Consider the following 56,102-nt stretch of genomic DNA (forward strand, 5'->3'; position numbering starts at 1 on the left):
CACGGGCAACTCAGCTGCAAAAACTTCTCAAAGCGCTGATTCAGCGCATGCTGGCTCAGGCCAGCGCCTGATAGCCGACTGCACTGAGTGGGTGCAGTCGCGCACTAATCCGGTGCCACGGCGGGCACAGACTGACGTGTCGCCCGCCGTTGCACCCTTTCCCAGCGTAAAACCAGAGCTGGCATAAGCTTTGCTAAGTTGTATGTACAAGTGCAACGGCTGACAATCGCGCGGAATAATTCCTGTCTGGCTCACAAAACGATAAAGACGGCAATGAACTGCGCCACGTTAACTTGTATATACATGACATATCATCCTGTGAAATTTTTGTTAAATCTTGCCAGGGCGATCACCAGGCCGCTACTTTTCAGGAGAACCGTATGACACACCGTCCGATCCTGCGTCATTTAACACTCGCGACCCTTGCTTCCAGCCTGTTGCTCTGTGGCGTTACTGCCCAGGCGAAAGAGTGGAAATCGATCACTATTGCTACCGAAGGCAGTTACGAACCCTGGAACCTCACGCTGCCAGGCGGCAAGCTGGGCGGGTTTGAACCGGAACTGATGGCTGACCTGTGCCAGCGTATGGCGATCCAGTGCAGGCTGGTGGTGCAGAACTGGGATGGGATGATCGCCGGCCTCAACGCCGGAAAATATGATGTGATCATGGACGCGATTGTCATCACCCCCGATCGCAAGAAGGTGGTGAACTTCACCGTGCCTTACGCCTCAACGCCCGCCACCTTTATCAGCGTTAAGGGCAGTTTGCTGCCTGCTGATACGCAGATCGTCAAGCTGCATGATGACCCGCAACAGATTGAAACCGCCATTGCCTCGTTGAAAGCAGCGCTGAAGGGGAAAAGCATCGGTATCGCCTCCGGCACGGTATACACGCCGTTCATCGATAAATATTTCAAAGAGGTCGCGGACGTCCGTGAGTACACCAGCTCCGCCGATGCGATTCTCGATTTACAGGCGGGCCGTATCGACGCGGTGTTCGACGACGTGACGTTTGCGCAGTCGATGCTGGCGCGTCCCGATAACAGCAACCTCAGCTTTAGTGGCCCGCAGCTGGGCGGTCCGATCTGGGGCGAGGGGGAAGCGATGGGGGTGCGGATGGCGGATAACGATTTGAAAGCCAGACTCGACCAGGCGATCAAGGCGGCACTGGCCGACGGCACGGTGAAAAAACTGAGCGAGAAGTGGTTCAAAACTGACGTTACACCCTGAGTGAGGTAAATCATGATGAGCCTGCTGAGTTTTGGTGCCGACGGCTGGGGGCGCTTAATTTTGAGCGCGACGCTGACCACGGTGCTGCTCTCGTTAGCCGCGCTACTGGTCGGCGCGGTGGTCGGTTCCGGCGTGGCGGCGGCGAAGCTGTCGCCGCACCGCGCCGTGCGCTGGCTGGGAGAAGGCTATTCGGTGGTCTTTCGCGGCATCCCGGAACTGCTGGTGATCTATCTGTTCTACTTCGGTGGATCGGGATTGATCACCCTGGTCGGCCAGCTGTTCGGCGCTGACGGGTTTATCGAAGCGCCACCGTTTCTGATCGGCGCGTTGGCTATCGGGCTGATCTCCGGATCTTATCAGGCAGAAGTCTACCGTGCCGCCCGTCTGGCGCTGGCGAAAGGGGAGATTGAAGCTGCGGTTGCCATCGGCATGCCGCGCTGGCGTATTCGTCAGCGCATTCTGCTGCCGCAGGTGGCGCGCTATGCGCTGCCGGGGCTGTCAAACGTCTGGCAGATGAGCCTGAAAGATTCGGCGCTGGTGTCGGTGACCGGCATTGTGGAGCTGATGCGCGCCAGTCAGATCGCCGCCGGTTCGACCCGCGATTACTTCACCTTTTATCTGGTCGGCGGCGCCTGTTATCTGGCGCTGACGCTGCTGTCGAACCGCGCCTTCCTGCGGGCCGAATCCCGCCTTGGCCGCGCCTGGCAAAGCCGCACCGCTGCCCAGCATTAAGGAGCCCGATAATGATCGATTTTGCCTTTCTCAGTGACACCTTTCTCCGGCTGAGCGCCGCCTTGCCGGTGACGCTAGGGCTGTTTATCAGCGCCTTCCTGTGTGGCGGGGTGCTGGCGGTCGGTATTCTGGCGTTACGGATGAGCCGCTGGCGGCTGCTGAGCGCGTTTGCTCGCGGCTACATCCTGGTGTTTCGCGGCTCGCCGCTGATGATTCAGCTGTTTCTGATCTATTACGGACTCGGGCAGTTTGGCGTGATCCGCCACAGTTTCGTCTGGCCATTCCTGCGGGAACCTTTTAGCTGCGCGGTGCTGGCGCTGTCGCTCTGTACCGCCGCCTACACCGCCGAGATTCTGCGTGGCGCACTGCTGGCGGTGCCGCCAGGTCAGGTGGAAGCGGGCATGGCCTGTGGCATGTCGCGCGGCCTGCTGCTGCGGCGGATTATCGCGCCGGTGATGTTGCGCTACGCACTGCCCGCTTATTCGACCGAGGCTATTCTGCTGGTTAAATCGACCGCGCTGGCCAGCCTGGTCACGGTGTGGGACGTCACCGGCGTGGCGCAGCAGATCATTCAGCGCACCTACCGCACCATGGAGGTGTTTCTCTGCGCCGCTGCGATCTACCTGATCCTCAATTTCATTATTGTTCAACTGTATGCCCTGCTGGAACGGCGTCTGACGCCGGTGCATAAACCGGCAAAAAAGCCGTTACCGGTCGCTAAGCCGATCCCCGGAGGAGAATAAAATGTCAACCCTGCCACCCATCACGCTGTCGGCCAGCGATATCCATAAATCCTTTGGCGCAATGGAGGTGCTGAAAGGCATCTCGCTGCAGGCACATCAGGGGGACGTGATCTCGATTCTGGGTGCCAGCGGCTCGGGAAAAAGTACCCTGCTGCGCTGCATTAACCTGTTAGAGACGCCCGATGCCGGTGTGGTCAGCGTCGGCGGCGAAACCATTGAGATGAAACGTCATGCCCGCGGTCATCAGCTGGCGGCGAATCCGCGCCAGATTGAGCGACTGCGCTCACGGCTCGGCATGGTGTTTCAGAGCTTTAATCTCTGGTCGCATCTTACGGTGCTGCAAAATGTGATTGAAGGGCCGCATTACGTGCTGAAGCGTGACAAAAAAGCCTGCATCGCTGAAGCCGAAAAGCTACTGGACCGCGTCGGCTTGCTGAACCGCAAGGATTTCTATCCGGCGCAGCTCTCCGGCGGGCAGCAGCAGCGGGTCGCCATTGCCCGCGCGCTGGCCATGGATCCGGAGGTGATGCTGTTTGATGAGCCGACCTCGGCGCTCGATCCGGAGCTGGTCGGGGAAGTCCTGAAAGTGATGCGCAGCCTGGCGGAGGAGGGACGCACCATGCTGGTAGTAACCCATGAGATGGGATTTGCACGCAACGTTTCTAACCGGGTGGTGTTTATGCATCAGGGCACTATCGATTGTCAGGGCACGCCGCAGGAAATGTTCGGCGAACAAGGCTCGGCGCGGTTTAAACAGTTTATTTCCAGTCATCATCAGGTGGAGCCGGTGCTATGAGTCAGACCCTTGTCTGGGGCGATACGCCGTTACAGTGGCGGGATGTGGTTAAGGTGGCGCGGCAGGGTGCCACGTTAGCGCTGAGCGACAGTGCCTGGCAACGCATTGCGCAGGGCCGGGAAATCGTCGGCAATATCGTGGCGGCAGGTCAGGTGGCCTACGGCATCAATACCGGCCTCGGGGCGCTGTGCAACATCACGTTGTCGGACGATGAACTGAGCCAGCTGTCGCGCAACACCTTACTCAGTCACGCCTGTGGTGTCGGGCCAGCGCTCGGTAAACCGGAAGTCCGCGCCATTCTGTGCGCCGCGATCGCCAACTACAGTCACGGCAAATCGGGCGTGTCGGTGGCGCTGGTGGAGCGGCTGCTGGCGCTGCTCAATTTACAGATTACGCCTCAGGTGCCGTCGCAGGGCTCGGTGGGCTATCTGACCCATATGGCGCACATCAGCCTGGCGCTGATTGGCATCGGGGAGGTGGAGTGGGAAGGGCACCTGATGCCGGCGCAGCAGGCGCTGGAACGCAATGGACTGACTCCTTTCCGGCCGGGCGCAAAAGAGGGGCTGAGCCTGGTCAACGGCACGCCGTGCATGACCGGTCTGGCCTGTCTGGCGCTCGACGACGCAGAACGTCTGCTGGACTGGGCGGATATCACCGGGGCGATGAGTTTCGAGGCGTTACGCGGTCAGCTGGCGGCGTTTGATCCTGAGGTGCTGGCGCTGAAAGCCAGTCCCGGTATTCAGCGCAGCGGCGAACGTTTACGCCGGTTGTTAATGGACAGTGCGGTGTTAAACGAGAGTCAGGGCATTCGTACCCAGGACGCGCTCAGTCTGCGCGCGATGCCGCAGGTCCACGGTGCCTGTCGCGATCAGTTCGATCACGCGCAGCGTCAGGTGGAGACTGAACTGAATGCCTGCACCGACAATCCGCTGGTGCTCGGCACACCGCAGGCGTGGCGGGTCATTTCGCAGGCCAATCCGCACGGTGAATCGGTGGCAATGGCCTGTGACGTACTGGCGATTGCGCTGGCGGAGCTGGGCAGTATTGCCGAACGGCGGCTCGATCGGCTGGTGAATCCGCTGGTGAGTGGCCTGCCGCCGTTTCTGGTGGCACAGCCGGGCGTGAATTCGGGCATGATGATTGCGCAGTATGTCGCCGCATCACTCTGTGCTGAAAACCGGCAGCTGGCACAACCGGCGGTGCTGGACAACTACGTCACCTCCGGATTGCAGGAAGATCATTTGAGCCTTGGCACCGGCTCGGCACTGAAACTGCTGAAGCTGGTGAGCAATGTTGATCACATCATCGCTATCGAATATCTGCTGGCCGCGCAGGCGCTGGAATTTCACGGCGAGGCGCGATTAGCCAGCGGCACCTTACGCGCCTGGCGGCGACTGCGGCAAAGTGTGGCAAGCTGGCAGCAGGACCGCTGGCTGGCTCCTGACATCGCCCGGGCAGTGAGTGAAATCAAAGCGCATCCGGTCGATGCGCTGTGATCATCAGCCGCGCCGCGCGTCCGGACGGACTAAATCAAAGCGCTGTGCTTCACTGATGCCGTAGTAGGCGCTGGGTCCGCCGGCGCGCAGAATCGGCTCGGCTTTGGCGGTCTGATAAATGCCCGCTTCCAGCAGGTTTTCACTGATGTGGATCGCCACCGCCTCACCCAGCACCAGCCAGCTGTCTATCGGCTTTCCCTGCGCATCCTGTAACTGGATCAGCTGGGTCAGCCGGCATTCGAAGTTAACCGGGCTTTCGCCGACCAGGCTGGCTTTAACCTGCGATGCCGGTAACGGCGTCAGTCCGGCATAGGCAAACTCATCCTGATCGGCTGACAGCGACGCCGAGCTCTCATTCATCGCTTCAGCCAGTGGCCGGGTCGCCAGGTTCCAGACAAACTCTTTGGTATCCGCAATGTTCTGCACGCTGTCCTTCCAGCCGCTGCTGGCGAAACCGATGATCGGCGGATGGTAGTTGAAACAGTTAAAAAAACTGTAGGGCGCCAGATTGCGCTGGCCGCTGGCGCTGATCGAACTGATCCAGCCGATCGGTCGCGGGCCGATGATGGCGTTCAGGGGATCGTGCGGCAGACCGTGGCCGGCACGCGGTTGATAGGAATAGCGTTTATGCGTCATAACCTCTCCGGTAGGGAATTTTTCCATCTTAGCCCGACAGCATCGTCTGTGACGGCCGAATCGGGTAAGCGGATTGTGCGGGTTTATTTTCCGTCGCTCACAGCGTATTGTACGCGCGCCTGAATAATTGAGAGAACGTATGAAAAAGTCAGCCAGCTCGTCGCCTTTCCACGCCCGCAATCGCCATCAGGGCGAATACGATTTTGCCGCGTTAACCGCTGCGCATCCGCCGCTGGCGGCCAAAGTGCGGCCTAACGGTTATGGCGTCGATTCAATCGACTTTGCGGACCCGGACGCGGTGATGTTGCTCAATCAGGCGCTGATTAAGCTGTTTTACGGCATCGACTGGCAGCTGGCGCCGGGATCGCTCTGTCCACCGGTGCCGGGACGGGCGGATTACCTGCACTACCTGGCCGATCTGCTGGCGCTGGATAACCACGGGGCGATTCCGACCGTCGACGTGCTGGATATTGGCTGTGGCGCAAACTGCATCTATCCCCTGATCGGCGCAGCAGAATATGGCTGGCGCTTCACCGGCACCGAAATTGATGAGGCGGCGATCAAAGCGGCTAACCGGATTGTCGCGGCTAATCCTGGCCTGGCACGCCAGATCCGCCTGCGTCGTCAGAAAAACAGCGATGCGGTGCTGGCTGGCGTGGTCAGCAAAACCGAGTTTTTCCACGCGGTGATGTGTAATCCGCCGTTCCACGCTTCGGCAGAGGAGGCGGCAGCCGGATCGCAGCGTAAAGTGCGCAATCTCGGCCTTGATAAAGGTGCGCCGCTTAACTTCGGTGGTCAGCATAACGAACTCTGGTGCGTCGGCGGCGAAAAGGCGTTTGTCGGTAAGATGATCGCCGAGAGCGTGGCGCTGAGCCGTCAGGTGGTCTGGTTCACCTCGCTGGTGTCGCGTAAAGAGAATCTGACCACGCTGGAAAAGCAGTTGCGGGCGCTTGATGTTGCGGAGGTCCGGGTAGTGAATATGGCGCAGGGACAGAAACAGAGCCGTTTTCTGGCGTGGAGTTTCATGCCTGCCGCACAGCGCAGCAAAGTGTTAAGCCGCTAACCCGCAGGGCGGGGAATCTGACCCGCCCTGAACTCAGGGCGGTGACGGCAGCGCCGGTAACGCGGCAGCACCGGCGACATCACTGGCGGTTTGCATCACCTGCACCCGTTGGTGCGGCGCTTTAATCCCGGCGGCGTCAAAGTGTTTCTTCACTTTATCATCCAGCGCAAAACGCACCGTCCACTGCTTGAGCGGCTGAGTGGTAAACGAGACGCGCACCGTAAACGCCTGGTTGGTCAGTCCCACCAGACCGGCAAAGCCCGGTTCGCCAATCACCATGCCGCGGATATCCGGATTCTCCAGTAACTCTTTCACCGCTGCCTGCAACGCCTGATTAGCGCGTTCGCTATCCTCATTGCGATCCACGTCATAGTTAGCGACAAACGAACCGATACCGCGTACAAAGTTGGCAAAGGTGGTAATCGAGGACCACGGAATGATGTGGTAAGCACCGGTATCCTGACGCACCCCGACCGAGCGAATCGACATCCGCTCTACCGTGCCGGTAATTGCGCCGATAGTCACCAGATCGCCGGTGTTCATGCCGTTTTCGAACTGGATAAAGATGCCGGTAATAATATCTTTCACCAGCGTCTGTGAACCGAATGAGACCGCCAGCCCCAGCGCACCGGCTCCGGCCAGCAACGGCGCAATGTTTACCCCAATCTCAGACAGCAGGATCATAATGGTGATGGTGCTGATCACCACCGCCAGCGCGTTGCGGAACAGGGTCAGCAGGGTTCGGGTACGGGCACTGGGCAGCGGCCGGCCATGCGAATCCGATGCCAGCCGGCTTTCAATCAGGCTGGCCAGCACGGTCCAGCCAACGGCCGACAGCAGCACAATCATCACGATGCGGATCAGCACATCCACCATTTTTTCTCCGGCCCCGACCGTCAGCCAGTGCCACAAATCAAACAGGTTCCAGGCGTTAAGCAGCAGCAGCAGGGTGGCGAACACCGTCAGCACGCGCGCCAGCTTGAGCAGCGCTTTAACCCAGTCGTTGACGCGCTTTTGCAGTTCCGGGTAGTTACGTCGCAAATCGGGCGACAGGATGATGGTTTTACCAATCCAGCGGCTCAGTATTCCGGAGACAAAGGCGGCGATACCGATGATCGCCAGGCTGCGCACCGTGGCGGACATCATAAATTTCAGGCTGTCGCCGGGATTAAAAATCGAGAACAGGAACAGCGCAATAAAATAGGCGCTGGCCAGCCAGTGCCAGATCACAGCAAAGGCGCGGATAAACAGCGCGAAGAACGCCATGCTACGGTCGGCCAGCCCGATCAGCGCGTTATGGATACTGCGCTTGTTGGTGAAAATCAGATACAGCGCCCAGCTGGTCATGATCGCCATGATGATAATGTTGACCAGGGCGGCAATCTGTACGTTGACCTGATTACTGACAATCGGCACCACCACCAGCAGGCCGTAGCCCATCACACCGCTCAGCCAGCTCAGCCGGGTATTCCAGTACGCAGCGCGGCTGTCGGGGAGATGGAAAAAGCGCAGCGCCGGGAAGTGCGGACAGAAAATCAGCCGCAATAGCGCTTTAAAAAATTCAATCAGGGCGAAGGCGTTGAGGAACAGTCCCTGTTGATAGGCGATGGTGCGGTTGCCGCTGTGGAAGTTATCGCTGATGATCTGACCCACAAATAGCGCCAGCGTCAGCAGCAGCAGATCGATAATAAATGCGCCACCGATGGCGGCGGGCAGCTGCAGCCAGTTACGGTGATCGCGATTCTTATGCCGTCCCCAGACGCCGAGCCGGCGATAGATCGGATAGACCAGGCGGCGCAGCAGCCAGTAAAGGGCGAACATTGCCAGCGCCAGTCCGGCGAAATGATTCAGCGCGTTGATAAAGGTGGTGGGATTAAAGGTCTTATGCGGCGCTTTGACAATATTGTCATGCAGCCGCACGAACTGCGAGGCCACCACGCCGCCGTACTCGCGGGTAACCTCGGTCAGCCCCTGCAACACCGTTTTATCTTCCTGCTCCGCAGCGGGCGGCAGCAACCCCGGCGCAGCGCTGGCAGACGGCGAGGTGGAGACGTGACGCAACTGCTCAATCAGCGCCTGGCGTGACTGTTCATTCTCAAGAATATTGGCCAGTGCGGCGTATGCCGCTTTTTGCTGGTCGGGATCGGGCTGGCTGGATTGATCGCCTGTCCCTTTGCTGGTTTGCTGCGCGGCAACCGCCGCCTGCGGTAAATTGACCGCCTGAACCTGTGGCGCCAGGCTAATTAACATCATTAACAACAGCAACCAGTGCCATACAACAGGGCGGGGCGGGCAGGCTGACGACATGGCTTTCTCCTTAGCTACGCGCGTGCTTCACAAGAGGGAAAGTATAGTCAGGCGATTGATAGTAACGTGATTAATGAGGATTTATCTGCCGCAGCGGCAGGGCGGAGCAGGCAGGAAAAGCGGGCCGGCAGGGCGGCCCGCTGGCGATCAGGAAACGTGCTGCAGGAATTCGCGCAGACGATCGCTGGGTGGATTGCTGATCAGGCTGTCCGGATCGCCATCCTCCGCGATACGGCCTTTGTCGATGAAGATCAGACGCGACGCGACCTTCTGCGCGAAGCCTACTTCATGGGTCACGATCACCATCGTCATGCCTTCTTCGGCCAGGTCCTGCATCACTTTTAACACTTCGTGACGCAGTTCCGGGTCCAGCGCCGAGGTAGGCTCATCGAACAGCATCATTTTGGGTTTCACCGCCAGCGCCCGGGCAATCGCCACCCGCTGCTGCTGACCACCGGAAAGCTCGGACGGGAAGTGATGTGCGCGCTCGGCCAGCCCCACTTTGCCCAGCAGCTCTTTCGCCAGCTGACGCGCCGCCTCTTTGCTGGCACCGCGCACCCGGATCGGACCAAACGCCACGTTATCCAGCGCGCTCATCTGTGGGAACAGGTGAAACTGCTGGAAAACCATGCCCGCTTCCTGACGGATCAGGCGGTCATCCACTTTCGGATCGTTGACCCGCAGACCGTCGACAATCAGCTCGCCGCTGGTGATCTCTTCCAGCTTGTTAATGCAGCGCAGCAGGGTCGATTTGCCCGAGCCGGACGGCCCGATAATCACCACCACTTCGCCCTGATTGATCTTCAGGTCAATATTATGCAGCACCTGGGTCTGGCCAAAATGCTTCGAGACATCTTTAAATTCAATCACAGGATTTTCACCCTTTTCTCAACACGGCGCAGCACAAAGCTCAGCACCAGCGTAATCACCAGATAGATGATCGCGACGGCGCTCCAGATCTCCAGAGCGCGGAAGTTACCGGCGATAATCTCCTGACCCTGACGCGTCAGTTCAGCGACGCCGATAACGATAAACAGCGAAGTATCTTTGATGCTGACAATCCACTGGTTACCCAGCGGTGGCAACATGCGGCGCAGTGCCAGCGGCATAATCACATAGCGCAGCGTTTCGCGGCTCGACAGGCCAAGCGCCAGGCCCGCTTCGCGGAAGCCTTTGTTGATCGACAGCACCGCACCGCGGGTAATTTCCGCAATGTAGGCGCCGGAGTTAATCATAATGGTCACTACCGCCGCGCTGAACGGATCGATACGCAGGTCGGGGAAGGCCATCGGCAGGGCGAAATAGATAAACATCACCTGCACCACAATCGGGGTGCCGCGGATGATCTCAATAAACACCAGCGCAATGTTGTTGGTGATCCAGCCACCGTAAGCACGGGCGAAACCGGCCACCAGGCCGATAATTAACCCGCCAACCAGGCCAATGATTGAGATGATTAAGGTCATCTTTGCGCCTTCAAGCAGCGCTGGCATGGCGGGCCAGATGACGCTCCAGTCAAACTCCATGGTGTGACTCCAGATATGTTGCGATGGAAAAAAGCAGGGAAAAGCTTCCCTGCTGAAAGTTAACGCGGCTGCAAATTGTTATTTAGGTTCGGTACCGAACCATTTTTTATACAGCTGATTGTAGGTGCCGTTCTCTTTGATAGTTTTCAGCGCGCCGTTCACTTTTTCACGTAAATCGTCGCTGCCTTTCGGGAAGGCGATGCCGTACTGCTGCGCTTCAATTGACTCGCCTACCGCTTTGAAGCGGCCTTTACCGGCGGTATTGATGAAGTAGAGGATGTTTGGCGTATCGTGCAGGACCGCGTCAGCGCGGTTGGTACCAAGTTCCATGTAGGCGTTGTCGATGTTCGGGAACTGACGCAGGTCTTTGGTTTTAATGTTGGCTTTGGCGTAATCAACCGAGCCGGTGCCGCTTTTCACGGCGACCACTTTACCGCTGAGATCGCTGATGCCTTTGATGTCGTTCTCATTGTTACGCACCATCACCAGCAGGCCGCTTTTGTAATAGCCATCAGAAAACTCGATAGCCTTTTTACGCTCTTCGGTAATGGTAATCCCTGCCAGCGCCAGATCGACGTTGCGGGTCTGCAGTGCCGGGATAATGCCGCTGAAATCCATCGGCTTGAGGGTGTAATCGAGTTTCAGTTGTTTAGCAATTGCGTCCCACAGATCAACGTCGAAGCCGACATATTTGTCGCCCTGTTTGAACTCAAAAGGAACGAAGGCGGTGTCAGTGGCAACCACCAGTTTCTTTTCTGCTGCAGTGGAAGAGAGGGAGAAGGCCAGCGCCAGCGCGGCCACAGAAACTTTTAACAGTGACTTCATCATTTTTCCTTATTACTACCAGGCGGCAGGGCCTGTGTTTGCGGCTTGTCATATGAAAGAATTATGCCAACTTTGCAAAATACACCAAATCAGTGGGTTAAATAACCCAGCTGACACGATTTTGCAGGAATATCTGCCTATGCACCATTTTGGTGACCCTAATTGGTGCAAGTTGCTGTTTTGGTGCAATCGGTAGTGTGCCTCAGTTGTTAAGGCTGTGAAGCGAAGGAGGGAAGAACTGTTAACAGGGTCATAAAATTGCGCTATTACAGACGTAAAAAAGGCGGGTCTCCCCGCCGTTTTTGTCTCATTGATGAATCAATGGCTGTTATTCAATGTTGGCTTCGATAAACCACAGGAATTTATCCAGGTCACGTGAAGCAGCAGTAAAGATGTCAGCAGTATCTTCATCTTTAACTTCTGAAATCGCTTTACGGGTGTCGTTAGCGACAACGCTGTAACGATCGGCCAGCGCTTTCAGGTGGTCCTGCACGCTATGGATGTTAAGCGGATAGCTTTTCAGTGGGGTTTTATCATTAACTACCTGCGCGGTACCCAGCGCAACGCCACCCAGCTGGACAACGCGCTCAGCGATGGTGTCCTGATGATCGGTAATGGCAGTACGGAAGCCGTCCAGCATTTCGTGAACACCAATGAAATTAGCCCCACGCATGTTCCAGTGGGCCTGTTTGGTGATCAAAGACAGATCGATAAATTCGACAACCAGACGGTTCAACACCTCAATGGTGGCTTTTTTCTCATCATCTGCCACATCGTTACGGGTGTAAATCAGGTCGGAAGATTTAGTTTTAACCAATTTAGCGGTACTCATCGTTTCAGTCCTCTCTTTGATGGTTGTCCTAATCAAGTACCGGATAAGTATAGCAGCGGTTTTCAGCTTTGCATTAACGGCTGTGTCGATGGCTGAAATAGCGCATATCTTCAACGCTGGCAGCGCTTTCAAGCAAAAGTTAATGCCATGTTAAAATAAAATTTCTGGTTAAAACCATTCTAAATCAATAGGTTAAATTCTTATGTAAATAACAGATAAGCGACTGTTTCAAAATACGAAAGTCAGTAGGTTGATTTAGTTAAGAATAATTATCAGGTTGATTGTGATTGTTATTTAAGCGGATGAGAAAAATCCTGTTAATCGCTTATTTAGTTCCGCTGCTGTTAATTTCCACTTCGCTTAGCTGAGTCTTTTTAGGCTTCATGGTGAGGGTGGAGCCCGCTGAAGCAATGATGATTGCCAGCAGCGCCAGCCACTGCAGCGGCGTCAGCGTTTCGCCGAGAAACAGCATGCCGGAAAAAGCCGCCATCGCCGGCTCCAGGCTCATCAGCGTGCCAAAGATGCGCGCCGGTAAGCGCGTCAGGGCGATCATCTCAAGGGAATAGGGGATCGCGCTGGAGAGTAATGCCACCAACAGCGCCACTGGCAGCACACCCCAGTGCCAGATGCCGCTTTCGGCAAACGTCAGGCCGAGCGGAACAAAAATAATCGATGCGATCAGCGAGCCAATCGCCACCGTGGCAGGGCCGTGTTCTGCTCCCGCACGCTGGCCAGCCAGAATATAGATCGCCCAGCAGGCACCTGCGCCCACCGCCAGCGCGGCACCCAGCGGGTCGATAGATACCATGCCCGCCCCGAACGGCAGCAGAAAAGCTAATCCCACCACTGCCAGCAGTACCCAGACAAAATCGAGCAGGCGGCGCGATCCGAATAGCGCCAGCGCCAGCGGACCGGTAAACTCCAGTGCTACCGCCACGCCGAGCGGCACGGTACGAATAGCCAGATAGAACATAAAATTCATCGCGCCGAGCGCCAGCCCGTACATCAACAGCGGCATACGCTGTTCGCGGCTGAAGCGTAAGCGCCATGGCTTGAAGATCAGGCAGAGAATCAGAGTGCCGAAGCCGAGACGCAGGGCAGTAATGCCGGTTGCGCCGACGCTCGGGAACAGGGTTTTAGCCAGAGAGGCGCCGCCCTGCAGCGATAACATCGCTATCAGCAGCACGGCGATCGGTAATAAGACGGGCGCAAGGCTTTTTTGAACTGAAGAGGCAGACATCCTGTATACATTTCCTGGTCATAAGCGCGGTGAGTCAGTCAGTGTAAAGGAAATGGTGAACAAAAAAATGACAGAGTGGCGTTTAAATTTGCGTTAACTGCACAAATTCTGGCCAGATTCAGGGCCATTTTGGTAAAGAAACGTCAGGATTTTTTAGGATTTAACTTAAAGACCGAAAAGATGAAAAAAAAATTATTGCAGCAGGATGACGGTTTTTATAAGAAAAATGAATGACATAGGATGTTGCATTAACTTTCTGTTACACCAAACATTCTGTTAGACAACAAAATGCGGGCAGAGTTTCTCGCTATTTTTTGTTATATTTTCAGCGTTGTCAGGAGAGAAGTATTTTCACATTTGAGGTGGTTATGAAAAAAATTGCATGTCTTTCAGCATTAGCCTGTGTACTGGCAGTATCTGCAGGTTCAGCAATGGCACAGAGCACCGTGACTGGTGGTTACGCTCAGAGCGATTACCAGGGCGTGGCTAACAAAGCTAACGGCTTCAACCTGAAATACCGCTATGAAGACGGTTCAAACCCACTGGGTTGGATTGGCTCATTCACCTACACCGAAAAAGATCGTACCGAAGATGGCTTTTACAACAAAGGTCAATACTACGGCATCACTGGTGGTCCTGCTTACCGTCTGAACGACTGGGCAAGCATCTACGGTGTTGTGGGTATCGGCTATGGTAAATTCCAGCAGAACGACACCGCTTCACGTGACAAATCTGATAGCAGCGACGTAGGTTTCTCATACGGCGCTGGTATGCAGTTCAACCCAATCGAAAACGTTGCACTGGACGTGGGCTACGAGCAGAGCCGCATCCGTAACGTTGACGTTGGCACCTGGATTGCTGGCGTAGGTTACAGCTTCTAAGTTTAGCTTAGACGACCTGCCAAAAAACGGCCCTTTATGGGCCGTTTTTTATTGCGCGCTTTCCAGCATTCTTCGCCGAAGAGGGGCGTTCTGCCCGTTTAACGCGGTGAGCGATGAGCGGCACTGGCGCAACGCCACAGGGCAAATCTGGCCCGATGTGACGTGATGTGCCAGCAGATCAGCCAGCAAAAGGGTCTGGATGCAGGTTATCTCACCTCAATAGCACTCAACGACGCGACGATGACGGGCAGAGAAGGTGCTTCTAAGCGAACGCACGCTGAAGCGCATCACAACGGAGGTTAAGATAAGCTGCGGTGAGTATTATCTGAGAGGTACATTACCTGAGTGGAGCAATCCATGAGGGGGAAGGGAAGTGGCCCTCCAGTGATTCACTGAAAGGCGCTGTAAACCGGCCGGTGAAGAATTATCCGCGCCAGATCAGATTCTGACAGCGACGATCTTCAGGCTTTTTGCCGAGTAATTTTTCAATCAACATCAGACGCAGTGTGAATGGGGAACGCGTCAGCAGGCACAGCCAGGATTTCATCTCCGTGGTTGTTCTCTTTTCAGCCTGGAAGCATTTGCTGCAGTCTAAACAGCATTTCAGGGTGCTCATAGAATCACCTCCCAATCAGTATCGATGTAAAAGTAAGCAGAGTCCGGCGACGTAACCCATAAACAACAACAGTAACAGATAGGGATCGATCATGATCTTCACCATCGGCTGCTTACATTATCAACAAATATAGCATTGGCTATATCATTTAGCCAAGGCTAATGACGAAAAATTTGAGCTTCTTTGCACCTGGTTTACAATGAGCCCAGCTACATCCGTACGGCAGTGACAGTACGGACATAATAAAGAGGAAGCTGAATGAGTCGTCGTGCCAAAAGCGTGGTTTCTGCCCCGCAAGGACCACTGAAAGATATTGAAGAGCATGTCGAGGGTTTTCGGCAGGTGCGCGAAGCGCATCGTCGTGAATTAATTGATGACTACGTTGAGTTAATCTCTGATTTGATTGGTGAATTTGGCGAAGCGCGTCAGGTTGATATGGCGGCGCGATTGGGCGTTTCCCAGCCAACGGTGGCAAAAATGCTGAAACGTCTCGGCAGCGCCGGGCTGGTTGAGCAGGTGCCTTATCGCGGCGTCTTTCTCACCGGCGAAGGAGAGAAGCTGGCTGAGGAGAGCCGTGCCCGTCATCACATCGTTGAAACTTTCCTGCTGGCATTGGGAATCAGTCCGGAAACCGCCCGCCGTGATTCTGAAGGTATTGAGCATCACGTCAGTGATGAAACCCTGGCCGTCTTCCAGAAATTCTGTGAAACCCGTTAACTTTTAAGGCTCAACGCCATCATGCCGCAGCTGTTTCGATCTTTTTTGCATGACTCGATTTTGCATTTACTCGTCGTTATTGGTGTGGTTCTGGCATTTCTGGCTGACTTTCGCTGGCCGGATCTGCCGGGTGCGGTGGACTGGCACACCATTATTACTCTCACCGGGTTGCTGATCCTGACCAAAGGTCTGGAAACCAGCGGTTATTTTGATGTGCTGGGTGGGCGGCTCATCGCTCGCTTTCGGCATGAACGCGCGCTGGCGCTGTTTATGGTGCTGGCGGCAGCGCTGCTTTCAACTTTTCTGACCAATGATGTGGCGCTGTTCATTCTGGTGCCGCTGACCCTGACGTTGCGTAAGTTTTCGCGCTTACCGATCTCCCGGCTAATTATCTTTGAAGCGCTGGCGGTTAACGCCGGATCGCTGCTGACACCGGTCGGCAATCCGCAAAACATTCTGTTATGGAGTCACGGCTCGCTCAGCGTGGCGGGCTTTATCGTGCAGATGCTGCCTCTCGCGGTCTGGCTGCTGCTCAGCCTGGTGGTGTTAACCTGGTTTAGCTTTTCGAAGCGCACCATTGAGAAGCACGACAATCCGCAACAGCCGCAGTGGCAGAAGCCGCTGTTTGTGGTCAGCGTGCTGCTCTATCTGCTGTTTATCGCCGGGCTGGAGTGGCAGCTGACCGGCTGGGTGCTGCTGTTGATCATCGCCAGCTTCCTGCTGATAGCGCGCCCGGTGTTACTGCGCATCGACTGGAGTTTGCTGACGGTGTTTATCGCCATGTTTATCGACGTCTGGCTGCTGACGCGCCTGCCGGTAATGCAGGCGCACTTTGATGCGATCACTCATTTCGGTCAGGGACAGCTTTACCTGCTGGCGATTGGACTGTCACAGGTGATCAGCAACGTGCCGGCGACGATTCTGCTGCTGCAAAAAGTTCCGCCGTCTGAGGTGCTCGCCTGGGCGGTGAATATCGGTGGCTTCGGCCTGTTGCCCGGCTCGCTCGCCAACCTGATCGCTTTACGAATGGCGCAGGATCGTGCGGTCTGGTGGCGTTTCCATCTCTTCTCTCTGCCCCTGCTCGGCTGGTCAATGGCCAGCGGCTGGCTGTTGCTGCAGCTGCTCAAATAACTCCCCCTCCATCCTGCTGCCGATCCCAGGTAGCAGGATGTGCGCCTTTCCTCAGCTTAAGTAAAGTTATGCTGGATTTTGTCAATTTTCGATCTAAGGTTAACGGGACCTTTTATGCCCGGGAATTAGGGCCTTAGCCAGTGATGGGAACTATGAGCGAGAACAACCAACGCGATCCACACCAGCAGGACGCAGAGAATGCGCCGGATAAGAACAGTCAGCCTGATGATAATCAGGATAATGACCAGCAGCCCGAACGCAAACGCCCCGGTAAAAAGCCGTTGATCATTCTGGCCGTTGTGGTGGTGGTGATGCTGATTGTCGGATTCTGGTTCTGGTTCTCAACCCGTAACCAGGAGACCACCGATGACGCCTTTACCGAAGGCGATGCGGTGACGATTGCCCCGAAGGCTTCCGGTTATGTGGTTAAGCTGCTGGTTAAAGATAACCAGCGAGTGAAGAAGGGCGATCTGCTGGTTGAAATCGATCCCAGCGACAATCAGGCGCAGCGCGATCAGGCCAAAGCTCAACTCGGCCTGGCGGTCGCGCAGCTGCACCAGGCGCAGGCGCAACTGGCGCTGTCGCGGGTACAGTATCCGGCCCAGCGCGATCAGGCGTTAGCCGATCAGGCCAAAGCGGAAGCAAATCTGCTTAACGCGCAGGCCGATTACCGTCGCCAGCGCGGCGTCGATCCACGCGCCACCAGCCAGCGCAATATTGACACCGCAGCGGCGCAGTTACGTTCTGCTCAGGCCCAGTTGCAGAGCGCGAAAGCGCAGGTGGAAGTAGCGTCGCAGGTGCAGTTACAGATTCGCCAGCAGGAAACCAACGTTGAAGCGCGTCAGCAACAGGTTGAACAGGCCAGAGCGCAGCTCAACACCGCCGATCTTAATCTCTCCTACACCCAGGTGCGCGCTCCGTACGACGGCTTTGTCACCAAGCGTAATGTGCAGCCCGGCACGCTGGTCCAGGCCGGATCTGCGCTGTTCTCGCTGGTGTCACCGGATATCTGGATTACCGCCAACTTCAAAGAGTCGCAGCTTGAGCGCATGAACCCGGGCGACAAAGTGGCGATTACCGTTGATGCCTGGCCAGATATGAAGCTGGAAGGGCACGTCGACAGTATTCAGATGGGCTCCGGTTCACGCTTCTCCACCTTTCCATCAGAAAATGCCACCGGAAACTACGTCAAAATTGTGCAGCGCGTACCGGTCAAAATCGTGATTGATAAAGGTCTCGACCCAAATCATCCGCTGCCGCTCGGCCTGTCGGTTGAACCGAAGGTGACGGTGGAATGAGTGCTCCGCAGAGCTGGAAACCGGCCAGCAATCCGTGGCTGGTCGCGGTCACGGTCACCCTGGCGGTGTTCATGGAGATCCTCGACACCACGATTGTCAACGTGGCGCTGCCGCACATCGCCGGTTCGCTCTCCTCCAGTTATGACGAGTCAACCTGGGTGCTGACTTCCTATCTGGTGGCAAACGGCATTGTGCTGCCGATCTCCGCCTTTTTCAGCCGACTGTTTGGCCGTAAGCAGTTTTTCCTGATCTGTATTGTGATGTTCACCATCTGCTCTTTCCTGTGCGGCATCGCCACCGAGCTATGGCAAATTATTCTGTTCCGCGTGCTGCAGGGATTTTTTGGTGGCGGCTTACAGCCGGTGCAGCAGTCGGTGCTGCTGGACTATTTTAAGGCGGAAGATCGCGGTAAGGCGTTTGGTCTCTCCTCCATCGCCATCATCGTGGCGCCGGTGATCGGACCCACGCTGGGTGGCTGGATCACTGATAATTACAGCTGGCGCTGGGTGTTCTTTATTAACATTCCGGTTGGCGTGCTCACCGTGCTGGCGATCTATCAGCTGCTGGAAGATCCGCCGTGGGAGCGCAAATGGGCCAAGGGCAAACTGAAGATCGATTACATCGGTATCAGCCTAATCACCCTTGGGCTCGGCTGTCTGCAGGTGATGCTGGATCGCGGTGAAGACGAAGACTGGTTCGCCTCGCACTTCATTGTGCTGTTCGCCATTCTGGCGGTGATCGGGATTGTCGGGGCGGTTTACTGGCTGATGTATGCCCGCAAGCCGGTGGTCGATATTCTGGTGATGAAAGACCGCAACTTCTGGGTTGCCGGGCTGCTGATGGCCGGAATGGCAATGATCCTGTACGGCAGCTCGGTGGTTCTGCCGCAGCTGGCGCAGCAGGATCTGGGCTATACCGCCACCTGGTCCGGTCTGGTGCTGTCACCCGGGGCGGTGCTGATCGTGCTGACCATCCCGCTGGTGCTGAAACTGATGCCGATAGTGCAGACGCGCTACATCATCGCGTTTGGTTTCAGCTGTCTGGCGGTGGCATTCCTCTACTCATCGACCCTGACACCCGATGTGGATTTCACCACCCTGGTGCTGATGCGCAGCGCGCAGTCTATCGGGCTCGGTTTCCTGTTCGTGCCGCTCACCACTATCGCGTTCGTCACCATTCCGCAGCGGCTCAATGCTGACGCCTCGGCGCTGTTTACCATGTTCCGCAACGTCGCGGGTTCGATTGGCATTTCATTGTCGACCGCTGCCATCACCGAACGTGAGCAGGTGCGTTCGGCGCATATGGTGCATAACATGTCGCCGCTTAACGAGCAGTTCAACATCACGGTGCAGCACTGGGCGCAGGCGATTCGCGACTTTACCTCAGCGGTAGGCGATCCGATTACCCTGGCAAGCGGTCAGCTCTATCAGGAGATGATCGCCCAGTCGCGCATTCTCGCTTATATCGATGTCTTCTCAGGCCTGAGTATTGTCGCCCTGATTTTGATTCCATTTTGTTGGCTGCTGTCGCCGATTAAGAGCGAAGGCAGTGCAGGAGCACACTGACATGAAGGTTATTTATTCTCGCGGCCTGAAACCGTTGAGCCTGTTAACGCTGGCCCTTTCGCTGGCCGGTTGTGCCGTCGGGCCAGATTATCAGGCGCCGAAACCGGCGGTGCCCGGCAGCTACAACAGCCTGGACTCGCAGGAAGCGTCTAAGCCGCAGAGTGCAGCGATCAACTCCCGCTGGTGGCGCAGCTTCAACGATCCGCAACTCGACAGCCTGATCGCCCGCGCAATTGAAGGCAACCTGACGCTGCAACAGGCGGTGCTGCGCATTGCCGGCGCACGTGAGCAGCTGAGCCAGGCGCAAGGCGGTCTGTTTCCGAGCCTCAATGGTTCGGCCAAAGTCAACCGCCAGCAGCTCGGGCTGGAAGGCTTGCTGAAGGCCAATGGTGCCACCGATCAGCTCGACAGCAACGTCGCCAGCCAGCTTAATGGGCTGACCCAGCCGGTGACCCTCTATCAGGGCAGTTTCGATGCCAGCTGGGAACTCGACCTGTGGGGCAAAGTGCGCCGTCAGGTTGAATCTGCTAATGCCCAGCAGCAGGCGGCGATTGAGCAGCGCAACGATGCGCTGGTGTCGCTGGAAGCGGAAGTGGCGCGTGCCTGGCTGCAACTGCGTGGCGCGCAAAGTACTCTACAGACGCTGCAGCAGCAGATTGATGTGGCGCAGCAGACCACCGAACTGACCCAGAGCCAGCAACGTAACGGACTGGCACCGTTAACCGATGTGGAAAATGCCCGCGCCCAGCTCAGTAGCCTGCAGGCGCAGCTGCCGCAGTATCAGGCGCAGGCGCGTCAGGCGATGAATGGCTTAGCGGTGCTGCTGGGCAAAACGCCGGGCTCGCTGGATGCGGAACTGAGTGCGCCGAAAGCGCTGCCGCCACTGCCGCAGTTTGTCCCGGTGGGAATCCCTTCTACGCTGGCGCGACGTCGTCCTGACATCCGCCAGGCGGAAGCGACGCTGCATGCGCAGACGGCGGAGATTGGTGTTTCTGTCGCGCAGCTGTTCCCGAGCCTGTCACTGACCGGCCAGCTGGGCGTGCGCAACACTGACGTCAGTTATCTCGATAACTGGAGCAGTCACTTCTACAGCTACGGCCCGTCATTATCGATTCCGATTTTCCAGGGCGGACGGCTGGTGTCGAGCGTCAAACTGGCGCGGGCGCAGCAAGCCAGTGCCGCACTCGACTATCGTCAGACGGTGCTGACTGCCTTACAGGACGTGGAGAATGCGCTGGTTAGCTATCGCGCCGATCAGCAGCGGGTCACCGCGCTGGACCAGACCACCGGTTCGCTGCAGCGCGCCTTTGATCTGGCCAGTGACAGCTACCGTCAGGGACTCTCAACTTTCCTCGAGGTGCTGGATGCGCAGCGTCAGCTGGCGCAGGCCGAAGAGCAGGCTACCCAGGCGCGGATGCAGAGCGCACTGGATTTAGTCGCGTTGTACAAAGCGCTGGGCGGCGGCTGGGAAACCTACCAGAACGTCGAGCTGCCGCAATATTCAGTCTTTGGTCCGGCGACAGAGGTAAATTAACCGGCAGGCGGTGGCAGAAAATCGGCTGCCACCGCCGCACTATTGTCACTAACGCCGCTGGCTCAGGCGATTATTATCCCCCACACTTTGCCGTTCTCTGCGTGATAACCCGTTGAATAGTCACTGTTCACTTCCATTTTTCTGCCCGTAAACCGGTGCAAATAAAACAGGATAAATGTCAGGGTTTTTATTCAGCTTAGCCGCTGTTGCGCGTCGGCTATTATTTATCTGAACAGAATAAATAGCGTTAGCGACGGCCGGCTGGCCGCGCAGACTTTCTCTGTTTTTATTCACAGTCACCTTTATCAACGTCGGGTGCCAGTCTGCTGATGCGCTGGTTTAATAGGCCCGATGCGCCGGTTAAGTCGGTTAACCTGCTGCAGGCCGCATGAGGGTTATCTGACAACCTGCGTCTGGCTGAGTAAATTTTTAAACCCTCCGCAGGTATTAATAAAAAATGCACCATTGCCGTGATCCTTTTGCGCTATTTGAGTGCGCGGCAGTGGCTTTTTTTTAGCCTTAATCTGTAAACTATTGTGACTGAGATCTAAATTTAGTGAGCGGTTAATCTTGCCGTTGTACTGTACTGGCCACAAATAAAAAGCAGGGTGTCAGACGGTTTTTAACCGGCTTCTCTGGCAGTCTGCGCGGGTAGCAGATGCCTGTAATCGATTCCAGCGCCAGAAGTAACATCACGTTCAGTGTTAATTCAGCGTTAATAAAACGTCAGGAATTAGCCGTTCAAATTCAGCTGGCGTTTATGAAATAACTTCTAAGAATTATCTGTAGCGTAAAAATAATTTATTTTTTTATTTGAATTAGGTAATCTTGTCGCTACAGTTTTATTAACCCCCTTAAACAAGGACATTGTGATGAGTGACGCATTTAAAGTTCTGAACAATATTCGCACATTACGTGCCCAGGCCCGTGAACTGCCACTGAGCGATCTTGAAGAGATCCTCGAAAAATTAAACGTTGTGGTCACCGAGCGCCGCGAAGAAGCGGAAGCGGAAGAGACGCAGAATCGTGAAAAAGAAGAAAAACTGTCGAAATATCGCGAAATGCTGCTGGCTGACGGCATCGATCCTAATGAATTATTAGGTGCGCTGGAAACCGGTAAAAAACGCGCTAAGCGTGCGCCGCGTCCGGCTAAATATTCTTATACCGACGAAAACGGTGAGAAAAAATCCTGGACTGGCCAGGGCCGTACCCCGGCAGCGATTAAAAAAGCGCTGGATGCCGGTAAAAGCCTGGACAGCTTCCTGATCGACTGATCGACACAATCCTTGTCAGTGGGAGCCGGAGAGCCTTGATGGCCCTCCGGCTTTTTTATTTCTGCCGCGATATCAATCATCCCAACTGCAATCCGCGGCTTAGACTGGCGTGCGCTGCGTCACATCTGGCATAATAGCTGCCGTTTTTCTATCCACTCTCTTCACAAAGGTCAATGCCGTGTTAGTTAGCAGCAATATCACCATGCAGTTTGGCAGTAAGCCACTGTTCGAGAACATCTCCGTTAAATTTGGCGGCGGTAATCGTTACGGTTTAATCGGTGCGAACGGCAGCGGAAAATCCACCTTCATGAAGATTCTGGGTGGCGATCTGGTGCCTTCAGGCGGCAACGTCTCTTACGATCCCAATGAGCGTATCGGTAAGTTACGTCAGGATCAGTTCGCCTTTGAACAATATAGCGTGCTGGACACCGTGATTATGGGTCACCATGAATTATGGGAAGTTAAGCAGGAACGCGACCGTATTTATTCTTTGCCGGAAATGAGCGAAGAGGAAGGCTATAAAGTTGCCGACCTTGAAGCAGTTTACGGTGAAATGGACGGCTACAGCGCCGAATCCCGCGCCGGTGAGTTATTACTCGGTGTCGGTATTCCGGTTGAGCAGCATTATGGCCCGATGAGTGAAATTGCACCGGGCTTTAAATTGCGTGTCCTGCTGGCGCAGGCGCTGTTCTCCAATCCTGATATTTTGTTGCTGGACGAACCGACCAACAACCTGGATATCGATACTATCCGTTGGCTGGAGCAGGTGCTGAACGAACGCGACAGCACCATGATTATCATTTCGCACGACCGTCACTTCCTTAATATGGTCTGCACTCACATGGCTGATTTGGATTATGGCGAGCTGCGGGTCTATTCCGGCAATTATGACGAATATATGACCGCAGCGACTCAGGCGCGTGAACGTCTGTTAGCTGATAATGCCAAGAAAAAAGCGCAGATTGCCGACCTGCAATCTTTTGTCAGCCGCTTTAGCGCCAACGCCTCTAAATCCCGTCAGGCAACCTCGCGCGCAAAACAGATGGATAAAATTAAACTGGATGAAGTAAAAGCCTCCAGTCGTCAGAACCCGTTTATCCGTTTTGAGCAGGACAAGAAATTGTTCCGTAATGCGCTGGAAGTGGAAGGCTTAACCAAAGGTTTTGATAACGGTCCGCTGTTTAAGAATTTAAACCTGCTGCTGGAAGTCGGCGAAAAACTGGCGGTGATCGGCGCCAACGGTATTGGTAAATCGACCCTGCTTAAAACGCTGGTCAGCCAACTCAGCCCCGACAGCGGCAGCGTTAAATGGTCAGAAAATGCGCGTATCGGTTATTACGCGCAGGATCACGCCGAAGATTTCGCCAATGACCTGACGGTATTTGACTGGATGAGCCAGTGGAAACAGGCTGGCGATGATGAGCAGAGCGTGCGCAGTATTCTTGGCCGCCTGTTATTCTCGCAGGATGATATTAAGAAACCGGCCAAAGTGCTGTCCGGTGGTGAAAAAGGTCGCATGCTGTTCGGTAAGCTGATGATGGAAAAACCGAACATCCTGATTATGGATGAACCGACCAACCACCTCGACATGGAGTCAATTGAGTCACTCAATATGGCGCTGGAGATGTATGAAGGGACGCTGATTTTCGTTTCACACGACCGTGAATTCGTCAGCTCGCTGGCGACCCGGGTGATGGAAATCAAATCGGATCGGGTGGTGGACTTCACCGGCAACTACGAAGATTACCTGCGCAGTCAGGGCATCGTCTGACAGCGAACGGGGTAGCGCAGGCTACCCCGTTTTTTTATCCGTGCTGCGAGCCACATACTTCGCACTGCGCGTCCTGCGCCACCTTCATGCTGCGGAACTCCGCGCTCAGCGCATCGTACATCAGCAATCGGCTGGTGGCGGGCGTCCCGTAGTCCGTTAACAGCTTAATCGCCTCCATTGCCTGCATCGCCCCAATCACGCCGACCAGCGGCGCCATTACGCCCGCTTCGACACAGCTCAGGGTTTGTTCGCCAAACAGCCGGCTGATGCAGCGATAGCAGGGCGTACCCGGCAGCCAGTTAAATACGCTGATCTGGCCTTCCATCCGAATCGCTGCGCCAGACACCAGCGGTACCCGTTGCTGACGACACAGTCGGTTGAGCTGCTCACGCGTTGCCACATTATCGGTACAGTCCAGCACCACCTGCTGTTGGGCGATCAGCGCCAGCAGCGCTGCATCGTCCAGCTCGCCGTGGATCGGCTGCAGCTGGCAGTGGGGATTGATCTCGGCCAGACTTTGGGCGGCAGATTCAACCTTGGCACGGCCAATATCCGCATCATGATGCAGGATCTGCCGCTGCAGATTAGAGTGTGACACGCTGTCGAAATCGAGCAGCGTCAGCCTGCCGACCCCGGCCGATGCCAGATAAGGCGCGGCGGCACAGCCCAGCCCGCCCAACCCGACAATCAGCGCCTGACTGGCTTTAAGCCGTTCCTGGCGGTCAAAATCGAAGCCACGCAGCACGATCTGCCGGTTGTAGCGCAGCATCTCTTCATCGGTTAGCTCAGGCAGCATTTACCCCTCCAGCAGCGCATTAAACGCCTCTACCTCGACCCATTCACCCGGCTCAACGTTGCCGCGATCGCGTTCCAGCACGATAAAGCAGTTGGCCTGCGCAAAGGAGCTGAAGACGTGCGAGCCCTGCATGCCGGTGGTCTGCACTTCCAGTTCGCCCTCAGCATTCTGTTGCAGCACCCCACGCTGAAAATCGAGCCGGCCCGGCGTTTTTTTCAGCCGCGACGCGCTACGCACTTTCTGACGGGGCGGCAGCGCGGCTTTCTTCTGCCCGGTTAACGCGGCGAGCAGCGGTTGCACCAGCTGATAAAAGGTGACCGCAGCGGAAACCGGGTTGCCCGGCAACCCACAGAACCAGCTGCTGGCGAGGCGTCCAAAGGCAAACGGCTTGCCGGGTTTGATTGCCAGCTTCCAGAAGCTGATGGCACCGAGCTGCTCCAGCATGCTTTTGGTAAAATCGGCTTCGCCCACCGACACGCCGCCGGTACTGATAACCACGTCAGCCTGACGATCGGCTTCCTCAAACGCTGCACGCAGCGCCACAGGATCGTCCTTAATAATGCCGAGGTCGATCACTTCGCAGCCCAGTTTGTGCAGCATTAGCGACACCGCGAAGCGGTTAGTATCGTAAATTTGTCCGGCCGCCAGCGGCTGACCGACCGGCTGCAGCTCGTCGCCGGTAGAGAAGATTGCTACCCGCAGTTTGCGCAGGATTTCAACCTGGGCGATACCGAGCGAAGCCAGCAGCGGCAGCTCAGCCGCGCCAAGCCGCACGCCGGCTTCCAGCACCACGTGGCCAGGCTGGATGTCGTCACCGGTCAGGCGAATATTTTGTCCGGCGCGCACCGGCGCGGTAATCACAATCGCATCGCCACGGGTTTCGGTCTGCTCCTGCATCACCACCGCTTCACAGCCTGGCGGCAGCGGGGCGCCAGTCATGATCCGCACCACGCTGCCCTGCGGCCATTCACCACTGAATGGTGCACCGGCAAACGCTTTACCGGCAACCGGCAACGGCTCACCGCGGCTGACGTCCGCCAGCCGCACCGCGTACCCGTCCATCGCTGAATTATCAAACGGCGGTACCGCGATTGGCGAGGTAACGGCCCTGGCGGTGATCCGCCCCGCCGCTTCGGTCAGCGGGACGCTCAGCGAGTCAGTGATCGGCGTCAGCTGCGCCAGCATTTTTTGTTGTGCCTCCTCAAGGGAGATCAATCCTGCAGTAAAGCTTTCCATGGTTATTCCAGTTGGGTTATCTCAGATACTGCTTATTATGGTGGGATTTGTCCGCTGAGTCACATCGGTATCCTTCTCTGCTTTTCGCCTGGCGTGCGCCTGCCACTAAAGTGAAATATGGCCGGGTGAAAAGGTTATAACCATCGGAACAGTTTCTTCTTTACAACACTTAGCAGGCTTTCTATAGTCAAAAATTATCGAAAATGGATGAAAACCATTCTAAATCAGTGTTTTTCGTGCTGATGCAACCACAGGGCAGAGCGTTATGGTCAAAGCAGTGATCGCCATTCATGGGGGAGCGGGCGCAATTACGCGCTCAGCAATGAGCGCCGAAAAGGAGCAGCACTATCGTCAGGCCCTGCAGGATATCGTGACGCACGGCCAGCAGATGCTGGCTCAGGGTGCCAGCGCGCTCGACGCGGTAACAGAAGCGGTGCGTCAGCTGGAGGAGTGTCCGCTGTTCAACGCTGGCAAAGGGGCGGTGTTTACCCATCAGGGCAGCCATGAGCTGGACGCCTGCGTGATGGATGGCCGAACGCTGGACGTCGGTGCCGTGGCGGGCGTCAGTCGGGTTCGCAATCCGGTGCTGGCGGCGCGCGCGGTGCTGGAACAGAGTCCGCACGTGCTGTTTATCGGCGAAGGCGCAGAGCAGTTCGCCGAGGCGCAGGGCCTGCAGCCGGTGGCGGCAGATTACTTCTCGACGGCAGAACGCTGGGAGCAGCTGCAGCGCGCACTAAACAGCGATGAAGCGGTGCTGGATCATGATGGCGCTGCCCGCGGTGACGATCCGCTCGACCCGGACCGCAAGTTTGGCACGGTGGGTGCCGTGGCACTCGATCTTAATGGCAATCTGGCGGCGGCGACCTCGACCGGCGGCATGACCAATAAACAGGCGGGACGGGTGGGGGATTCCCCGCTGCCGGGCGCGGGCTGCTACGCCAGCAACGACAGCGTGGCGGTCTCCTGTACCGGCACCGGTGAAGTCTTTATCCGTACCCTGGCGGCCTACGACGTAGCAGCGCAGATGCGTTACGCCGGCCGCACGCTTCAGCAGGCCAGCGTCAATGTGATTCACGACAGCGTGCTGGAGCTGGGCGGTAGCGGCGGCCTGATTGCGGTCGATCGCGAAGGTAACGTGGCGCTGCCGTTCAATAGCGAAGGAATGTACCGGGCGGTGGCACGGGTCGGCGAGGCAGCCGAGGTGGCCATCTACCGTGACAGTTAAGGAGCAGGCATGAGCGATCGGCAGGCGTTACCCGCGCTGGCGCCAGACCAGGTGCTGGCGGTACGCGATCTCAGTGTGCATTTTCAGCATCAGGGCGCGGTGACCGAGGCGGTGCGCCATCTCTCCCTCGATCTGTTTCGCGGCGAAACCCTGGCGCTGGTGGGCGAGTCAGGTTCCGGTAAGTCAGTCACCTCGCTGGCGCTGATGCGGCTGATTGAGCAAAACGGCGCAACGGTTCGCGGTGAAGTACAGCTGCGCCGCCGTAACGGTGAGGTACTGGATATCATGCGCGCCCCGGCCGGCCAGATGCGGCGGGTACGCGGCGCGGATATGGCGATGATTTTTCAGGAGCCGATGACCTCGCTCAATCCGGTGTTTACCGTCGGTGAGCAGATCGCCGAATCGATTCGCCTGCATCAGGGCAAAAGCCACGCTCAGGCGCTGGCAGAAGCGCGCCATATGCTGGACCTGGTGCGTATTCCGGATGCACAAAATGTGTTGTCCCGCTTTCCACACCAGCTTTCCGGCGGGATGCGCCAGCGGGTGATGATCGCCATGGCGCTCTGCTGTAAACCGGCGTTGCTGATCGCCGATGAGCCGACCACCGCGCTCGACGTCACCATTCAGGCCCAGATCCTGCAGCTGATCCGCGTGCTGCAAAAAGAGATGCAGATGGGCGTCATTTTTATTACCCACGATATGGGCGTGGTGGCGGAAATGGCCGACCGGGTGCAGGTGATGTATCGCGGCGAAGTGGTGGAGAATGCCCCGGCGACCGAGCTGTTTAGCGCCCCTCGCCAGCCTTACACCCAGGCGTTGCTGGCGGCGGTGCCTAAGCTCGGCTCGATGCACGGCCAGCCGTTGCCCGCTAAGTTCCCGCTGCTGCACGGCGGGGAAGAGCAGCAGACGCCGCAGGATACCGTGCGCCGCGATCGGCCACCGATTCTGCAGGTCCGCGATCTGGTGACGCGATTTGATATTCGCGGCGGTCTGTTTAACCGGGTGAAAAGTCGGGTCCACGCGGTCGAAAAAGTCAGTTTCGATCTCTATGCCGGCGAAACGCTGGCGCTGGTCGGCGAGTCCGGTTGCGGTAAATCGACCACCGGCCGTTCACTGCTGAAGCTGGTGGCCAGCCAGGGCGGGACGCTGACCTTCAACGGGCAACGCATCGATAACCTCAGCGGCGCGGCGCTGGCGCATCTGCGGCGTGACATTCAGTTTATTTTTCAGGACCCCTACGCCTCGCTCGATCCGCGGCTGACGGTAGGCTTCTCGATCATGGAGCCGCTGCTGGTGCACAAGGTGATGTCGCGTCGTGAAGCGGAACAGCGCGTTTCCGTCTTGCTGGAAAAGGTCGGGCTGTTGCCGGAACACGCGCAGCGCTACCCGCACGAATTTTCAGGCGGCCAGCGGCAGCGCATCTGTATTGCCCGCGCGCTGGCGCTTAACCCGAAAGTGGTGATTGCGGATGAGTCGGTCTCAGCGCTTGATGTGTCGATTCAGGCGCAGATCATCAACCTGATGCTCGATTTACAGCGCGAATTTGGTATCGCGTTTCTGTTTATTTCGCATGATATGGCGGTGGTGGAACGCATCAGCCACCGCGTGGCGGTGATGTATCTCGGCCAGATTGTGGAGATGGGGCCGCGCCAGGCGGTATTTGAGCAGCCACAGCATCCTTATACCCGAAAACTCATGGCCGCCGTCCCGGTTGCCGATCCGGCGCACCATCGCCGGGAACGCGCGTTAATGGTTGATGAGATCCCCAGTCCGATTCATGCGTTAGGGGATGAACCTGAAGTGGCACCGTTGATGGAAGTGGCACCGGGGCACTTTGTCGCCCGCCACGTTATCAGCGCGACCTGAATAGTGAAGATATCGCTTCGGCGACCCACCCGACAGGGATTACAGGAGAACAAGATGCAGATGACGATGCGTAAAGGGTTAGTGGCGGCTGGCATATTAAGCAGCGCCCTTACATTGCCCGCCTGGGCGGCGCAGGATGCGGTGATTGCCGTCGCGTCCAACTTCACCACCCTCGATCCGTATGACGCCAACGACACGCTGTCACAGGCGGTCGCCAAATCGTTTTATCAGGGACTGTTTGGTTTTGATAAGCAGATGAAGCTGACCAACGTGCTGGCCGAAAGTTATCAGGCCAGTCCGGATGGGCTGACTTACACCATCAAGCTCCGACCGGGGATTAAATTCCAGGACGGCAGCGACTTCAACGCCGAAGCGGTGAAGGTCAATCTCGACCGCGCCAGCAACCCGGATAATCACCTTAAACGCTATAACCTGTTTAAGCAGATCGCCACGACCGAAGTGATCGATCCGACCACGGTGAAAGTGACCCTGAAGCAGCCGTTCTCGGCCTTTATTAACATTCTGGCGCACCCGGCGGCGGCGATGATTTCACCGACCGCGCTGAAAAAATATGGCAAGGATATCGGTTTCCACCCGGTCGGGACCGGTCCGTTTGTGTTCGAAACCTGGAATCAGACCGACTTCGTCAAGGTGAAGAAGTGGGACGGCTACTGGAAGCCGGGCTATCCGAAGCTGGACAGCATTACCTGGCGGCCGATCGTGGATAACAATACCCGTGCGGCGATGCTGCAAACCGGGGAAGCCAATTTCGCCTTCCCGATCCCTTATGAGCAGGCCAAACTGCTGGAGAAAAACAGCAAGCTCGAGGTGGTAACCACGCCGTCGATTATGCAGCGCTATATCAGCCTCAACGTCACCCAGAAGCCGTTTGACAACCCGAAAGTGCGTGAGGCGCTGGAGTATGCCATCAATCGCCAGGCGCTGGCGAAAGTAGCCTTTGCCGGTTACGCCACCCCGGCCACCGGTATCGTCCCGCCGTCCATCGACTTTGCTCAGCAATATCCGGCCATTCGCTACGATCCAGCCAAAGCCAAAGCGTTGCTGAAAGAGGCGGGCTACCCCAACGGCTTCGAAACCACCCTCTGGTCATCACACAATCACAGCACCGCGCAGAAAGTGTTGCAGTTCACGCAGCAGCAGCTGGCGCAGATCGGCGTGAAGGTTAAGGTCACCGCGATGGATGCCGGGCAGCGGGCGGCCGAAGTTGAGGGTAAAGGCCAGAAAGAGAGCGGCGTGCGGATGTTCTACACCGGCTGGTCCGCGTCAACTGGCGAAGCCGACTGGGCGCTGACGCCGCTGTTTGCCACTGCCGCCTGGCCGCCTGCGATCTTCAACACCGCGTTTTACAGCAATCCTAAGGTCGATAAAGATCTGGCGGATGCGCTGAAAACCACCGATCGCGCGCAGAAGGCCCAGCTGTACAAAGATGCCCAGGACACCATCTGGCAGGATCATCCGTGGATCCCGCTGGTGGTTGAGCAACTGGTGTCCGCCAGCAGCAAAAACCTCAGCGGTTTTTATGTGATGCCCGATACCTCATTCAATTTTGATGAGGCCAGTCTGAAGTAACGGAGCCGGCCAGCCCACGCGGCTGGCCGCAGCTGCAGGATGTTGCATGCTTAACTATTTTCTTAAACGGCTGTTGGGGCTGATCCCGACCTTGCTGATTGTTGCGGTGCTGGTGTTTCTGTTTGTTCACCTGCTGCCGGGCGATCCGGCGCGTCTGATTGCCGGACCGGAGGCGGACGCCTCGGTGGTAGCGCTGGTGCGTCAGGAGCTGGGACTTGATCTGCCGCTGCCGCAGCAGTTCTGGCACTTTATTCTTAATGCCTTGCAGGGCGATTTCGGTCAGTCGATGGTATCAAAACGGCCGGTGGCGGATGAGATCGCCTCGCGCTTCATGCCGACCTTATGGCTGACCCTGACCAGTATGGTCTGGGCCGTAATTTTTGGTATGGCAATCGGCATTGTCTCTGCCGTCTGGCGCAACCGCTGGCCCGATCGCCTCGGCATGACGCTGGCGGTCTCCGGCATTTCGTTTCCTGCCTTTGCGCTGGGCATGTTGCTGATGCAGATTTTCTCGGTAGAGCTGGGCTGGCTGCCGACGGTCGGGGCAGAAAGCTGGCAACATTACATTCTGCCGTCGATTACTCTCGGTGCGGCGGTGGCGGCCGTGATGGCGCGTTTCACCCGCGCCTCGTTTGTCGAAGTGATGCAGGAAGATTATATGCGTACCGCGCGGGCGAAAGGGGTGCGCGAGTCGCTGGTGGTGGTGAAACACGGACTGCGTAACGCGATGATCCCGGTGGTAACCATGATGGGCCTGCAGTTCGGTTTCCTGCTGGGCGGATCGATCGTGGTCGAGGTGGTATTTAACTGGCCTGGTCTGGGACGACTGCTGGTCGATTCGGTGTCAATGCGCGACTATCCGGTGATCCAGGCGGAAGTGCTGCTGTTTTCACTGGAGTTTATTCTGATCAATCTGATGGTTGATATGTTGTATGCGGTGATCAATCCCGCCATTCGCTTTAAGGAATCGCGATGAAAAACTGGCGACGCGATGCGGCACTGAAAACCCTGCCGCTGATCAAGGAGAACCGGGTACGCACGCCGTGGCACGAATTCTGGCGGCGTTTCCGCCAGCAGCCGGTAGCGCTGCTGGCTGGGCTGTTTGTGCTGCTGCTGATTGTGCTGGCGTTTATCGGCCCTTACGTGGCGCCGTTTGATGCTGAAAATTATTTCGATTATGACCGGCTGAATGATGGGCCATCACTGCTGCACTGGTTTGGTGTCGATTCCCTCGGCCGCGATATTTTCAGCCGGGTATTGGTGGGAACTCGCATTTCACTGATTGCCGGTTTCTTCTCGGTGGCCATCGGCGCGCTGATTGGCACACTGTTTGGTCTGTTAGCAGGCTACTACGAAGGCTGGTGGGACCGCATTACTATGCGCGTCTGCGACGTGCTGTTTGCCTTTCCCGGCATCCTGCTGGCGATTGCGGTGGTGGCGATCATGGGCAGCGGAATGAGCAATGTGATCGTGGCGGTGGCGATTTTCAGCATCCCGGCGTTTGCCCGCCTGGTGCGCGGCAATACCCTGGTGCTGAAGCATCAGACCTACATTGAGTCAGCACGCAGTATTGGCGCCTCTGACTGGACCATTATCATGCGGCATATTCTGCCGGGTACCGTCTCACCGATTGTGGTCTATTTCACCATGCGCGTCGGCACTTCCATCATTACCGCCGCCAGCCTGTCGTTTCTCGGGCTGGGCGCGCAGCCGCCGACGCCAGAGTGGGGTGCAATGCTGAACGAGGCGCGTGCCGATATGGTGATTGCGCCGCACGTGGCGATTTTCCCCAGCCTGGCGATCTTTTTCACCGTTCTGGCATTTAATTTACTCGGCGACGGGCTACGCGACGCGTTGGATCCTAAACTTAAGACATGAAACCTTTCGATTATGATCAGGACTTCAGCACCATCGACTTCCGTCAACATCCCGAACGTTATCAGGTTGGACGCGGAGAGCAGGGGGTGCTGATGGTCGAGCCTTATAAGAGCGAAATCCTGCCGCACTGGCGCTTTCGTACCGTACCGATTGCCGAAGCGTCGGCTGAGAAAATCATGGCGCTGTTTGAGGCGTACCGCCAGCAGGACGATTTTGTCGGTATGGATATGGCGCGTAAATTTATTCAGATGGGCTACACCCGCGCACGTCGCTACAGCAATCATCAGGGCGGACGAAAATATGATGCTGATGGTAAAGAACTACCGCGTGGCGTGAATGAAGAAAAGGCCGCGGCGGCGGCCATTTTTAAGGGCTACTGGGATCGGATTCGGGCCGATGAGGATTACCTGAAACGCAAGAAAGCGCATCAGCAGCAGTATGGTTAAGCGCGAATATCACCCGATGCGGCAGCGGGCATCACTGCGCGCCGCCATTTACTGCCGGAATTAAACGCGGCTCGCCCAGAGATCATACTCATCGGCATGCTCGACTTTGACCCGCAGCATGTCGCCCGGTTTAACGTTACGCTCGCCGTTCAGGTAGACCGCGCCGTCAATTTCCGGCGCATCGGCCATACTGCGGCCAATCGCGCCTTCCTCGTCCACTTCATCAACCATCACCAGAATCTCACGACCGACTTTCTCCTGCAGGCGTTCAGCGGAGATCTGCTGCTGCAGCTGCATAAAGCGATCGTAACGCTGCTGCTTCACCGCCTCGTCGACCGGATCGGGTAGCTGGTTGGCGGTCGCGCCTTCCACCGGGCTGTACTGGAAGCAGCCCACCCGATCGAGACGCGCCTCTTTGATAAAGTCGAGCAGCATCTGGAAATCTTCTTCGGTCTCACCGGGGAAACCGACGATGAAGGTGGAGCGCAGCGTCAGCTCCGGGCAGATTTCGCGCCAGCGCTTAATCCGCTCCAGCGTGCGTTCTACTGCGCCCGGACGCTTCATCAGTTTCAGAATACGCGGGCTGGCGTGCTGCAACGGAATGTCGAGGTAGGGCAGGATTTTGCCGGCCGCCATCAACGGAATCACCTCGTCGACGTGCGGGTAAGGATAGACGTAGTGCAGACGCACCCACACGCCGAGCTTCGCCAGTTGCTCACACAGGCTGACCATGCTGGTTTTCACCGGCGAGCCGTTCCAGAAACCGGTGCGATGTTTCACATCTACGCCGTAGGCTGAGGTATCCTGCGAAATCACCAGCAGTTCTTTAACGCCCGCTTCGACCAGCCGTTTGGCCTCATCCAGCACTTCGCCGACGGCGCGGCTGTCGAGATCGCCACGCATTGACGGGATGATGCAGAAGGTGCAGCGATGGTTGCAGCCTTCGGAAATCTTCAGATAAGCGTAATGACGCGGCGTCAGTTTCACGCCCTGTTCCGGCACCAGGCTGAGGAACGGGTTGTGCTGAGGTTTGGGAACGTAGCGATGTACGTGCGACAGCACCTGCTCATAGCTGTGCGGACCGGTAATTTCCAGCACCTTCGGATGCACTTCACGAATCTGATCAACTTTAGCGCCGAGACAACCGGTGACAATCACCTTGCCATTTTCATTCAGTGCCTCGCCAATCGCCTCAAGCGACTCCTGTACGGCGCTGTCGATAAATCCGCAGGTGTTCACAATCACGATTTCAGCATCGTCATAGCGCGGTACCACATCATAGCCCTCGGTGCGCAGTTCGGTGAGGATGCGCTCGGAATCAACGAGGTTTTTGGGGCAGCCGAGCGAGACGAATCCGACCCGTGGCGGCAAGGTTTTTGTTGTAGTAGACATAGCTCTGTTTCCGGTTCAGCACAGCAATGGCGCGGGATTTTACCTGTGTTGCTGAAAAAAATGTAGCGTTATCTGTAAGGGTTTAGCGCCGTGTAAAGCTGTGAAAAAACCGGTAAAAACGCTGCCGCTGGCTGGACTAAAAAAAAGGCTGATGGGCAGGATCATTTTCCAGTAACTGACCGTGCTATAAAAAGAAATTCCGCTTTTGCCGGGAGGCAATCGCCAAAGCGAAACGCTGACACAGCGGCTCAGATAGCATCCTTAGGAAATCGCTGGTTGATATTCACTTGTTTTCATTAATAATAAACGGGCAAATCAACACTGAAGGGGCTATGACCTTCAGGTAACGACGTGGATAATGTGAGAGCTAAATAATGAAAGAGATCATCAATGGATTTCTGAATTTCCAGCAGAATGTGTTTCCTGAAAGGAAGGATCTTTTCAAAAGCCTGGCGTCAAATCAGAATCCTAAAGCGCTGTTTATCTCCTGTTCTGATAGCCGACTGGTGCCGGAACTGGTGACGCAGCAGGAGCCAGGAGAGCTGTTCGTTATCCGTAATGCGGGCAACATCGTGCCTTCATTTGGCCCGGAGCCAGGCGGCGTTTCCGCCACTATCGAATACGCTGTCGTCGCGCTGGGCGTGTCTGACATTATCATCTGTGGTCACTCCAACTGTGGCGCGATGAATGCCATCGCCTCCTGTGCCTGCATGGATACCATGCCAGCGGTCGAACACTGGTTGCGCTATGCCGATGCGGCAAAAGCGGTGGTGGAGCAGCGTGAATATGACTCGCCAGAGAAAAAGCTGAACGAGATGGTAAAAGAGAACGTCATCGCCCAGCTTAATAACATGAAAACCCATCCTTCGGTATCGGTGGCGTTGCGTAACGGCAAGCTGCGTCTGCATGGCTGGGTCTACGATATTGAAACCGGCACCATCATGGCGCTGACTCAGGGCGGCAAACAGTTTATTACCCTGTCTGAAAACCCGGACACCTGTTTCGAGTAAGCCCTGGGCCCGCTGCGCGGCAGCGGGTTATTCCGGCCTCGCGAACATAACTCTTTAGAAAAACACTTATTTTTCAGCATTTCCCGTCAGGCTTATCTATGCTTGCTTAAACCTTCCCGACATAAGCGAGTTGATGATGCGTAAAACGTCTGTGGTTGTTCTGCTGGCGGTCTCTGCCCTGCTGCTCAGCGGTTGTACTTCCCACGTTACCGATAAACAGCAATATTCTGGTTTTTTAGCCGACTACAGTCAGTTGCAGCCGACAGCATCGGCCAGCGGTGAACCGACCCTGCGCTGGATCTCGCCCGACTATAAAAGCAGCCAGTACAAAGATGTACTTTATACGCCGCTGGTCTACTATCCGGCAGCTCATCCCACCGCGCGTGTCAGCCAGCAAACGCTGGATCAGGTGCTGAGTTACACCGACATTCAGCTAAAAGGGGCGATCGCCACCCGTCGACCATTGGTCAGTCAGGCCACACCGCACACGCTGAAAGTGCGGGCGGCAATTACTGCCGTCTCTGCGGAGAATGAAGGGGTGCAATTCTACGAGGTGGTGCCGGTCGCAGCAGTGGTGGCGACCACCATGGCGGCGTCGGGGCACCGTACCCAAAACAGTGAGCTGTTTCTGGAGATAGAGGCCAGCGATGCGGTCACCGGGAAGCCGCTGATCCGGGTAGTGCGCAAAGCGTTTGGCAAAACGGTCAGCAACAGCAATACGCCGATCACCTTTGAAGACCTGAAGCCCGGTATCAATACCATGGTGCGTGACACGGTAAGTTTTAACGCGCCGTAACCCTGAGATATTAACCTGCTATCAGACGGCAGTCAGCGCACCGGTTCCCCGCGTGAGCGGGGATACCCGCTAAAGGGGATTCAGTAGATTGCCGGTTTGCGCCGGTTCCCCGCGTGAGCGGGGATACCGTTTCCATTTAGGGTACTGTCGATCGCCGGAAACTGACGATGAAACGGCTGTCCGACCCTGTTCCTTTTTCGCTCTGGCATTTCCTCCGGTCACTGCTGCGGTGGTGTTGGATCTGACCTGTGTTACCCTGCACAGGGATAGTCAGGGTCAGGAACGATGAAAAAAAAGAACAGCACTACTTCGCCTCATGATGCCACCTTCCGGCTGTTTCTTACGCAGCCGGATATTGCCCGTGACTTTATGGAACTGCACCTGCCCGCAGAACTGCGTGCTATCTGTGACCTCACTACCCTTAAGCTGGAATCCGGCTCGTTCGTTGAAGACGATCTGCGCCAGTATTTCAGCGACGTTCTCTACAGCCTGAAGACGACTGCCGGCGACGGGTATATTCATGTGCTGGTTGAACATCAATCCACCCCGGACAGGCACATGGCGTTCAGGCTGATGCGATACGCTGTAGCCGCCATGCAGCGGCATCTTGAGGTTGGCCATAAAACGCTGCCACTGGTGATACCGGTCCTGTTCTATACCGGTAAACGCAGTCCTTATCCATATTCTACTTGTTGGCTTGATGAGTTCGAAAATCCATCGCTGGCGGTAAACCTTTATGGCAGCGCCTTTCCCCTGGTGGACGTGACGGTCATTCCGGATGAAGAGATTATGGGGCATCGCAGCATGGCGGCGCTGACCCTGTTACAAAAACATATTCATCAGCGAGATCTGGTCACGCTGACCGATCGTCTGGCCACGTTACTGATGGCGGATTATCTTTCTTCACCCCAGGTAACAGCGCTGATACACTATTTACTGCAGGCAGGGGAGTCAGCTGACTCCGAAGCCTTTGTTCGCGAACTGGCACAGCGTGTGCCGCAACACGGAGACGCACTTATGACCATCGCACAACAGCTGGAGCAGAAGGGCATTGAGAAGGGCATCGAGAAAGGTATTCAGCTTGGCAGGCAGGAAGGCCGTAGCGAAGGCGAGCGCGAAGCCACGCTGAAAATTGCCCGTACCATGTTGCAGAACGGCATTGACCGTAACACCGTCATGAAAATGACCGGCCTTTCAGAAGACGAGCTGGCACAAATCCAGCACTAAAACCGGCAGAGCGGGTGGGTAAGGAAGGTCAGATTTATGATGAAATTATCAGCGGTAACAGCAAAAATTAAACGCGTCAGATGCAGAGCATTTTTCTCCGGTCAGTGCGTTAAGCTGATAGCGGAAAACTGATTAAACCCGATCTCATCCGTCGGGTTTTTTTATGCCTGACATTCGCCGCCGGCTATCCAGTTTCAGCCAACCAGCTGGAAGGCGACGGGTGTTGAGCCGGCTGACAACCCTGAGCACAATTGTGATGTGGGTGCTGGGTAAGCAGGCTGAAAAAAGTTATAGCTGTGATGTCAGATAAACAGGGTAACGTTGCGGCGGATTCCTGCCTGACCTTAACGAATAACATCCTCAGGCACTGTTCGCGGGCCTTAAGACAGTGATTGCCGGATGAACGCCTTAATCATCTCACCGCTCATACCGAAATAAGATGAAGGTTTACTGAGCTGCGATCGGTGGAAATCCCTCAATCCCGCCCAGGGCTGTTCAGTGAGAGCAACCCGGTTTCAGCTACGGACCCACGATTCAGGGTTGATGCTGCTTGCGTCGTGGAGTGTTCCCTGCGCTTCCGCAGATGAAACGAAAACCAGGCCACGGCTGGCACTTAAGCTACCCTGTTCCCCACATTATCCAGGCGACAAATCGCTGCCGCCCTGTTTAATCTTTTGTAAATCCTCAACATCATCGCAGCGTGGCTGACTACGCTTAAGGGCATTGCATCCCGTCAGGAGAACGCTATGGCTCGTTTCGCTCGCACGTTGTTGTTCAGTGGTTCGCTGTTGTGTGCCACGCCGCTACTGGCCGCTGAACCGCAGGTACAGGTCCAGCTGTTGCAGGATAAGTTACAACATCCATGGTCTGTGGCGTTTCTGCCTGATAATAAGACCCTGCTGATTACTGAACGCAGCGGCCAGTTGCGCAGCTGGAGTCCGCAGGGTGGCTTGTCACAGCCAATTTCCGGCGTGCCGCAGGTCTGGGCACAGCGCCAGAGCGGCTTGCTGGACGTGGTGCTGGCACCCGATTTTGCCAGCAGCCGACGCGTCTGGCTAAGCTACACCGAAGCTAACAGCAGCGGCAAAGCCGGTGCGGTAGTGGGTGTCGGGACGCTAAGCGAGGATAACCGGCAACTACGCGATTTCCGTGTGGTGATTCGCCAGACGCCAATGCTCTCCAGCGGGAATAATATCGGCACCCGCCTGGCGTTCGATAAACAGGGTTTTCTGTGGGTTGCATTTGGCGATAACTTTGCCAGCAGCAGCGCGCAGCATCTCGACAAGCTGCAGGGCAAACTGCTGCGTCTGAATGCGGATGGCAGCGTGCCTGACGATAATCCGTTTGTGAAGCAGAGCGGCGCACGTCCGGAGATCTGGGCTTATGGCCTGCGTAATCCGCAGGGCCTGGCGCTTAATCCGTGGACCGAAACGATGTGGGAAAGCGAGCACGGTCCGCGTGGCGGTGACGAGGTCAACATCATCGGTAAAGGTAAAAACTACGGCTGGCCGCTGGCCACCTACGGTATCGACTACAGCGGCGATAAAGTCCCTGAATCGAAAGGGAGCCATGCCGCCGGAACCGAACAGCCGGTCTACTACTGGAAAGATTCGCCCGCCATCAGCGGTATGGCGTTCTACAACAGTGCCCGCTTCCCGCAGTGGAAAAATTCGCTGTTTATCGGCGCGCTGAAAGAGAAAAATCTGATCCGGCTGAGCGTCAACGGGGAGAAAGTGGTTGAAGAGCAGCGTCTGCTCGACGATCAGAACGCACGTATTCGCGATGTGCGACAGGGGCCGGATGGCTATCTCTATGTGCTGACCGATGAAGCCAACGGCAAATTGCTGAAAGTCGGGTTAACGCAGGACGCCGGTGCGTCCCGCGGTTAGCTCAACGGGCCCAGTGGCAGACCTGCCAGCCCCGGTTTAGCGCTTCCTGATGCAGCAGTTTGTCAGGATTAATCACATGCGCATGATCGGCCTGTTCGAGTAACGGCAGGTCGTTCATCGAATCGCTGTAGGCCCAGGTGTGCCCGAAGGCTTCACCCTGCTGCAGCGCTTTCCAGTCGCCCAGACGCGTCACTTTGCCTTCTTTATAAGTCATGGTGCCGTAGGTTTTACCGCTGTAGCGCTGATCGACGATCTCGACGCCTATCGCCAGCGCCCCGCAGGCACCCAGCTTTTCGGCAATCGGCAGCACCAGATGCTCGCCGCTGGCGGAGATAATCATCACCTTGTCGCCGCGCGCCTGGTGCCACTGAATGCGCTCGCGGGCAGCCGGATAGACGCGCGGCATAATGTCGCGATGGATAAAGCGACGCACCCAGCCTTCAACGGTCAGGGTTGCCATACCCGCCAGCGGGGCCAGGGTAGTATTCATGTACTCTTCCATCGATAGCGTACCGGCATAATACTGCGCCATCAGGGCCTGTTCCTGGTCGATCAGCTCGCGGGGGGCGAAGCCCTGCGATACCAGCCAGCGCAACCACAGGCCGGTGCTGTCTTCACTAATAAGCGTCTCATCCAGATCAAATAGGGCTAAGTCCATGGTCGGTCTCCTCGGCTGACTGGCTTTCAGGTTAGCTGATAATTGTGACCGGCTTAACTGTTCTGCGAAAAATCGGAATTTCACGCATTTTTGATGGCGACAGCACGGGGCGAAACTGGCACGCGCGCGGCGGGGATGCCAGGGTTACTCTACTAAACTCTAAAAAACTTTACGATTCGGCGGTTTTTTTCGCTGCCCTCAACGGTTAGCGTTCTGAGTGGAGGTTTTCTGCCTCCCGAATCCCGATTTAACAAGGACAATCCGGTCAAGCCCATGACAAACACTCGCGTTGCTTCTCGCCTGCGGCTACTTGCTGCCACCTCTTTACTTCTTATCGCCCCGATCGGCGCTTTTGCTGAACAGGCGCCTGCTGCGCCAGGTATTGATGCCAAAGCCTGGATACTGATGGATTACGCCAGCGGCAAAGTGTTAGCTGAATCTAATCCCGATCAGCGTCTCGATCCCGCCAGTCTGACCAAAATGATGACCAGCTACGTGGTGGGTCAGGCGATCAAAGCCGGCAAAATTAAGCCGGACGATCTGGTGACGGTAGGGCAGGATGCCTGGGCGACCGGCAACCCCAGGCTGCGCGGTTCGTCGCTGATGTTTTTAAAGCCGGGTGACCGTATTCCGGTCCATGAGCTGAACAAAGGCATTGTGATCCAGTCCGGCAATGACGCCTGTATCGCGCTGGCGGATTACGTGGCCGGTAGTCAGGACTCGTTTATCGGCCTGATGAACAACTACGTTAAAGCGCTGGGGTTACAGAACACCCACTTTATGACGGTACACGGGCTGGATGCTGAGGGACAGTACAGTACCGCGCGGGATATGGCGTTAATTGCCCAGGCACTGATTCGCGATGTACCGGAAGAGTATGCACTGAATAAAGAAAAAGAGTTCACCTTCAATAAAATCCGCCAGATGAACCGCAACCGTCTGCTGTGGAGCACCAATCTCAAGGTGGACGGCGTCAAAACCGGCCACACCTCCGGTGCCGGTAATAACCTGGTGGCCTCGGCAACCGAAGGCGATATGCGACTGATTTCGGTGGTGCTCGGCACCGCCAGCGATGCGATTCGCTTCCGCGAAAGCGAAAAATTGCTCACCTGGGGCTTCCGCTTCTATGAAACCGTCACGCCGATCAAGGCCGACGCGCCGTTTGCGCAGCAGCGGGTCTGGTTTGGCGATAAGAGTCAGGTCAACCTTGGCGTGTCGAAAGATGCCGCACTGACCATCCCGAAAGGCCAGATGAAAAACCTGAAGGCGAGCTTTAAGCTCAATTCGACGCAGCTCGAAGCGCCACTGAAGAAAAATCAGGTGGTGGGCACCATTGATTTCCAGCTGGATGGCAAAACTGTCGACCAGCGTCCGCTGGTGGTCTTACAGGAGGTGCCGGAAGGGGGCTTCTTCAGCCGGATGGTGGATTTCGTGATGATGAAATTTAACGGCTGGTTCGGCAAGTGGTTCTCATAATCCTCATAAAAAAGGGACGCCGCGGCGTCCCTTTTTTCAATCCTGAGTCCAGCCTTTACGAATTGGCAGGGCAAACAGCGACCGGTAGAGCGGATTAATCACCGCCAGCATCCGCTCACCGTAGATCTGCCACGCCAGATGGGAGGCCAGACAGCTCAGCAAACCAACCAGGAAGCCGCCCAGCATATCCATTGGCCAGTGGACGCCGAGGTAGATGCGCGACCAGGCGATGGCGACGCCGGCCAGCATCAGAATCACCCCTGACCACAGGCGATGCCAGAAAATAAAGGCCAGTGCAAAAGTGAAGATAGTGGTGCCGTGATCGCTGGGATAGGAGTCATCCGCTGCGTGGTGCAGAAATTGATGACCGAGCCCAATCGCAAACGGGCGAGGGTGCGGTAACAGTTGGCCGACACACCAGGAGATCGCCAGCGCATACAGTAAGGCCATGCCGGTTTTTAGCACCAGCACCCGCTGTGAAGAGAGCTGGTCGCGCGGTCCCCACAGCCACAGCACGACAATTAACAGCGGCACGATGGCAATCAGATCTTTGGCGATGAAGGTCGCCAGTTGCAGCAGCCAGGCGGGTGACGCGGGGGTGGCATTGATGGCGATAAACAGTGAGCGGTTTAACTCTTCCATTATGGGGCATTCCTCTGCAAACAGGCCACCAGTCAACAGCTACGTTGCCCTCAAAGGCAGACGCCGACTGACTACGGCGGCAAATCAAACGTCAGCGACAAGGCGCTAACCAAAATATTCAGCACAAATTGCTAACAGCACCGGCGCACTATCCTGCTTTTTACCCTGGGTTTCGTCCATAGCAAGGCTCTTAATCTGCTCACGGGTTGCCTGATTGTTTAAGTTTGACCGCCGGACAGCCGCTGTTTGAGCCGGAATGGGAATGTCATAGAGGAAAAAGGGCATAAAAAAACCCGCCGGGAAAAAGACCAGCGGGCTCCACAATTTGGGGATTTCAAAGAAAAGCAGTGGCACTTATTCAGACTAGCCCTTAACAAAAAAGTTCTGGACGTATGCAAAAAAATTTTATAAGGGCAAAAGCGGCCAGATAATCACTATCAGCGTACCCGCCAGCGTCAACAGCACGTTAGCAATCGCGTAGGTTCCGGCATAGCCCAGCGCGGGAATATTGCTGCGCGCGGTGTCACTGATAATCTCCATCGCCGGGGCGCAGGTGCGGGCACCCATGATCGCCCCGAACAGTAACGCGCGGTTCATTCGCAGTACGTAGGCACCAAACAGATAGCAGATAATCACCGGGATCAGGCTGACCAGTAATCCACACAGCAGCATCAGCGCACCCTCACTGCTGACGCCGTGATTGATGCCGCTGCCGGCGCTCAGCCCCACACCGGCCATAAACACCATCAGCCCGAACTCTTTCACCATGGTGAGTGCGCCCTGAGGAATGTAGCCAAAGGTCGGATGGTTGGCGCGCAGGAAGCCGAGCATTATGCCGGCAAACAGCAGGCCGGCCGCGTTACCGATGCCAAAACTGAAGTTGCTGAACTGAAAGGTAATCAGACCTATCATCAGGCCGACGATGAAGAAGGCGCAGAAGGCCAGCAGGTCGGTCATCTGGCTGTGGATAGCGATAAAGCCAATGCGATCCGCCACGCTTTTAACCCGTCGTGCTTCGCCGCTGACCTGCAACACATCGCCTTTATTCAGCATGATGCTGTCGTCAATCGGCATCTCAATCTGGCTGCGAATGACCCGGTTAAGGAAGCAGCCATGATCGGTGAGATTAAGTTTACTGAGCCGTTTATTCACCGCATTGTGGTTTTTCACCACAATCTCTTCGGTCACAATCCGCATATCCAGCAGATCGCGGTCAAACACCTCTTTGCCGTTACGAAAGCTGGGGTCGAGACGGGCGTGCGCATCGGGATAGCCGACCAGTGAGATATCGTCGCCGAGTTGCAGCACCGCATCGCCATCCGGGCTGGCGAGAATACCGTTACGGCGGATGCGCTCAATGTAGCAGCCGGTCTGGCGATAGATACCGAGTTCACGCAGGTTTTTGCCGCCGCTCCACGCCACCAGTTCCGGGCCGACGCGGTAAGCGCGGATCACCGGTAAGAACACCTTGCGCTGGCTGTCGGCATCCAGCCCGCGCTCGCGAGCGATCTGCTGCGCGCAGGTGGGCAGATCCTGATGCTGCAGGCGCGGCAGGTAGCGCGCACCAAAGATCAGGCTGACCAGGCCAATCAGGTAGGTTACGGCATAGCCGAGACTGAGTTGATCCTGCATTAATCCCAGCTGTTTGCCGTCACTGATGCTTTGCCGGAGCGTATCGCCGGCACCGACCAGTACCGGCGTTGAGGTCATTGATCCCGCCAGCATGCCCGCCGTCAGGCCGATATCCCAGCCAAACAGCTTTCCGAGCCCCAGCGCCAGAATCAGCGCGCTGACCACCATCACGATAGCGAGCATGAAATAGTTTTTGCCGTCGCGAAAGAAGATCGAGAAAAAGTTGGGACCGGCCTCGACGCCAACACAAAAAATAAACAGCATAAAGCCGAGACTTAATGCATCGGTATTGATCGTAAAGTGCTGCTGGCCTAATAACAGAGAAACCACTAATACACCGATTGAATTTCCCAGCTGAACTGAGCCAAGACGCAGTTTCCCCAGGCACAGCCCGAGCGCCAGTACGACAAATAATAACAAAACGTCATTTCCACTTAACAATTCTGCGACGTTAATATTCACTGTTTAACTTCTTGTTTACGTGTAACCTGTTGAAGAGAGGCTTGTTTTTCGCTATCTTGAGCAAGCCGTCGGGGGCGCGTTGTATCAGTGCTGCAAATGCGACCGTGGTAACGGCGGCTATTCTAATCAGAAAAAACTTCCTCAGCCATTGGCTAATTTAATTCGTTATCAAAACGAACTGTTTCTTTTTATTTCCACCTGAACGCAGCAGGTTACAGACGAGTTTTTATCCCGGTAATTTTTAGTCAGTGAGGTGTTATGCCGCAGCGTTCTTATCTCTGGACGACCCGCCTGTGTGGGGTGGGGCTTTATAGTCTGGTGTTTGTTGTTACCTGCCACTTCTGGCAAACCGGTGCTGCCCCGTTGCGGGGTCAGCCTGAACTGCTGCTGTTTATGCTGCCTGGCATCGTGATGGCCTTAATGCAGGTGGAGAGTCCGTTAAAAAGTACCTTACTGATGGCGCTGTGGGGCACGCTGGTTGCCGCGCTGCTGTTAAATAATACCCTGCTGGCCCACGCCAGCGGTCTGTTTGTCGTCGCCTGGAGCGTGAGCGCCATGTTCTGGGCCGGCTGCGGCGCGCTGCTGGTGCGCCTGATGCAGATTGTGCTGGCCTCGCTGAATTAACCCGTCCCCGGCCAGGCGTGCGGGGCCAATGCAGAGCAACCGTCAGACGCTGCGCAGCAAAAAGGCGAGACCGTAACTGCGTCTCGCCTTTTTCGTTCCCCAGCCTGCAACCGCTAATTAAGCGACGAAGCCCAGGTTTTCTTTGGTCCAGGCAGCGAACTCGGTATAGCCGCCGACGTGTTTATCATCAAGGAAAATCTGCGGTACGGTGGTGACAGGCTTACCGGCGCTGGCTTCCAGATCGGCTTTAGTAATGCCTTCCGCCTGAATATCCACATACTGATAGCTAAAATCATCACGCTCAGCAGTGAGTTTATCCGCCAGCTCTTTAGCACGGACACAGTATGGACAGCCCGGACGACCAAAAATTACAGCAATCATGAAGAACTCCTTGCAGCGTGGTGTGTGATCTTCATCACACAATAAACCTGAGAATGGCAACCATGATGCCCGCTCGGATCGCTTAAAGAAAGCAGGATTTGCCTGTTAGTCTGATGCCCGCCACCTATAGCGGCTGGAACCTTGTTATCAGCCGGGCGGGATTTTTTCTGCCAGCGGCTCACGCGAGACGGTGGGCAATTTGCGGGTTGTTAACCATAATTGACGCTCAATAACCGGCTAAAGCAGGAGAGGACGATGCAGAATGTCGCCAGATTACCCCGCGCGGTGTTGGTGCTGGAAGCGCTGGGCGGCCTGATGATTCTGGCCGCACTGCTGCTGGTCAATCGCTGGCTGCCCGCGCCTGGCACGCTGGATGCCCGGACGCTGGCGACCGGGCTGTTTATCGCAGGCATTGTATTGATGCTGCCCGCCGCCTGGCTATTAATGTGGCGCACCGCAAAAGCGATCGCGCCGCAGCTGTTTAATCACACTGACAAAAAAAGATAATGTTGCTGGAGACTTTATGACACCGACCATTGATTTACTGTGCAGCCACCGCTCTGTTCGCGCCTTTACTGACCAGCCCGTCAGCGAGGCGCAGCGTGAAGCGATTATTAATGCGGCGCAATCGGCGTCCACATCCAGTTTTTTACAGTGCTCTTCTATTATTCGTATCACTGACCGTGCGCTGCGCGACCAGTTAGTCACCCTGACCGGCGGTCAGTCGTGGGTGGCGGATGCGCCCGAGTTCTGGGTGTTCTGCGCTGACTTTAATCGTCACCTGCAGATCTGTCCGGATGCCCAGCTGGGCCGCGCTGAACAGCTACTGCTCGGCTGCGTTGATACCGCGCTGATGGCGCAGAATGCCATGGTGGCGGCCGAATCGCTGGAGCTGGGCGGGGTATTCATTGGCGGTATCCGTAACAACATCGCCGAGGTGACCACGTTGCTCGGCCTGCCCAAATTTGTGTTGCCGCTGTTTGGTTTTTGTCTGGGTCATCCGGAAACCCGCCCGGATGTGAAACCGCGCATGCCGCACGCGATGCTGGTGCATGAAAACCGCTACCAGCCGCTCGATCCGGCGGTACTGGCGGACTATGACAGCCGCACCGAGCTCTACTATCAGCACCGTGACAGCAACCAGCGCAGCGAAACCTGGAGCGAACTGATTCAGCGCCTGATTATCAAAGAAACGCGCCCGTTTATGCTGGATTACCTGCATCAGCAGGGCTGGGCAACGCGTTAAGCTGACGGCGGAGAACGGACGATGAAGATAGCCATTCTGTCGCGCGACGAAACGCTTTACTCCAGCCGGCGGCTGCGTGAGGCGGCCGAAACTCGCGGGCATCAGGTGCAAATCATCGATCCGCTCTCCTGCTATATGAACATCAATCCCGCCTCGCCCGCTGTGCATTACTGCGGTGAACCGCTCGGCCACTTCGATGCGGTCATTCCGCGCATCGGCTCTCTGACCACCTTTTACGGCACGGCGGTGCTGCGCCAGTTTGAGATGAGCGGCAGTTATCCGCTGAATGAATCGGCAGCGATCACCCGCGCACGTGACAAACTGCGCTCGCTGCAGCTGCTGGCTCGCGAGGGAATTGATATGCCGGTCACCGGCTTTGCTTCCTCGCCAGATGACACTGAAGACCTGATCGCCATGGTCGGCGGCGCGCCACTGGTGGTCAAGCTGGTGGAAGGCACCCAGGGCATCGGCGTGGTGCTGGCCGAAACGCGCCAGGCGGCGGAAAGCGTTATCGATGCATTTCGCGGTCTGAATGCCCATATTCTGGTGCAGGAGTTCATCAAAGAGGCGGGCGGCCGGGATATTCGCTGTCTGGTGATTGGCAATCAGGTGGTGGCGGCGATTGAGCGGGTGGCAAAAGAGGGCGACTTTCGCTCCAATCTGCACCGCGGCGGCAAGGCCTATCCGGTCACTATCACCGATCAGGAGCGGCAGATTGCCATCAAAGCGGCGACTACGCTGGGGCTGGACGTCGCCGGGGTTGATATCCTGCGTGCCGATCGGGGGCCGCTGGTGATGGAGGTCAATGCCTCGCCGGGCCTTGAAGGGATAGAAACCACCAGCGGTCTGGACATTGCCGGGCTGATGATTGGCTGGATTGAGCAACAGGCTATCCCCGGGCTCCGTCCTAAAACCGCTGGCTGACACGCGCTTTTCAGCGGTTTTCGTGGCATCGACGCGCATTTTTCCGTAAGCTAAGTCGCCTGTTTATCACCCCATGGGATTTTACGATGGATTCTCTTGTCGTTCCGGATATCGACCTGTTGCGTCGCTGGCTGGATCAGCAAAATATCACCTGGTTCGAATGCGATGCCTGTCAGGCACTTCATCTGCCGCATATGCAAAACTTCGACGGGGTGTTTGACGCCAAAATCGATCTGGTCGACAACGTCATTCTGTTTTCGGCGCTGGCTGAAGTGAAGCCCACGGCGCTGATTCCTTTGGTGGGCGACCTGTCGCAAATTAATGCCAGTTCGCTGACGGTAAAGGCGTTCATCGACATTCAGGATGATAACCTGCCGAAGCTGATTGTTTGTCAGTCAATGACCATCACCGCAGGGTTAACCTTTGGTCAGTTCTCACACTTTATGAAACAGAGTGAAGAGCAGATCTCAATGGTGATCCTTGAGGCGTTTGCTAACAATCTGCTGATGATGGGTGAAGAGGAAGAGCATGTACCGGTGACCAGCGTGCACTCCGTGCTGCACTGATCAGACCCGCTTGCCGATTAAGCCGTCCCTGTGACGGCTTTTTTTATGTCCGTCGCACCGGACAGCCATAATTTTTTATTCTGCATTTTGCCCTTTAGTGCCAGATATTTGTCGTTCTTTATGCCAGTAAAGCCGAACCTCATAGCTTAAACATGCATAAAATATCGCTTTTAGGCGTTTTTTACGCTGAGGTCTGGTGCAGCCTGAGTCGGGGGGCTATTCTTGCGGGGCTGTGACAGCCGCGTAACTGCGCCGCAGCTAATGGTTTTTGCTATTACACTTCCGCTGAATAATGATTCATTGTGTCACTAACCTTACACACAGAACGCAACGTATGGATCACTGGTTTGCAGCGTTGTGATGACCCGCTCAGGAGGATGGAAAACATGTTCAACCAACGTCAGAAATGGTTGTCAGGTGTGGTAGCTGGCGTGCTGATGGCCGCATCTGCCAGCACCATGGCGGAAGATAAAACGCTGCACGTTTATAACTGGTCTGATTATATCTCGCCAGATACCGTGCCGAATTTTGAAAAGCAGTCCGGTATCAAAGTGGTCTACGACGTGTTTGACTCCAATGAAGTGCTGGAAGGCAAACTGATGGCCGGCAGCACCGGCTATGACGTGGTGGTGCCATCCTCCAGCTTCCTGGCGCGTCAGCTGCAGTCCGGCGTGTTCCAGCCGCTGGATAAGAGCAAGCTGCCGAACTATAAAAACCTCGATCCGGCGCTGATGGAAAAAGTGGCGCAGCACGATCCGGGCAACAAATACGCCATTCCTTACCTGTGGGGCACCACCGGTATCGGCTACAACATCGATAAAGTCAAAGCGGTACTCGGCGCAGATGCACCGGTTAACAGCTGGGATCTGGTGATGAAGCCCGAGAATCTGGAGAAGCTGAAAAGCTGTGGCGTCTCTTTCCTCGATGCGCCGGAAGAAATTTTCGCTACCGTGCTCAACTATCTGGGTAAAGATCCGAACAGTTCTGATGCCAAAGAGTATTCAGGTGCGGCCACCGAGCTGCTGTTGAAACTGCGTCCGAACATTCGTTATTTCCATTCATCGCAGTACATCAACGATCTGGCTAACGGCAATATCTGCGTGGCGATTGGCTGGTCAGGCGACATTCTGCAGGCGAAAAACCGGGCCGATGAAGCCAAAAATGGCGTGCATCTCGGTTACAGCGTGCCGAAAGAGGGCGCGCTGGCCTTCTTCGATATGATGGCGATTCCGAAAGACGCGAAGAATCTTGACGGTGCCTACGCCTGGCTGAACTACATCATGGATCCAAAAGTGATCGCCGATGTCTCGAATAAGATGAACTACGCCAACGGCAATAAAGCCTCTCTGCCGCTGATCAATGCTGACGTCCGCAACAACCCAGGCATCTTCCCGACGCCAGAAGCGATGTCGAAACTGTTCGTGCTGAAAGTTCAGGATCCGAAACTGGATCGTGTGCGTACCCGCGCATGGACTAAAGTAAAAAGTGGTAAGTAATTCGTTCTGAACGGATTGACTGATTACGCATCAGCAACAGAGGCGCAGTGTCGGCCTCTGTTGTGCCATTTTTAGCGGCGGATTTTGCCGCGATGTTCCGCCTGGCTCCGGAGAGATACGTTAGTGAACGATGCCATTCCCCGTCCTCAAAATAAAACTGCAAAGGCGTTAACGCCGCTGCTGGAAATTCGCAATCTGACAAAATCGTTCGACGGCCAGCATGCTGTCGATGATGTCAGTCTGACCATTTACAAAGGCGAGATTTTTGCCCTGCTGGGCGCATCGGGCTGTGGCAAATCCACGCTGTTGCGGATGCTGGCGGGTTTCGAGCCGCCGACCAGCGGCCAGATTGTGCTGGATGGCCAGGATCTGTCGCACGTCGCCCCGTATCAGCGGCCCATCAATATGATGTTCCAGTCCTACGCGCTGTTTCCGCACATGACGGTGGAGCAGAATATCGCCTTTGGTCTGAAGCAGGATAAGTTGCCGAAGGGTGAAATCACCAGTCGGGTGGCGGAAATGCTGGCGCTGGTGCACATGCAGGAGTTTGCGAAGCGTAAGCCGCATCAGCTCTCCGGTGGTCAGCGTCAGCGTGTGGCGCTGGCGCGGAGCCTGGCGAAACGACCTAAGCTGCTGCTGCTGGATGAACCAATGGGCGCGCTCGACAAGAAGCTGCGCGATCGCATGCAGCTGGAAGTGGTCGATATCCTCGAGCGGGTGGGCGCAACCTGCGTCATGGTTACCCACGATCAGGAAGAGGCGATGACCATGGCGGGCCGCATCGCCATCATGAATCGCGGCAAGTTCGTGCAGATTGGCGAGCCGGAAGAGATCTACGAGCATCCGACCAGTCGCTACAGTGCCGAATTCATCGGCTCGGTGAACGTGTTTGAAGGACTGCTGCGCGAACGTCAGGCGGATGGTCTGGTTATCGACAGTCCCGGACTGGTGCACCCGCTGAAGGTCGACTCCGATGTCTCGGTGGTGGATAACCTGCCGGTTCACGTCGCGCTGCGCCCCGAAAAAGTGATGCTGTGCGATGAGGTGCCGGCCGATGGCTGCAACTTTGCCGTCGGTGAAGTGGTGCATATCGCCTATCTCGGTGACCTGTCAATTTTCCATGTCCGTCTGCACAGCGGACAGATGATCAGCGCACAGTTGCAAAACGCGCATCGCTACCGCAAAGGGTTGCCGACCTGGGGCGATGAAGTCCGCCTCTGTTGGGAGAGCGACAGCTGCGTGGTGTTGACGGTTTAAGGAGGCGCCATGAGCCAGATTTTCCAACGCAGCAAAGCACCGGCCCGGCTGGTCGGCACGCCGCTGCAACGCTGGGCCACGCGAATTAAAATGCAGCACGGCCGCAAACTGGTGATCGCCTTACCCTATGTCTGGCTGGTGCTGTTCTTCCTGCTGCCGTTTCTGACGGTGCTGAAGATCAGCTTCGCTGACATTGCGCGCGCCATTCCACCCTATACCGAACTGGTGAGCTGGGCGGACGATCAGTTTAGTATTGTGCTGAACTTCGCTAATTACCTGACGCTGACCGACGATCCCCTCTACGTCGACGCCTATCTGCAGTCGCTGAAAGTGGCGGCGATCTCGACGGTGATCTGCCTGTTGGTGGGCTATCCGCTGGCCTGGGCGGTGGCGCACAGCAAGCCGTCAATGCGCACCATCCTGCTGCTGCTGGTGATCCTGCCGTCGTGGACCTCGTTTCTGGTGCGGGTCTACGCCTGGATGGGGCTGCTAAACAATAACGGTATCCTCAACCGTTTTCTGCTGTGGCTGGGGGTGATTGATCATCCGCTGGTGATCCTTTACACCAATACCGCGGTCTATATCGGCATTGTTTACTGCTACCTGCCGTTTATGGTGCTGCCGATCTACACCGCGCTGACGCGTATCGACTACTCGCTGGTCGAAGCGTCGCTGGATCTGGGCGCGCGTCCGCTGAAAACCTTTTTCAGCGTGATCGTTCCGCTTACCAAAGGCGGGATTATCGCCGGTTCGATGCTGGTGTTTATTCCGGCGGTCGGAGAGTACGTGATCCCGGAACTGCTCGGCGGTCCGGACAGCATTATGATCGGCCGTATTCTTTGGCAGGAGTTCTTTAATAACCGTGACTGGCCGGTCGCGTCGGCGCTGGCGGTAATTATCCTGCTGATCCTGATTCTGCCGATCATCTGGTTCCATAAGCATCAAAACCGTGAAATGGGGGAGAAGGCATGAACAATTTGCCGACCATTCGCTCGCCCTGGCGTACCGCAATTCTGGTCTGCTGTTTCCTGTTCCTCTATGCGCCGATGCTGCTGCTGGTGGTTTACTCCTTCAACAGCTCACAGCTGGTAACGGTATGGGACAGCTTCTCTTTCCACTGGTACAAGGTGCTGTTTCAGGATAGCGCGATGATTGACGCGGTGATGCTGAGCCTGAGTATCGCTGCGCTCTCCGCCACCATGGCGGTGGTACTGGGAACCCTGGCGGCGGTTATCATCGTGCGCTTCGGCCGTTTCCGCGGTCATAACGGCTTTGCGTTTATGCTGACCGCGCCGCTGGTGATGCCCGATGTGATCACCGGGCTGTCGCTGCTGTTGCTGTTTGTGGCGATGGGCAACGCCTTTGGCTGGCCGAGCGAGCGCGGCATGCTGACCATCTGGCTGGCGCACGTCACCTTCTGTACCGCCTATGTCGCGGTGGTGATCAACTCACGCCTGCGCGAGCTGGACCGGTCAATAGAAGAGGCAGCGATGGATCTGGGCGCCACGCCGCTCAAAGTCTTCTTCGTGATCACCGTGCCGATGATCGCCCCGGCTATTGTTACCGGCTGGCTGCTGGCGTTTACGCTGTCACTCGACGACCTGGTGATTTCCAGCTTTGTCACCGGCCCTGGCGCGACCACCTTGCCGATGGCGATTTTTGCCACCGTGCGACGTGGTGTCAATCCGGAAATTAACGCGCTCGCCTCGCTGATCCTGTTCGTGGTTGGTTTAGTCGGTTTTATCGCCTGGCGAGTAATGGCGCATGAAGAAAAACAACGTTTAAGCGATATTCAGAAAGCTAAACGTGGCTGAAATCCGTAACATTTGCCACTATATGAACGGGCTGGTTTAACCAGCCCGTTTTTTGATCGGTGGAGCCACGGACTATGTCAGAAATCCTTAAAAGCAGCCGCACGTTGACCGAGGCACCGGTTCCGGTCACCGTGGCGGGCATTGCCATTATCGCCACGCGCTGCCTGAGCGTGCTGATGCTGGCGAATGAGCTTGGCTACAGCGAGCTCGCCAACTTTGTCCACCGCAGCGCCCAGGCCTGGGACTCAACCTTTATCTTTGTCGCCAGCCAGCTGATCTTCCTGTTCGAACTGCGCTGTGCCTTCACCCTGATGCGCGGCAGCAACCGGGGACGCTGGGGCTATGTCGCCACTCAGGTGATTGTGCTGGGTTATATGCTGATGGCTTCAATGGGCTGGATCTATCCGGAAATATTCAGCATTGATGGCGACAATAACGCTCAGATCGTCCATCACACCCTGCTGCAAAAGCTGCCGGATCTGCTGGTGCTGCTGCTGCTGTTTCTGCCGCTCAGCAGTCGCGCATTTTTCAGCAAGCGATGATACAATCGCGCTCCGCCCGACCTCTCCACCGTGAATACAGGCTTTCCCATGCATTGCGCGCTCTATGACGCTAACCGTTGCCGCTCCTGTCAGTGGCTGGAAAAACCCTATACCCAACAGCTGACCGATAAACAGTCATGGCTGGAACAGCTGCTGGCTGAACAACCGGTGGCGCAGTGGTTGCCACCGATAACCTCGCCGCAGCAGGCGTTCCGTAATAAAGCCAAGATGGTAGTCAGCGGCAGCGTGGAGCGTCCGGTGTTCGGTATGGTCCAGCGGGATGGCGAGGCGGTTGATCTGTGCGACTGTCCGCTCTATCCGGCCAGTTTTCAGCCGGTATTTGCTGCGCTGCGGCCGTTTATCGCCCGCGCCGGGCTGACGCCGTACAACGTGGCGCGCAAACGGGGCGAGCTGAAGTATCTGTTGCTGACCGGAAGCAGTCAGGGCGGCATGATGCTGCGTTTTGTGTTGCGTTCGACCACCAAGCTGGCGCAGCTGCGCGCAGCACTGCCAGAACTGCAACAGCAGTTGCCGCAATTGACGGTGATCTCCGCCAATATTCAGCCGGTGCACATGGCGATTCTGGAAGGGGAGCAGGAGATTGCGCTGACGCCGGCGCAGTCGCTGGCCGAGAATTTTAACGGTGTGCCACTGTGGATCCGTCCGCAAAGTTTCTTCCAGACCAACCCACAGGTCGCCAGCACCCTGTATGCCACCGCCCGGCAATGGGTGCAGCAGTTGCCGGTCACCAGCATGTGGGATCTGTTCTGCGGCGTCGGGGGATTTGGCCTGCACTGCGCCACGCCAGAGATGACGCTGACCGGCATTGAAATCAGCGCCGAGGCGATTAAATGCGCCCAGCGTTCAGCCCAGATGATGGGGCTGGAAAAGGTGCAGTTTGCCGCGCTGGATTCGACCGCCTTTGCCACCGGCCGGGACGCGGTGCCGCAGCTGGTGCTGGTTAACCCACCGAGACGCGGCATTGGCGCTGAACTGTGTGACTATCTCAGTCAGATGGCTCCCGATTACCTGCTCTATTCCAGCTGTAATCCACAGACGCTGGCGGAAGACGTGGCCCGGCTGAATGAGTATCAGATTAGCAAGGTGCAGCTGTTTGATATGTTTCCGCATACTGCCCATTTCGAAGTGCTGGCTTTGTTAACCCGCCAGCCGCGCTAAGCGTAAGACGGGCTCAGACACTGAGCCCGCGTCTGTATTTTATTCAGGGAACCACTGCTGGTTAATCTGCTGCCAGCGGCCATTGGCTTTCAGTTCGGCAAGGGCATGATTAAAGCGATCGCGTAATTCGGTGTTGCCTTTGCGCACCGCAATGCCGAGGCCGGTACCGAAGTAGTCTGCATCGGTGACGTGCTCGCCGACGGTTGCCAGATCGCTGTTGGTCTTCAGCCACTGATTCACCACGGCGCTGTCACCAAACACTCCGTCCAGACGCCCATTCTTCATATCCAGAATCGCATTCTGATAGCTGTCATAGGCCACCACCGTCACCTCAGGATGTTTTTCCTGCAGGTATTTCTGGTGAGTGGTGCCGTTCTCGACGCCGAGACGCTTGCCCTTCAGGGCGGCAAAATCACTGAACTGGCCTTTACGGGCGATTACGATGGCCGAGTTGGCGTAATAGGGCTGGGTAAAATCGACCTGCTTGCTGCGGTCAGCGGTGATGTCCATACCGGAAATAACCGCGTCATAGCGGCGGAACTTCAGCGAGGGGATCAGGCTGTCGAACGCGTTGTTGGTAAAGGTGCAGTCGGCTTTCATCTGCTGGCACAGTGCTTTTGCAAGATCGATATCGAAGCCGACCAGCTGGTTTTCACGATTCAGCGATTCAAACGGCGGGTAGGTCGCCGAGGCGGCGAAGCGAATTTTATCAGCGGCCTGGGCGCTGAGGGCCAGCGAAGCCAGCGTGGCGGCAACAATCCATTTTTTCACTATACGACTCCTGTAATCACAACCTGTTCACTACTCTGAGAGCTGCTTACCCTGCCAGATAATGAATTTTCATGCAATGATTGTGATTGTCCAGGCGAGTCAGGCGAGCGGGCTCGCCTGACCATCAGTTACGCTGTTCAAATGCCAGTGCGCGTTTCTCGATCAGCCGCATCATCAGCGTCAGCACCCCGTTAACACACAGGTAAACCAGCCCGGCGGCGGCATACACCGTGACATCGTAGGTGCGACCGTAAAGCAGCTGGCCGTGGCCCATCACCTCCATCAGGGTAATGGTATAGGCCAGCGAGGTGCCTTTAAACACCAGCACCACCTCATTAGAGTAAGAGGAGAGGGCACGCTTAAATGCATAAGGCAGCAGAATACGCAGCGTATCTTTGCGGTTCATGCCGAGCGCGGCGCAGGATTGCCACTGACCGGACGGAATCGCCCGCACCGCGCCGTAAAACAGCTGGGTGGTGTAAGCCGCGCTGTTAAGCGACAGCGCCAGCATGGCGCACAGCCACGGCTGCGATAGCAGGTGCCACAGCCAGGGGATCTGCTGGATCGAGGGAAACTGTCCCGGACCGTAATAGATCAGGAAGATCTGCACCAGCAGCGGCGTGCCGGTAAACAGCGTGATAAAGCCTTTCACCAGCGGATTAAGCACCGGCGTTTTCAGCGCCAGCACCACGGTGAACAACAGTGCCAGCAGCAGTGCCAGCACCAGCGAGGCCGCGGTCAGCGTCAGGCTGGTGTGTAATCCTTTCAGTAATTCGGGCAAATACGCCAGCATCAGCTGTTCCCCCGTTCAAATCGGGTGGTGCGCAACTCAATGCGGCGTAATACCGCCTGGCTGAACAAGGTGATCA

The 56,102-nt window shown here is 56.4% G+C and carries 56 protein-coding genes (2 of these 56 running past the window's edge); 37 read left to right on the forward strand and 19 right to left on the reverse strand.

Annotation, left to right across the window (positions count from 1 at the left end):
• From hutG to AC6I8D_RS06140, 6 genes are all read left to right on the forward strand, one after another.
• Positions 1 to 71, forward strand: the 3' portion of a protein-coding gene (gene hutG, locus AC6I8D_RS06115) for an N-formylglutamate deformylase (protein WP_497819796.1). 718 nt of this gene lie to the left of the window's left edge; the window shows 71 of its 789 coding nt (coding positions 719-789); its start codon lies beyond the left edge, outside the window; the stop codon is at positions 69 to 71.
• Positions 72 to 380: 309 nt separating this feature from the next.
• A complete protein-coding gene (locus AC6I8D_RS06120; RefSeq protein ID WP_497819797.1) occupies positions 381 to 1,229 on the forward strand; it encodes a transporter substrate-binding domain-containing protein in 849 nt (282 codons plus the stop codon).
• Between the two features lie 12 nt (positions 1,230 to 1,241).
• Positions 1,242 to 1,961 (forward strand): ABC transporter permease, encoded by a 720-nt coding sequence (locus AC6I8D_RS06125; RefSeq protein ID WP_497819798.1) that lies wholly within the window; start codon positions 1,242 to 1,244, stop codon positions 1,959 to 1,961.
• Between the two features lie 11 nt (positions 1,962 to 1,972).
• Positions 1,973 to 2,704, forward strand: coding sequence for an ABC transporter permease (locus AC6I8D_RS06130; RefSeq protein WP_031377039.1), 732 nt, complete (start codon positions 1,973 to 1,975; stop codon positions 2,702 to 2,704).
• 1 nt (position 2,705) lies between these two features.
• Positions 2,706 to 3,500, forward strand: coding sequence for an ABC transporter ATP-binding protein (locus AC6I8D_RS06135; protein WP_069728077.1), 795 nt, complete (start codon positions 2,706 to 2,708; stop codon positions 3,498 to 3,500).
• Positions 3,497 to 4,996 carry an HAL/PAL/TAL family ammonia-lyase gene (locus AC6I8D_RS06140; RefSeq protein WP_497819799.1) on the forward strand — a complete coding sequence of 500 codons (1,500 nt, stop codon included), beginning with the start codon at positions 3,497 to 3,499 and terminating at the stop codon, positions 4,994 to 4,996. Before AC6I8D_RS06135 ends, AC6I8D_RS06140 begins: the two co-directional genes overlap by 4 nt.
• A gap of 3 nt (positions 4,997 to 4,999) precedes the next feature.
• Here the strand turns inward: AC6I8D_RS06140 and AC6I8D_RS06145 are convergent, their stop codons facing one another.
• Positions 5,000 to 5,632, reverse strand: a complete 633-nt coding sequence (locus tag AC6I8D_RS06145) for a flavin reductase family protein (protein ID WP_312052850.1) — start codon at positions 5,630 to 5,632, stop codon at positions 5,000 to 5,002.
• A gap of 139 nt (positions 5,633 to 5,771) precedes the next feature.
• Between AC6I8D_RS06145 and rlmF the strand changes: the two genes are divergently transcribed.
• Positions 5,772 to 6,695 carry a 23S rRNA (adenine(1618)-N(6))-methyltransferase RlmF gene (gene rlmF / locus AC6I8D_RS06150; RefSeq protein ID WP_312052848.1) on the forward strand — a complete coding sequence of 308 codons (924 nt, stop codon included), beginning with the start codon at positions 5,772 to 5,774 and terminating at the stop codon, positions 6,693 to 6,695.
• Between the two features lie 33 nt (positions 6,696 to 6,728).
• On the opposite strand, the gene ybiO is transcribed toward rlmF, so the two are convergent.
• From ybiO to rhtA, 6 genes are all read right to left on the reverse strand, one after another.
• A complete protein-coding gene (gene ybiO / locus AC6I8D_RS06155; RefSeq protein WP_497819800.1) occupies positions 6,729 to 9,002 on the reverse strand; it encodes a mechanosensitive channel protein in 2,274 nt (757 codons plus the stop codon).
• 147 nt (positions 9,003 to 9,149) lie between these two features.
• Positions 9,150 to 9,872, reverse strand: a complete 723-nt coding sequence (gene glnQ, locus AC6I8D_RS06160; protein ID WP_312052844.1) for a glutamine ABC transporter ATP-binding protein GlnQ — start codon at positions 9,870 to 9,872, stop codon at positions 9,150 to 9,152.
• Entirely contained in the window at positions 9,869 to 10,528 is a 660-nt protein-coding gene (glnP, locus tag AC6I8D_RS06165) for a glutamine ABC transporter permease GlnP (protein WP_031377032.1), read from the reverse strand. The genes glnQ and glnP overlap by 4 nt, the downstream gene beginning before the upstream one ends.
• A gap of 78 nt (positions 10,529 to 10,606) precedes the next feature.
• Complete coding sequence (gene glnH / locus AC6I8D_RS06170) at positions 10,607 to 11,353, reverse strand: glutamine ABC transporter substrate-binding protein GlnH (protein WP_031377031.1); 747 nt, start codon at positions 11,351 to 11,353, stop codon at positions 10,607 to 10,609.
• 328 nt (positions 11,354 to 11,681) lie between these two features.
• The gene (gene dps / locus AC6I8D_RS06175; RefSeq protein ID WP_312052842.1) at positions 11,682 to 12,185 is read right to left on the reverse strand and encodes a DNA starvation/stationary phase protection protein Dps; all 504 of its coding nucleotides are present in this window, start codon (positions 12,183 to 12,185) and stop codon (positions 11,682 to 11,684) included.
• Positions 12,186 to 12,510: 325 nt separating this feature from the next.
• Positions 12,511 to 13,425: a threonine/homoserine exporter RhtA gene (gene rhtA / locus AC6I8D_RS06180; protein ID WP_497819801.1), complete on the reverse strand. Its 915-nt coding sequence runs from the start codon at positions 13,423 to 13,425 to the stop codon at positions 12,511 to 12,513.
• A 368-nt stretch (positions 13,426 to 13,793) separates the two neighbouring features.
• On the opposite strand from rhtA, the gene ompX reads away from it, so the two are divergent.
• A complete protein-coding gene (gene ompX, locus AC6I8D_RS06185; protein WP_031377028.1) occupies positions 13,794 to 14,306 on the forward strand; it encodes an outer membrane protein OmpX in 513 nt (170 codons plus the stop codon).
• A gap of 424 nt (positions 14,307 to 14,730) precedes the next feature.
• On the opposite strand, the gene AC6I8D_RS06190 is transcribed toward ompX, so the two are convergent.
• Positions 14,731 to 14,922 carry a hypothetical protein gene (locus AC6I8D_RS06190; RefSeq protein WP_031377027.1) on the reverse strand — a complete coding sequence of 64 codons (192 nt, stop codon included), beginning with the start codon at positions 14,920 to 14,922 and terminating at the stop codon, positions 14,731 to 14,733.
• Positions 14,923 to 15,180: 258 nt separating this feature from the next.
• On the opposite strand from AC6I8D_RS06190, the gene mntR reads away from it, so the two are divergent.
• From mntR to AC6I8D_RS06225, 7 genes are all read left to right on the forward strand, one after another.
• Positions 15,181 to 15,639, forward strand: coding sequence for a manganese-binding transcriptional regulator MntR (mntR, locus tag AC6I8D_RS06195; RefSeq protein WP_312052837.1), 459 nt, complete (start codon positions 15,181 to 15,183; stop codon positions 15,637 to 15,639).
• 21 nt (positions 15,640 to 15,660) lie between these two features.
• Positions 15,661 to 16,770 (forward strand): SLC13 family permease, encoded by a 1,110-nt coding sequence (locus AC6I8D_RS06200; RefSeq protein ID WP_497819802.1) that lies wholly within the window; start codon positions 15,661 to 15,663, stop codon positions 16,768 to 16,770.
• 152 nt (positions 16,771 to 16,922) lie between these two features.
• Positions 16,923 to 18,068: an HlyD family secretion protein gene (locus tag AC6I8D_RS06205; RefSeq protein ID WP_312756404.1), complete on the forward strand. Its 1,146-nt coding sequence runs from the start codon at positions 16,923 to 16,925 to the stop codon at positions 18,066 to 18,068.
• Positions 18,065 to 19,633 (forward strand): DHA2 family efflux MFS transporter permease subunit, encoded by a 1,569-nt coding sequence (locus tag AC6I8D_RS06210; protein ID WP_312052834.1) that lies wholly within the window; start codon positions 18,065 to 18,067, stop codon positions 19,631 to 19,633. Before AC6I8D_RS06205 ends, AC6I8D_RS06210 begins: the two co-directional genes overlap by 4 nt.
• Before the next feature lies 1 nt (position 19,634).
• Positions 19,635 to 21,167, forward strand: a complete 1,533-nt coding sequence (locus AC6I8D_RS06215; RefSeq protein ID WP_312756406.1) for an efflux transporter outer membrane subunit — start codon at positions 19,635 to 19,637, stop codon at positions 21,165 to 21,167.
• An 872-nt stretch (positions 21,168 to 22,039) separates the two neighbouring features.
• Positions 22,040 to 22,441, forward strand: a complete 402-nt coding sequence (locus AC6I8D_RS06220) for an H-NS family histone-like protein (protein WP_031377023.1) — start codon at positions 22,040 to 22,042, stop codon at positions 22,439 to 22,441.
• A gap of 178 nt (positions 22,442 to 22,619) precedes the next feature.
• Entirely contained in the window at positions 22,620 to 24,212 is a 1,593-nt protein-coding gene (locus tag AC6I8D_RS06225; RefSeq protein WP_312052832.1) for an ABC-F family ATPase, read from the forward strand.
• 34 nt (positions 24,213 to 24,246) lie between these two features.
• On the opposite strand, the gene moeB is transcribed toward AC6I8D_RS06225, so the two are convergent.
• Both moeB and moeA read right to left on the reverse strand, forming a co-directional pair.
• Positions 24,247 to 25,008 (reverse strand): molybdopterin-synthase adenylyltransferase MoeB, encoded by a 762-nt coding sequence (gene moeB, locus AC6I8D_RS06230; protein WP_312052831.1) that lies wholly within the window; start codon positions 25,006 to 25,008, stop codon positions 24,247 to 24,249.
• On the reverse strand, positions 25,009 to 26,244 hold the full coding sequence (gene moeA / locus AC6I8D_RS06235; protein WP_312052829.1) for a molybdopterin molybdotransferase MoeA: 1,236 nt from the start codon (positions 26,242 to 26,244) through the stop codon (positions 25,009 to 25,011).
• A 265-nt stretch (positions 26,245 to 26,509) separates the two neighbouring features.
• Here moeA and AC6I8D_RS06240 point away from each other — a divergent pair, with 265 nt between their 5' ends.
• Genes AC6I8D_RS06240 through AC6I8D_RS06265 form a run of 6 tightly spaced genes read left to right on the forward strand, consistent with a single transcriptional unit; the run spans position 26,510 to position 33,249 of the window.
• The gene (locus AC6I8D_RS06240) at positions 26,510 to 27,469 is read left to right on the forward strand and encodes an isoaspartyl peptidase/L-asparaginase family protein (protein WP_497819803.1); all 960 of its coding nucleotides are present in this window, start codon (positions 26,510 to 26,512) and stop codon (positions 27,467 to 27,469) included.
• Between the two features lie 9 nt (positions 27,470 to 27,478).
• Entirely contained in the window at positions 27,479 to 29,335 is a 1,857-nt protein-coding gene (locus AC6I8D_RS06245; protein ID WP_312756409.1) for a dipeptide ABC transporter ATP-binding protein, read from the forward strand.
• 54 nt (positions 29,336 to 29,389) lie between these two features.
• Positions 29,390 to 30,925 (forward strand): glutathione ABC transporter substrate-binding protein GsiB, encoded by a 1,536-nt coding sequence (gsiB, locus tag AC6I8D_RS06250; RefSeq protein WP_312052826.1) that lies wholly within the window; start codon positions 29,390 to 29,392, stop codon positions 30,923 to 30,925.
• A 46-nt stretch (positions 30,926 to 30,971) separates the two neighbouring features.
• On the forward strand, positions 30,972 to 31,901 hold the full coding sequence (gene gsiC, locus AC6I8D_RS06255; protein WP_312052824.1) for a glutathione ABC transporter permease GsiC: 930 nt from the start codon (positions 30,972 to 30,974) through the stop codon (positions 31,899 to 31,901).
• Entirely contained in the window at positions 31,898 to 32,803 is a 906-nt protein-coding gene (gene gsiD / locus AC6I8D_RS06260) for a glutathione ABC transporter permease GsiD (RefSeq protein ID WP_312052822.1), read from the forward strand. Before gsiC ends, gsiD begins: the two co-directional genes overlap by 4 nt.
• Positions 32,800 to 33,249, forward strand: coding sequence for a DUF4385 domain-containing protein (locus AC6I8D_RS06265; protein WP_312052820.1), 450 nt, complete (start codon positions 32,800 to 32,802; stop codon positions 33,247 to 33,249). The genes gsiD and AC6I8D_RS06265 overlap by 4 nt, the downstream gene beginning before the upstream one ends.
• Before the next feature lie 60 nt (positions 33,250 to 33,309).
• On the opposite strand, the gene rimO is transcribed toward AC6I8D_RS06265, so the two are convergent.
• A complete protein-coding gene (rimO, locus tag AC6I8D_RS06270; protein ID WP_279809387.1) occupies positions 33,310 to 34,641 on the reverse strand; it encodes a 30S ribosomal protein S12 methylthiotransferase RimO in 1,332 nt (443 codons plus the stop codon).
• 374 nt (positions 34,642 to 35,015) lie between these two features.
• Here rimO and AC6I8D_RS06275 point away from each other — a divergent pair, with 374 nt between their 5' ends.
• The 4 genes from AC6I8D_RS06275 to AC6I8D_RS06290 all read left to right on the forward strand — a co-directional run bounded on the left by AC6I8D_RS06275 (position 35,016) and on the right by AC6I8D_RS06290 (position 39,563).
• A complete protein-coding gene (locus AC6I8D_RS06275; RefSeq protein WP_090962688.1) occupies positions 35,016 to 35,651 on the forward strand; it encodes a carbonic anhydrase in 636 nt (211 codons plus the stop codon).
• 136 nt (positions 35,652 to 35,787) lie between these two features.
• Positions 35,788 to 36,447: a DUF3313 domain-containing protein gene (locus AC6I8D_RS06280; protein ID WP_497820658.1), complete on the forward strand. Its 660-nt coding sequence runs from the start codon at positions 35,788 to 35,790 to the stop codon at positions 36,445 to 36,447.
• Positions 36,448 to 36,732: 285 nt separating this feature from the next.
• Positions 36,733 to 37,674: an Rpn family recombination-promoting nuclease/putative transposase gene (locus tag AC6I8D_RS06285; protein WP_497819804.1), complete on the forward strand. Its 942-nt coding sequence runs from the start codon at positions 36,733 to 36,735 to the stop codon at positions 37,672 to 37,674.
• A 746-nt stretch (positions 37,675 to 38,420) separates the two neighbouring features.
• Entirely contained in the window at positions 38,421 to 39,563 is a 1,143-nt protein-coding gene (locus AC6I8D_RS06290) for a PQQ-dependent sugar dehydrogenase (protein ID WP_497819805.1), read from the forward strand.
• Position 39,564: 1 nt separating this feature from the next.
• Here the strand turns inward: AC6I8D_RS06290 and AC6I8D_RS06295 are convergent, their stop codons facing one another.
• A complete protein-coding gene (locus AC6I8D_RS06295) occupies positions 39,565 to 40,221 on the reverse strand; it encodes an HAD family hydrolase (protein ID WP_312052812.1) in 657 nt (218 codons plus the stop codon).
• Positions 40,222 to 40,494: 273 nt separating this feature from the next.
• Between AC6I8D_RS06295 and AC6I8D_RS06300 the strand changes: the two genes are divergently transcribed.
• A complete protein-coding gene (locus tag AC6I8D_RS06300) occupies positions 40,495 to 41,697 on the forward strand; it encodes a serine hydrolase (protein ID WP_312052811.1) in 1,203 nt (400 codons plus the stop codon).
• Positions 41,698 to 41,733: 36 nt separating this feature from the next.
• Here AC6I8D_RS06300 and ybjG read toward each other — a convergent pair whose 3' ends face one another.
• From ybjG to AC6I8D_RS06315, 3 genes are all read right to left on the reverse strand, one after another.
• On the reverse strand, positions 41,734 to 42,339 hold the full coding sequence (ybjG, locus tag AC6I8D_RS06305) for an undecaprenyl-diphosphate phosphatase (RefSeq protein WP_312052810.1): 606 nt from the start codon (positions 42,337 to 42,339) through the stop codon (positions 41,734 to 41,736).
• A 105-nt stretch (positions 42,340 to 42,444) separates the two neighbouring features.
• A complete protein-coding gene (locus AC6I8D_RS06310) occupies positions 42,445 to 42,693 on the reverse strand; it encodes a hypothetical protein (protein ID WP_497819806.1) in 249 nt (82 codons plus the stop codon).
• A gap of 51 nt (positions 42,694 to 42,744) precedes the next feature.
• Positions 42,745 to 44,433: an aspartate:alanine antiporter gene (locus AC6I8D_RS06315; protein WP_312052807.1), complete on the reverse strand. Its 1,689-nt coding sequence runs from the start codon at positions 44,431 to 44,433 to the stop codon at positions 42,745 to 42,747.
• A gap of 258 nt (positions 44,434 to 44,691) precedes the next feature.
• Here AC6I8D_RS06315 and ybjM point away from each other — a divergent pair, with 258 nt between their 5' ends.
• Positions 44,692 to 45,057, forward strand: a complete 366-nt coding sequence (gene ybjM, locus AC6I8D_RS06320) for an inner membrane protein YbjM (protein ID WP_312052805.1) — start codon at positions 44,692 to 44,694, stop codon at positions 45,055 to 45,057.
• Positions 45,058 to 45,174: 117 nt separating this feature from the next.
• Here ybjM and AC6I8D_RS06325 read toward each other — a convergent pair whose 3' ends face one another.
• A complete protein-coding gene (locus AC6I8D_RS06325) occupies positions 45,175 to 45,438 on the reverse strand; it encodes a GrxA family glutaredoxin (protein ID WP_031377006.1) in 264 nt (87 codons plus the stop codon).
• 255 nt (positions 45,439 to 45,693) lie between these two features.
• On the opposite strand from AC6I8D_RS06325, the gene AC6I8D_RS06330 reads away from it, so the two are divergent.
• From AC6I8D_RS06330 to rlmC, 10 genes are all read left to right on the forward strand, one after another.
• Positions 45,694 to 45,945 (forward strand): DUF1418 family protein, encoded by a 252-nt coding sequence (locus AC6I8D_RS06330; RefSeq protein ID WP_312052802.1) that lies wholly within the window; start codon positions 45,694 to 45,696, stop codon positions 45,943 to 45,945.
• A gap of 16 nt (positions 45,946 to 45,961) precedes the next feature.
• Positions 45,962 to 46,684 carry an oxygen-insensitive NADPH nitroreductase gene (gene nfsA / locus AC6I8D_RS06335; RefSeq protein WP_312052800.1) on the forward strand — a complete coding sequence of 241 codons (723 nt, stop codon included), beginning with the start codon at positions 45,962 to 45,964 and terminating at the stop codon, positions 46,682 to 46,684.
• A gap of 21 nt (positions 46,685 to 46,705) precedes the next feature.
• Positions 46,706 to 47,608: a 30S ribosomal protein S6--L-glutamate ligase gene (gene rimK / locus AC6I8D_RS06340; protein WP_497819807.1), complete on the forward strand. Its 903-nt coding sequence runs from the start codon at positions 46,706 to 46,708 to the stop codon at positions 47,606 to 47,608.
• Positions 47,609 to 47,694: 86 nt separating this feature from the next.
• Positions 47,695 to 48,174, forward strand: coding sequence for a YbjN domain-containing protein (locus tag AC6I8D_RS06345; protein ID WP_497819808.1), 480 nt, complete (start codon positions 47,695 to 47,697; stop codon positions 48,172 to 48,174).
• A 386-nt stretch (positions 48,175 to 48,560) separates the two neighbouring features.
• Complete coding sequence (gene potF, locus AC6I8D_RS06350; protein ID WP_497819809.1) at positions 48,561 to 49,670, forward strand: spermidine/putrescine ABC transporter substrate-binding protein PotF; 1,110 nt, start codon at positions 48,561 to 48,563, stop codon at positions 49,668 to 49,670.
• A 123-nt stretch (positions 49,671 to 49,793) separates the two neighbouring features.
• A complete protein-coding gene (gene potG / locus AC6I8D_RS06355; RefSeq protein ID WP_312052794.1) occupies positions 49,794 to 50,927 on the forward strand; it encodes a putrescine ABC transporter ATP-binding subunit PotG in 1,134 nt (377 codons plus the stop codon).
• A gap of 9 nt (positions 50,928 to 50,936) precedes the next feature.
• Positions 50,937 to 51,899 carry a putrescine ABC transporter permease PotH gene (gene potH / locus AC6I8D_RS06360; RefSeq protein ID WP_031377000.1) on the forward strand — a complete coding sequence of 321 codons (963 nt, stop codon included), beginning with the start codon at positions 50,937 to 50,939 and terminating at the stop codon, positions 51,897 to 51,899.
• Positions 51,896 to 52,741 (forward strand): putrescine ABC transporter permease PotI, encoded by an 846-nt coding sequence (gene potI, locus AC6I8D_RS06365; protein WP_312052791.1) that lies wholly within the window; start codon positions 51,896 to 51,898, stop codon positions 52,739 to 52,741. The genes potH and potI overlap by 4 nt, the downstream gene beginning before the upstream one ends.
• A 74-nt stretch (positions 52,742 to 52,815) precedes the next feature.
• On the forward strand, positions 52,816 to 53,283 hold the full coding sequence (locus AC6I8D_RS06370) for a YbjO family protein (protein WP_312052789.1): 468 nt from the start codon (positions 52,816 to 52,818) through the stop codon (positions 53,281 to 53,283).
• Positions 53,284 to 53,331: 48 nt separating this feature from the next.
• Positions 53,332 to 54,462, forward strand: a complete 1,131-nt coding sequence (gene rlmC, locus AC6I8D_RS06375; RefSeq protein WP_497819810.1) for a 23S rRNA (uracil(747)-C(5))-methyltransferase RlmC — start codon at positions 53,332 to 53,334, stop codon at positions 54,460 to 54,462.
• 39 nt (positions 54,463 to 54,501) lie between these two features.
• Here rlmC and AC6I8D_RS06380 read toward each other — a convergent pair whose 3' ends face one another.
• From AC6I8D_RS06380 to artQ, 3 genes are all read right to left on the reverse strand, one after another.
• Complete coding sequence (locus AC6I8D_RS06380) at positions 54,502 to 55,233, reverse strand: arginine ABC transporter substrate-binding protein (protein ID WP_312052785.1); 732 nt, start codon at positions 55,231 to 55,233, stop codon at positions 54,502 to 54,504.
• A gap of 124 nt (positions 55,234 to 55,357) precedes the next feature.
• Positions 55,358 to 56,026, reverse strand: coding sequence for an arginine ABC transporter permease ArtM (gene artM / locus AC6I8D_RS06385; protein ID WP_312052783.1), 669 nt, complete (start codon positions 56,024 to 56,026; stop codon positions 55,358 to 55,360).
• Positions 56,026 to 56,102, reverse strand: partial view of an arginine ABC transporter permease ArtQ gene (gene artQ, locus AC6I8D_RS06390; RefSeq protein WP_312052781.1) — the 3' portion only. 640 nt of this gene lie beyond the right edge of the window; the window shows 77 of its 717 coding nt (coding positions 641-717); its start codon lies off the right edge, out of view; its stop codon occupies positions 56,026 to 56,028. The genes artM and artQ overlap by 1 nt, the downstream gene beginning before the upstream one ends.

The sequence above is a fragment of the Pantoea sp. X-Soil-MYKO-1785 genome, assembly GCF_059730675.1.

Coding starts and splice junctions, on each gene's coding strand:
- AC6I8D_RS06290 (WP_497819805.1), top strand. CDS start 38,421: ATGGCTCGTTTCGCTCGCACGTTGTTGTTCAGTGGTTCGCTGTTGTGT.
- potH (WP_031377000.1), top strand. CDS start 50,937: ATGAGCCAGATTTTCCAACGCAGCAAAGCACCGGCCCGGCTGGTCGGC.
- gsiC (WP_312052824.1), top strand. CDS start 30,972: ATGCTTAACTATTTTCTTAAACGGCTGTTGGGGCTGATCCCGACCTTG.
- ybiO (WP_497819800.1), bottom strand. CDS start 9,002: ATGTCGTCAGCCTGCCCGCCCCGCCCTGTTGTATGGCACTGGTTGCTG.
- AC6I8D_RS06295 (WP_312052812.1), bottom strand. CDS start 40,221: ATGGACTTAGCCCTATTTGATCTGGATGAGACGCTTATTAGTGAAGAC.
- AC6I8D_RS06190 (WP_031377027.1), bottom strand. CDS start 14,922: ATGAGCACCCTGAAATGCTGTTTAGACTGCAGCAAATGCTTCCAGGCT.
- AC6I8D_RS06125 (WP_497819798.1), top strand. CDS start 1,242: ATGATGAGCCTGCTGAGTTTTGGTGCCGACGGCTGGGGGCGCTTAATT.
- AC6I8D_RS06330 (WP_312052802.1), top strand. CDS start 45,694: ATGCAGAATGTCGCCAGATTACCCCGCGCGGTGTTGGTGCTGGAAGCG.
- AC6I8D_RS06285 (WP_497819804.1), top strand. CDS start 36,733: ATGAAAAAAAAGAACAGCACTACTTCGCCTCATGATGCCACCTTCCGG.
- glnH (WP_031377031.1), bottom strand. CDS start 11,353: ATGAAGTCACTGTTAAAAGTTTCTGTGGCCGCGCTGGCGCTGGCCTTC.
- AC6I8D_RS06135 (WP_069728077.1), top strand. CDS start 2,706: ATGTCAACCCTGCCACCCATCACGCTGTCGGCCAGCGATATCCATAAA.
- rhtA (WP_497819801.1), bottom strand. CDS start 13,425: ATGTCTGCCTCTTCAGTTCAAAAAAGCCTTGCGCCCGTCTTATTACCG.
- dps (WP_312052842.1), bottom strand. CDS start 12,185: ATGAGTACCGCTAAATTGGTTAAAACTAAATCTTCCGACCTGATTTAC.
- AC6I8D_RS06220 (WP_031377023.1), top strand. CDS start 22,040: ATGAGTGACGCATTTAAAGTTCTGAACAATATTCGCACATTACGTGCC.
- ybjM (WP_312052805.1), top strand. CDS start 44,692: ATGCCGCAGCGTTCTTATCTCTGGACGACCCGCCTGTGTGGGGTGGGG.
- potI (WP_312052791.1), top strand. CDS start 51,896: ATGAACAATTTGCCGACCATTCGCTCGCCCTGGCGTACCGCAATTCTG.
- potF (WP_497819809.1), top strand. CDS start 48,561: ATGTTCAACCAACGTCAGAAATGGTTGTCAGGTGTGGTAGCTGGCGTG.
- AC6I8D_RS06265 (WP_312052820.1), top strand. CDS start 32,800: ATGAAACCTTTCGATTATGATCAGGACTTCAGCACCATCGACTTCCGT.
- ompX (WP_031377028.1), top strand. CDS start 13,794: ATGAAAAAAATTGCATGTCTTTCAGCATTAGCCTGTGTACTGGCAGTA.
- AC6I8D_RS06210 (WP_312052834.1), top strand. CDS start 18,065: ATGAGTGCTCCGCAGAGCTGGAAACCGGCCAGCAATCCGTGGCTGGTC.
- AC6I8D_RS06275 (WP_090962688.1), top strand. CDS start 35,016: ATGAAAGAGATCATCAATGGATTTCTGAATTTCCAGCAGAATGTGTTT.
- AC6I8D_RS06130 (WP_031377039.1), top strand. CDS start 1,973: ATGATCGATTTTGCCTTTCTCAGTGACACCTTTCTCCGGCTGAGCGCC.
- moeB (WP_312052831.1), bottom strand. CDS start 25,008: ATGCTGCCTGAGCTAACCGATGAAGAGATGCTGCGCTACAACCGGCAG.
- AC6I8D_RS06345 (WP_497819808.1), top strand. CDS start 47,695: ATGGATTCTCTTGTCGTTCCGGATATCGACCTGTTGCGTCGCTGGCTG.
- moeA (WP_312052829.1), bottom strand. CDS start 26,244: ATGGAAAGCTTTACTGCAGGATTGATCTCCCTTGAGGAGGCACAACAA.
- AC6I8D_RS06140 (WP_497819799.1), top strand. CDS start 3,497: ATGAGTCAGACCCTTGTCTGGGGCGATACGCCGTTACAGTGGCGGGAT.
- AC6I8D_RS06370 (WP_312052789.1), top strand. CDS start 52,816: ATGTCAGAAATCCTTAAAAGCAGCCGCACGTTGACCGAGGCACCGGTT.
- nfsA (WP_312052800.1), top strand. CDS start 45,962: ATGACACCGACCATTGATTTACTGTGCAGCCACCGCTCTGTTCGCGCC.
- AC6I8D_RS06215 (WP_312756406.1), top strand. CDS start 19,635: ATGAAGGTTATTTATTCTCGCGGCCTGAAACCGTTGAGCCTGTTAACG.
- AC6I8D_RS06280 (WP_497820658.1), top strand. CDS start 35,788: ATGCGTAAAACGTCTGTGGTTGTTCTGCTGGCGGTCTCTGCCCTGCTG.
- AC6I8D_RS06200 (WP_497819802.1), top strand. CDS start 15,661: ATGCCGCAGCTGTTTCGATCTTTTTTGCATGACTCGATTTTGCATTTA.
- AC6I8D_RS06325 (WP_031377006.1), bottom strand. CDS start 45,438: ATGATTGCTGTAATTTTTGGTCGTCCGGGCTGTCCATACTGTGTCCGT.
- AC6I8D_RS06205 (WP_312756404.1), top strand. CDS start 16,923: ATGAGCGAGAACAACCAACGCGATCCACACCAGCAGGACGCAGAGAAT.
- rlmC (WP_497819810.1), top strand. CDS start 53,332: ATGCATTGCGCGCTCTATGACGCTAACCGTTGCCGCTCCTGTCAGTGG.
- artM (WP_312052783.1), bottom strand. CDS start 56,026: ATGCTGGCGTATTTGCCCGAATTACTGAAAGGATTACACACCAGCCTG.
- AC6I8D_RS06300 (WP_312052811.1), top strand. CDS start 40,495: ATGACAAACACTCGCGTTGCTTCTCGCCTGCGGCTACTTGCTGCCACC.
- mntR (WP_312052837.1), top strand. CDS start 15,181: ATGAGTCGTCGTGCCAAAAGCGTGGTTTCTGCCCCGCAAGGACCACTG.
- ybjG (WP_312052810.1), bottom strand. CDS start 42,339: ATGGAAGAGTTAAACCGCTCACTGTTTATCGCCATCAATGCCACCCCC.
- gsiB (WP_312052826.1), top strand. CDS start 29,390: ATGCAGATGACGATGCGTAAAGGGTTAGTGGCGGCTGGCATATTAAGC.
- rimK (WP_497819807.1), top strand. CDS start 46,706: ATGAAGATAGCCATTCTGTCGCGCGACGAAACGCTTTACTCCAGCCGG.
- glnP (WP_031377032.1), bottom strand. CDS start 10,528: ATGGAGTTTGACTGGAGCGTCATCTGGCCCGCCATGCCAGCGCTGCTT.
- AC6I8D_RS06120 (WP_497819797.1), top strand. CDS start 381: ATGACACACCGTCCGATCCTGCGTCATTTAACACTCGCGACCCTTGCT.
- rimO (WP_279809387.1), bottom strand. CDS start 34,641: ATGTCTACTACAACAAAAACCTTGCCGCCACGGGTCGGATTCGTCTCG.
- AC6I8D_RS06145 (WP_312052850.1), bottom strand. CDS start 5,632: ATGACGCATAAACGCTATTCCTATCAACCGCGTGCCGGCCACGGTCTG.
- rlmF (WP_312052848.1), top strand. CDS start 5,772: ATGAAAAAGTCAGCCAGCTCGTCGCCTTTCCACGCCCGCAATCGCCAT.
- gsiD (WP_312052822.1), top strand. CDS start 31,898: ATGAAAAACTGGCGACGCGATGCGGCACTGAAAACCCTGCCGCTGATC.
- AC6I8D_RS06240 (WP_497819803.1), top strand. CDS start 26,510: ATGGTCAAAGCAGTGATCGCCATTCATGGGGGAGCGGGCGCAATTACG.
- AC6I8D_RS06245 (WP_312756409.1), top strand. CDS start 27,479: ATGAGCGATCGGCAGGCGTTACCCGCGCTGGCGCCAGACCAGGTGCTG.